This window comes from Psychrobacter sp. GW64-MNA-CIBAN-0177, assembly GCF_040309585.1.
Taxonomy (GTDB): Bacteria; Pseudomonadota; Gammaproteobacteria; order Pseudomonadales; family Moraxellaceae; genus Psychrobacter; species Psychrobacter okhotskensis.
This window is the reverse complement of sequence record NZ_JBEOOY010000020.1, coordinates 1-57,671: the sequence shown is the minus strand read 5'-3', so window position 1 is coordinate 57,671 and position 57,671 is coordinate 1. Positions and strand designations below refer to the sequence as shown.

Sequence of the window (57,671 nt, the reverse complement as noted above, 5' to 3'; positions counted from 1 at the left end):
TATTACAGAGTTAGTACTGCTGACCACCGTCGTCGATGATAGAGGGGTTAAATTGGCTGAAGACGATATTATGTCTGAAAATAATTTGGCCAGTCCTACGGCAGTGCCAGTTATTGACAGTAATGTAGCGCCTAACGTTGACCCTAATTTAAACAATGCCGTAGCGACCGATGCTGCTAGTACTGCGACGCCTATCGTTATAACAGAGGAAGGCGAGTCAGTTACTCAGCCGTCATCTAGTCCTTATATTGACCTTTATCAGAATCAGTAAGCCTTTATTGAGATCAACACGGCCTAATAGGCTTACTGCCGAACAATCACAATAAGCCTAAACAGCGGCAACAGTAAAAGCACGATAATGCATCGATCAGCCAGTAAGATATAACAGGTGAAGAATAGACAAGACAGACCCTAATGTTCATTCTATAAGACGGCTGTCGCAATGCTATTAGGTTTGACCAATATATAAATATAATAGGGATACTGACAATGAAAGATGCAAACAAGCGCGCGCAGCACAATACAATTAATCATAAAATAAACAATGAAAGCCTTGTTAGTAATACCGCTAGCAAACTAGGTATTTTAAAATTGACGGGCGCAGCCGCATTGGCAGTAGGTGGTATCGCACTTGCCGTTCAAAACGCACAAGCTTTGTCACCGCTCGCTGTGGTCAATGGCATTACGTCAAGTGGTGGTGTTGGTGTTAGTAAAAATATTCTATACGGTGATGAGCCATTACAAGATTTGGATATTTATTATCCCAAGCCTTTAGCCCAAGCTATGAAAGCCGAGAGTGCTACTAAAGATGCTGTTATTAATGACAGTTATCCGATGGTGGTTTTCGTCCATGGCGGCTCGTGGGAGAGTGGTAATAAGGAACAGTACGCCTTTGTCGGTCAAAGTTTGGCGCAGGCAGGTTATGTCACCGCCGTAATTAATTATCGTAAAGCACCTGAGCATGTATATCCCGATTACGTCGAAGATGCAGCGCAAGCGATTGCTTGGAGTTTCGACAATGCGACCAGCTTGCATGCTGATCCAAAACGCTTGGCAGTGGTTGGGCATTCTGCTGGTGCGTTCAATGTGGTTGCTGCCGTTGCTAATGAAGATTTTTTAGCGCCTTATGGTATTAAGCCAAAGGACATTAAGGCAGTCATTGGGATTGCAGGTCCTTATAGCTATGATTTCCGTAAATTTGACAGCGCAACGGCTTTTGCTGCTGATGCCACACCAGACGAGGTTATGCCCGACCGTCATATCAAAGGCGAGCAGCCGCCTTATCTATTGCTCACTGCCGAAAATGATAAAATCGTGTACGCTACCAATACTATCAAGATGACTAAAGCGCTAAAAGAGGCGGGTGTTATGGTAGAAAACGGTGAAATTGAAGGGGCCAGTCATGCGACCAGTATCGGAGCTATGGCGCCACCACTACGCTGGCTAAACGATGTGCGCGCGCAGGTTTTGACTTACTTGGATAAAGAGCTCAAGTAGTCGTGTTTGTTAATCTCAGTACTGCTTGAATGTCTAGCGTCTAGAGTGTTTATAACCGTATCCTCATTGCTGGTTTTATGGCTTAGGCGCAGTTGCGTAAGACAGTACTGTAAGATGCTTAAACTCTTGTTATAATGTCGTCACTTTACCTCTATACCCTATTTAACACTTAAGGCAGAATATTCTATGAGCATGAACGCTGACGACCTGATTGCATTTTTACAGACTCATTTCCCAGACGCTTTTATTCAAGCTGCCAATCAAGGTAATAAGTTTGATGTACGCGTGGTTGATGCTAGTTTCGAAGGCAAGCGCGCCGTGCAACGCCAGCAAGCGATCTATGCGCTAGTCAACGACAAGATTGCCAGTGGTGATATTCACGCGCTCAATATTCAAGCGCTGACACCTGCTGAATGGGATGTTCAGTCAAAAGGTTAAATTTTTTATATACGCTGGGCTTGCACAGAACTGATTGTTTTAACGATTATTACAATGATTGGTTCGATAAGTCTGATTTTCACTATTTTTAATACTCATCGCTAGGTTGTCACTTCTATGGATCAATTTTTAATCACTGGTAGTAGTCGTATCGCAGGGGAAGTCACTATCTCAGGCGCCAAAAATGCTGCTTTGCCATTATTGGCAGCTATGATATTGGCCGAGACCCCAACGACATTGCACAATGTGCCCTCATTACAAGATGTGCGGACGTTGATTGAATTGATCAGTGGCATGGGTATCAAAATCCAAAAGCAGGACGATACTGTCACTTGTGATACCAAGAGTATTGATAATTTCTATGCGCCGTATGATTTGGTGAAGACCATGCGTGCCTCGATTTTAGTCCTTGGGCCATTGCTGGCACGTTTTGGTGAGGCAGAAGTGTCATTGCCCGGTGGCTGTGCGATTGGTTCACGTCCTGTAGACCAACATCTAAAAGCCTTTGAGGCGATGGGTGCTGAGATTAGTGTCGAGAATGGCTATGTAAAAGCAAAAGCGCCAAAAGGCGGCAAGCTGATTGGCTGTAACTTTTCATTTGACATGATCACCGTTGGCGGTACTGAAAACGTCATCATGGCCGCCGCACTTGCCAAAGGCACGACTGTTTTGGGTAATTGCGCGCTTGAGCCAGAAGTGGTCGATTTGGCCAATATGTTGGTGGCGATGGGCGCTAAAATAAGCGGTATCGGTACTTCTATCATGACCATCGAAGGCGTTGAACGCTTGCATGGTTGTGAGTATTCAGTGGTGCCAGATCGTATCGAAACTGGCTCCTACCTTGCTGGCGCGTTGATGACGCGCGGTGATGTGTTGACCAAAAACACATCTGCGCTGCTATTAACACCCGTGTTAGAAAAATTCGAAGATATGGGTGCGGTGATTACTAGCGGTGATGATTGGATTCGTGCACAAATGAAAGGTCGTCCACTGCCGGTTGATATCCGTACGCAGCCACACCCCGGCTTTCCAACAGATATGCAAGCGCAAGTCATGGCGATTGCTTGCTTGGCGAATGGCACCAGTACTTTTATCGAAAATATCTTTGAAAACCGCTATATGCATGTACCTGAGCTTAATCGTTTAGGTGCATCTATTCAAGTAGATGGTCATACGGCTGTGGTTAAAGGCGTCGAAAACTTTACGGCTGCACCGGTAATGGCGACTGATTTACGTGCGTCTATGTCACTGGTGATGGCGGCAGCAACGGCGGAAGGTGAAAGCTTAATCGACCGTATTTATCATATCGATCGTGGCTATGAGCATGTTGAAGAAAAACTGCGTGCGCTTGGGGTCAATATCGAACGTATCAATACTAACGACTAAACTAACAACTAAACCAGCGATTAAGCTTGATTGGCTTTATAAAGTTGAACGTTTGGTGTTATAAATTAAAAAATCCTCTTTAGTGGGGATACTCACTGCACATGGACACGATGTCATTATGACTGAAGCAAGCAATAGCCTACCAAATGATGGTTTATTAAACGAAGTAAATGATGAGTTCTTTGGCTTAACACTGGCCTTATCAAAGGGTCGTATTTTAGAAGAGACCATGCCACTGCTACGTGCAGCGGGTGTTGATCTTTTAGAAGATCCTGAAGCCTCGCGCAAACTTATTTTTCCAACCTCAAACCCAAATGTACGTGTATTAATCTTGCGTGCAAGCGACGTACCGACCTACGTCGAACACGGCGCGGCTGATTTTGGTGTAGCGGGTAAAGATGTGCTGCTTGAGCATGGCGCGAACCACGTGTATGAATTGCTTGATTTAAAAATTGCTCAATGCAAATTGATGACCGCTGGCGTAAAAGACGCACCACTGCCCAATCGTCGTCTGCGTATCGCGACCAAATATGTCAATGTAGCGCGCGCGTATTTTGCGAGCCAAGGTCAGCAAGTTGATGTTATCAAGCTTTACGGTTCAATGGAGCTTGCGCCATTGGTGGGCTTGGGCGATTTGATTGTCGATGTGGTTGATACGGGTAATACCCTACGCGCGAATGGACTTGAAGCACGCGATCATATTTGTGATGTGTCATCACGTCTTATCGTCAATCAAGTCAGCTATAAGCGCAAATTTGCGTTACTAGAACCCATTTTAGATAGCTTTAAAAACAGTATTGCCGATGCCTAGTAAACCGGTGCCAATCATTGGTAATATAAAGCATGATGATGCGAATTTTTAAACCAGTTTAGCAGGCTATGAGTGATATAGCGTGCTAAACTGGTTTTATTGTCTTAGCTTGCGAAAAAATAAAATCACCGTAAAATTTAGACAAGAAGACAGCCAGTAAGTCGCCATATTTGTGAATAATAAGCATACTTTAGTTATATTCACGCCGTTTATTTTCAGCAGTATTTTATGCTCAGATATAGGATTAGGTCATGCGCCAGTTAAGTACCCAAGATGCCGATTTTGACAATCAATTGACACAACTGCTTGCCTTTGAAACCGTCAATGATGCTGAATTATTGCATACCGTCGACGATATCATCGCACAAGTACGTGCGGATGGTGATAGCGTCGTATTGGCATTAACTCAGCAATTCGATCAGCATCCAGCGACAACGATGCAAGAGTTAGAGCTGTCTAAAGAAGCACTTGCCGATGCATTTGCCAATCTGGATGAGAATGTAAAAACGGCATTGACCACAGCAGCTACTCGGGTACAGACCTTCCATGAGCGTCAAGTACAAGAAACGTGGCAATATGAAGATGAGCTAGGCAATCGCTTAGGTCAAAAAGTCACGCCACTTGATCGTGTTGGCATTTATGTGCCGGGTGGTTTGGCATCTTATCCATCATCAGTATTGATGAATGCTATTCCTGCCAAAGTAGCTGGGGTTACTGAAGTTATCATGGTCGTACCAGCGCCGAAAGGGGTGCTCAATCCTTTGGTATTGGCAGCAGCACATTTGGCACAAGTTGACCGTGTCTTTACCATTGGCGGCGCACAGGCGGTAGCAGCTTTAGCCTACGGTACCGAAACCATTCCAGCGGTGGATAAAATCACAGGGCCGGGGAATAAGTATGTCGCGGCAGCCAAACGCGCAGTATTTGGACAAGTCGGCATTGATATGATTGCAGGCCCCTCAGAAGTGTTGGTATATGCAGAGGGTGAAGCGCAAGATCGAGCTGATTGGCTCGCGATGGATTTGTTGTCGCAAGCAGAGCACGACCGTATCGCTCAAGCTATCTTTGTGACGACCAGTGAAGAGCAGTTAAAAGAAGTCGAGTTAGAGATAGAAAGAGCACTCGCTGAGCTGCCAAAAGCAGATATCGCGCGTGACTCGCTGCAAAATCGTGGTGCACTTATCTTAGTGAAAGATCGTAGCGAGGGTATGGCACTGATTAATCGTATTGCCCCTGAGCATTTGGAGTTATCCGTTGATAACCCTGATGCATTGCTAGATGATATTCGTCATGCGGGTGCTATCTTTATGGGTCGTCACACGCCTGAGGCGATTGGCGATTACTGTGCAGGACCGAACCATGTGCTACCAACATCTGGTACTGCGCGCTTTTCTTCACCTTTAGGTGTCTATGACTTTCAGAAGAAATCATCAATTATTTATTGCAGTGAATCCGGCAGCAAGCCATTGGCTGAGACGGCTGATATTCTAGCGCAACGTGAGGACCTAGAAGCCCATGCGCGCTCAGCCCGTTATCGTTATCAGTAAGATATTTTGAGCGTCTTCATTTTTACTTTTGATAGATATTTTTAATAGTCTGTATGGCTAATTAGTAGGATAATTTATGAGTGAGTCAAAGATAGATACCAGACTTTGGTCATCTAAAGCACGCAACTTGTCACCTTATGTGCCGGGTGAACAGCCACAGCACGACAATTTATGCAAACTGAACACCAATGAAAACCCCTTTCCGCCGTCACCGAAAGTAGGCCAGGCAATCGCTAAGGTGTTAGAGAAGCAAGCGGAAGATTTGCGCTTGTATCCTGCACCCGAATCTGATGATTTGCGGGCGGCCTTAGCGCAGCTTTATAGTCTTGAGGCAAACCAAGTCTTTGTCGGTAACGGTTCAGACGAAGTGTTGGCGCTCGTCTTTGCCAGTTTTTTCCTAAAAGAGCGTCCTGTCTTAGCACCTGATATCAGCTATAGTTTTTATCCGGTTTATGCACAGACGTTTGGTGTCGATCTGATACAAATTCCTTTAGAAGAAGACTTTAGTGTCGATCCTGATGCGTATCGTCAGCCTTGTAGCGGTATCATCATCGCCAATCCTAATGCGCCAACCGGTTTACTGTTATCGCTTGATGACATTCGTAAGCTGGCGGGTGAACACTCAAATGCAGTGGTTGTGATTGATGAGGCGTATATTGATTTTGCTCAAAGCACTGAAAATAATCAAGATACGACGGTTTCAGCCATTAGCTTGATTAATGAGTTTGATAATATTCTAGTGACGCAAACTTTTTCAAAATCACGCTCGCTCGCCGGTCTGCGCGTCGGTATGGCTTTTGGCAATGTCTCATTGATTGAAGCATTAACACGTATGAAAAACAGCTTTAACAGTTTTCCACTCGATAAGCTGGCGCAAGCTGGGGCGACTGCTAGTGTGATAGATGTCGAGTATTTTGAGCAAATGCGTCAGCAGGTTATGGACTTGCGCGAATCACTGACTGCAGATTTAACGGCACTTGGTTATGACGTGCTGCCATCGCATGCCAATTTTGTCTTTGCCCGTCCTAAAGATGGCAATGCTAGCACGGTGGCTTCTGCCCTACGTGAACAAGGTATCATTGTCCGTCATTTTGACAAACCGCGTATCAATGAGTACTTACGCATTACCATTGGTACGCCAGTACAACATGAGCGCCTGATTGAGGCCTTAAAAACGCTACATGACTCTAACGATATCGCTGCGGGTTAATGCGTAATCTTTTGGTTAGCTCATAACGACGATAGCTGAATTGCCGCAATAAATATCGACAATAAAGCCTGCTCAACGTCACGTTGGCAGGCTTTATTTTTTATCATAGGGTCATATAAATCTTAATATCATTTACTAGCACTATTGTCAGCAAGGACTGAGAGCAAATTACCTACCTTATCGAGGCATTCTTGATATTCTGCATCGCAGTCGGAGGCAACCGTGATGCCACCACCTGCCCAGAGACTGACTTGTCTATCACCATTCAATGAATTGGTGGCTTGCAGGGTACGAATGAGCACATTCCATTGGCCACTACCATCAAAGTTCATATAGCCCATGGTGCCACAATAAGCACCGCGCGGTGCAGTTTCCAGTTCGGATATAATCTCAACCGCCCGTTTTTTGGGCGTCCCCGTGATAGAGCCTGCGGGCAAACTGCCAAACAATACAGCTAATGGATGAGTATCTGCCTTTAACTCAGCGGTGATGGTACTCACCATATGATGCACATTGCTAAAGGTCTCAATCGCAAATAATTGCGGCACTTTGACGCTACCAATTTTGGCGTATTTACCCAAATCATTGCGCAGTAAGTCGACGATCATGACGTTTTCGGCACGGTCTTTTTCGCTATCGATAAGCTGCTGTTTATAAGCATTGTCTTGTACAGTATTCAATCCGCGTGGCATCGTTCCTTTGATTGGTTTGGTACGAATATGATGTTTGCCAGTGTTCGTCTCTTTTGTAAAGGTAAAAAATAACTCAGGCGAGCAGCTTAGTAGCTCAAAATCACTTTCACCCTTATTTGCATGGCCCTCACGATCAAGATGACTGATTTGTAAGTACCCTGCAAAGGGAGCTTTGGTATTTCGATGTAGGGCAGGTAAGTAATCAACCAGTTTCGTTGCGCTACCATGATTAGTAATATTATTAAAAGTGCCTTGCCATGCTTGCGTCAGATTGATTTGATAACAGTCGCCTTGCTGTAGATACTGTTGAGTTTTTGCAAAAGCCCTTTGATAATCATTTTTATGCCAGCGCTCGTTCAATATTAATGGCGCCAACGGTGGCTCATTATCATGAGAGGGTTTGTTTCTACTAGATAGTTGATGCTCTAGCGTGTCTAAATACGATATAAGCGCTGATAGTGTGGCGTCTGTTGCTTCACTAGCAGTATTTAAACCTAGCGTATTTAGCCTCCAGCCATTTTCTTTATCTGATGGGGTGAGGTAGATATCGTAATGTCCCAAAATGGCACAAGGCTGCGTTGCTAGCTCAATATGTGCAGCTGGGCTAAGCTCATGAGCAGCGATATCGTAACCGATAAAGCCTATCAGACCATGATGATAACTTGGTTTTTCATTTAAATCGCTTACTGGTTCTGGGTTTTCATTATTAGCATCATAAGTTTGACTATAACTGATTAATTCATCTTGCCAGTCGTTATAACTCCTATAAGTGACAGTGATATCATTGTGAACGGCGTCACGGCAGGTTTTTCTGACTTGATAAAGGGCTGCTTGTTCGTTTGAATCTGGCGTGTTTTCAGCGCAACCATAAACAGACCAGCTGACTTTGGGGAGCAAGCCAATCACTGATCGGCCGTCATTATTGAGCCAAACCAATTGCCAGTTTGCTTCGGCCTGTTGTGCGATTAAATATTGCTGTAGCAGTGGCAGCAGTTCGGCAGCCGTTAGCCCACCAAAACGCCAGCTAGGTTGAGTAGCTGGCGATAGGGTAGAAACTGTCTGCTCAGTATTCTTATGATTTTTTACGGGCATAATTTACGCGTCAAACTTTTTGATAATTAAGGTGGCATTGGTACCGCCAAAGCCAAAGCTATTACTCATCAAGGTTTCGAGATTGGCGTCGCGTTTTTCGGTGACGATATCAAAGCCTTCAGCCGCAGGGTCTAAATTCTCAACATTAATACTTGGCGCAATGAAGCCTTCTTGTAGCATCAGTAAGCAATAGATTAATTCTTGCGCACCGACGGCACCCAAGCTATGACCGGTCATTGACTTGGTCGAGCTGATAGGCGGGACTTTGCTGACATCATTACCGAATACTTTAGCAATCGCTTTAAGCTCAGTGATATCACCTAGTGGCGTACTCGTACCGTGGCTATTGATATAATCGACGCTTTGTAAGCCCGCTTCGGCTAGTGCTTGCTGCATACAGCGTACTGCACCTTCACCGCTTGGTGCGACCATTTCTGCACCATCAGAGCTGGCCCCGTAGCCGACAATTTCAGCCAATATATTGGCACCGCGTGCTTGGGCATGCTCTAAGCTCTCAACAACAACCATCGCGCCACCAGCGGCAATGACAAAACCATCACGGTCTTTGTCATACGCTCTTGAGGCAAGTTGTGGCGTGTCATTATACTGAGTACTGACCGCACCCATGGCATCAAACATACATGACTGCGTCCAGTGTTCCGCTTCACTACCACCAGCGAGTACAATATCAGCTTTACCGAGCTGAATAAGCTCAGCGGCATGGCCGATACAGTGGGTTGAGGTCGCGCAAGCAGAGGCAAGAGAGTAGGAAACACCCTGAATTTTTAGCCCAGTGGCCAAGGCGGCGGATACCGAGCTGCCCATCGTTTTTGGTACCGCCATCGCACCGACACCGCGTAGACCTTTTTCACGCATCGCATCTATGGCATTGACGATATTTTCTGTCGATGCGCCGCCCGAGCTGGCTACGACACCCACACGTGGATTGCTATTGATAGTCTCAAGCGACAAGCCAGCGTGCTCGATTGCATTCAAGGCGCTAACATAGGCATAGAGGCTGGCATCACTAAAGAAGCGCTTTAATTTACGATCTATAGCGGAGGTGTCAAGTTCTGCTTTATCGATACTGCCACTAACGTGCGACTTAAATTCATGCTCAGCATAAGAGTCGTTAAATGTAATACCAGACTGCCCTTGCTTAAGAGCGGCAGTGACGGTGGCTAAATCATGTCCGATACAAGAGACAATCCCTGCTCCAGTGATAACAACGCGGCGCATATTCTATTCCTTATTAATAACGATTTTTGATAATTACCTTTAATAATCGCTTTTGAGTCCAACATTCTATTATGTAGCGGTTGGCATGGCTGTTTTTTGTAGCAATAGCCTGATGAAGACAGCCTAGAGGCTTAAATAACGACTATTTCTAACAAGTCTTTTAACCTATATAGGCCGCTTTCACAGGATTATTGCTTTTATCATAGAACCAAATCCATGATAAATAGTGGCCAGCTAATGCCTCAGCCTATGCCATATGATAACGTATCAAGGGTTCAAAATCTTTGGATAAGTGCAAAATAACGACAAAACATTGATTACGGTTAAAAGTAACTATCCCTGTCTGTTTTGCGATATGATAATCGTTGTTTTGGTCATTGAGACATGGCTATTTTTGTCCAAATAAAAGCAGGGTAGAGGGGTAGGAGAAGGTCGACAATTATAAATAAACCATACTTTTAGATACAAAATTTGTGAGCGCGATAACATTGTTCGCACTGACAGCCGTTTGCCTCATTGGCTAAAATGACCCATTCATTACTACTATAAAAAAACGACCAATCATCATATTAAGGACATCACGATGGCAAAGCGTAGCACTCTCTCTAAAGGCATCAACACTATTGGCTCTTTTACGCGCAATAATCTGGAGCGCATGGGTGCAGTGATTGACAGCATGAATGCAAAAACGGGTAAGCCAAGTCACTATAAAGCGGTAAATCTAGGCGATGAAGATTTTCAACAAGACCTATTCCGAGAACAAACCCTAAAGGCGACCCAGCAGTTATTGGGCACACGATTTGCGACTTATGGCAAGTATGCCAAAAAAGTAGTGCCGAATAGTTTATTCCAATCGACGGTTGACGGGGCATTTGCACAAATTGCTAAGCTTGCAGCCACTTGGAGCCAGATTGATTTGCCCAATGAGCATCGTTTTGCCAGCGTGGCGAGTTTAGACGATGAAGAGCGCTACGCATTGGCGACCGACATTGCCAATCAAAACCGTGCGCTTGCTACGATTGGTGGTTTGACTGGTTTGGCCGGACTACCAGGTTTGTTGGCTGATACTTTATGGCTATTGCTGGTCTCTTTGCGTACCGTTTATCAATTGGCGGCGGTTTATAATAAGCCGTTGACAGGTAAGCAAGGCGTGAAGATGGCGTACGAGCTGCTTGCCAATGCTGACCTCAGCAAGATGCAAGAAAAACAAGCGCTACTGGCGGGCATTGGTATTGGTAAAGGCTTACTGGATAATGCGCAAAGCAGCGGTTTACACAATGAGCTTAAAAATCTAGGTCTTAAAAATAAAAATGTGAACTTCTATGCTGAACAAGTAGACAATATTGCCAGTCAAGTAGGCATCGATCTTGATCAGATCAATTTGTCATGGATACGTCGTTTTTTACCAGGCACTGCGGTAATAGTAGGTATGCGTTATAATAGTCAGCTCATTGACGAGGTTATCGGGGTAGCGCAAGCAACCTTTGCTCCAGAAGCAAAACTTGCCAATCGTGCGATTACTGATGATAGCGGTAGCGAGGAAGAGGTAAGTAAAACCACCAGTAACGATGAGCAGAAAGAGCCAAAAGACCAAGACAGTAAAAAAGACAGCTCAGATAAATCGTCAGATAGCCAGCCAAAAAATACAGAGACGGACAAAGCAGCTGACCAACCAAAGAAGTAAATTGAAATAACGGTCCATATTTAAATGTAGCGATATTTTCTTGGCTGTCTTGAAAAACAAGATAATATCGCCATTTAATGGTCACGAACTGCCAAGCATTTATCTCTAAATATCTTTTATCGATAATGCTTGTGTTCATACTGCCTAAGTCTGCCAGCTTTACCGTATTTAACGTCTTGTTTTTCAGCTATTTTTTAGTGCAGAACAGATAAAGTGTTATAGTGGTAGGCTTAATGCATATATATCGAATGTTGTAAAGTAAAACCACTCATAAGTGGTTGAATTAGCAGCAACAACTCTTTATAATATACTGTCCTAAAAATGGGTGTGCCGAAATCTGCGAATTGCGTCAGATCGATGGTGCATTGCCCCATTTTTTTGTTTTATACCAAACGGGAGAAGGATGCCTCATGGCAACAACTAACCAATTGATTCGCAAGGGTCGCAAAACCATCAAGGAAAAGTCAAAAGTTCCTGCGTTGCAAGCGTGCCCACAACGTCGCGGTGTATGTACTCGTGTATATACTACCACGCCTAAAAAACCTAACTCAGCCATGCGTAAAGTATGTCGTGTACGTTTGACTTCAGGCTATGAAGTATCAAGCTACATCGGCGGCGAAGGTCATAACCTACAAGAGCACAGTGTTGTTCTTATCCGTGGTGGTCGTGTAAAAGATCTACCAGGTGTACGTTATCATACCGTTCGCGGTGCACTAGATTGCGCAGGCGTTAAAGACCGTAGACAAGGTCGCTCTAAATATGGTGCCAAGAAGCCTAAAGCTTAATATTAGCTTAGCTTATTTGCATTACCCAATAACTGTGCATGGGTTCGGTGTCAGCGGTAGTATTGGTTAATATAAATTATTTTATATCGACTGGTTACTCGCAAACATACCACCATGCAGTAAGGCTAACTGACAACTCATCACCCTGTCCTATTATGACAAGTATGATGTTGTGAATGTTGGACACTCCTGAAGACAAGGAAATTTATTATGCCAAGACGTCGCGTCGTTGCTACCCGTGAGATCCTACCGGATCCTAAGTTTGGTAGCCAAACTGTTGCAAAATTCATCAACCATGTAATGAGTGATGGTAAAAAATCTACTGCTGAGCGTATCGTTTACGGTGCTCTTGAGACAGTAAGTGAAAAGCGTAAGATTGAAGATCCAGTCTCTTTCTTCGAAGAAGTTTTAGAGAATGTACGCCCAATGGTAGAAGTAAAAGCTCGCCGTGTTGGTGGTGCTACCTACCAAGTACCAATGGAAGTACGCCCCTCCCGTCGTACTGCCTTGGCTATGCGTTGGTTAGCTGAAGCTGCTGCAAAGCGTTCTGAAAAATCTATGGCTTTACGTTTGGCTGGCGAATTGAATGATGCCGCTGATGGTAAAGGTAACGCTATGAAGAAACGTGACGAAGTTCACCGTATGGCAGATGCTAACAAAGCGTTCTCTCATTACCGTTTCTAAGCTATTTTTTAGACTACCTATCAAGAGTAGTTTTAAAGAAATAGCTGATGCTAGTTAATTAATTATTTATTCTATTGATTGCCGTCATCCTCATCAGATTATTGATATTTTTTCATCGTAAGATAATAAAATACTCACATAATCTGGATGGCGGACATCTGTCAAGATGCTGTCCTGAAAAGGATACTGTTCTTTATAGACAGCATCCCAAATTTGATGCCGCACTATTCTAAGTATTTGCTCTTTTTTTGTCCGTATTAGGCCCAATAATCAGTAAGTAATATTACGAAGCTGACTGCTTTGTCATAGAGTATGAGGTAGAGATACAACACATTAATATATACACGAATTTCCCTAGGAAAACACTATGGCTCGTAAAACTCCCCTAAAACGCTATCGCAATATTGGCATTTCTGCGCACATTGATGCTGGTAAAACGACCACGACAGAGCGTGTCTTATTCTATACCGGCGTTAGCCACAAGCTTGGTGAAGTTCATGATGGCGCAGCCACCATGGATTGGATGGAGCAAGAACAAGAGCGCGGTATTACTATTACTTCTGCGGCGACGACTTGCTTTTGGTCAGGTATGGCAAAGCAGTTTGACGAACATCGTATCAACATTATTGACACCCCAGGTCACGTTGATTTCACGATCGAAGTTGAACGTTCTATGCGTGTACTTGATGGCGCTTGCATGGTTTACTGTGCAGTAGGCGGCGTTCAGCCACAGTCTGAGACCGTATGGCGTCAGGCAAACAAATATAAAGTTCCACGTCTTGCATTTGTAAACAAAATGGATCGCGTTGGCGCTGATTTTTATCGTGTTATTGAGCAAATCAAAACTCGTCTAGGTGGCAACCCTGTACCATTGGTTATTCCAATTGGTAAAGAAGACGACTTCGAAGGCGTTGTTGATCTTGTGACTATGAAAGCTCTATATTGGGATGAAGCGTCTCAAGGTATGGAATTTGAAGAGCGCGAAATCCCAGCTGAACTACAAGAAAAAGCGGAAGAGTATCGCGAACATCTTGTAGAAAATGCCGCTGAAGCATCAGAAGAACTCATGAATGAGTATCTTGAAAACGGTGAATTGTCTGTAGAGCAAATCAATGCTGCTATTCGTCAGTTGACTATTGATAATCAAATCATTCCACTACTTTGTGGTACTGCCTTTAAAAACAAAGGTGTACAAAAGATGTTGGATGCGGTTATTCAGTATCTGCCTGCGCCAATGGATGTACCAGCTATCCGCGGTATTCTTGATGACAAAGAAGAAAGTGAAGGCACTCGTGAAGCATCAGACGAAGCCCCATTCTCAGCTTTAGCATTCAAAATCATGAATGATAAGTTCGTTGGTAACTTAACCTTCGTTCGTGTTTATTCAGGTGTTTTGACGCAAGGTAGCAGTGTCTATAACCCAGTTAAAATGAAGCGTGAGCGCGTTGGTCGTATCGTACAGATGATGGCGAACTCTCAAGAAGAGCTTGCAGAAATTCGTACTGGTGATATCGCAGCATTGGTTGGCATGAAAGATGTGACGACTGGTGATACGCTATGTGATGAGCAAAATGTTATCACGCTTGAGCGTATGGAATTCCCAGATCCAGTTATCAGTCTTGCCGTTGAACCTAAGACCAAAGCTGACCAAGAAAGAATGTCTATCGCTTTAGGTCGTTTGGCCAAAGAAGATCCATCGTTCCGTGTACATACTGACGAAGAATCTGGTCAGACGATCATCAGTGGTATGGGTGAGCTGCATCTAGAGATTCTAGTTGACCGTATGAAGCGTGAGTTTAACGTTGAAGCCAATATCGGTGCGCCGCAGGTTGCTTATCGTGAGACGATTCGTGAGACGGTTGAGCAAGAAGGCAAATTCGTACGTCAAACAGGTGGTCGTGGTAAATTTGGTCACGTTTGGTTACGTCTTGAGCCTATGGATCCAGCGGGCGACGTTCTATATGAATTCGCTGAAGAAGTGGTTGGTGGTACGGTACCAAAAGAATTCCACGGTGCGGTTGATAAAGGTATTCAAGAGCGCATGAAAAACGGCGTACTTGCTGGCTATCCAATCGTTGGCGTAAAAGCGACATTGTATGACGGTTCTTACCATGACGTTGACTCGGATGAGCTATCATTTAAAATGGCTGGTTCTATCGCTTTCAAAAAAGGCTTCATGGCAGCAAACCCTGCACTACTTGAGCCAGTGATGAAAGTTGAAGTTGAGACCCCTGAAGATTACATGGGCGACATCATGGGCGATTTAAACCGTCGTCGTGGTATGGTTCAAGGTATGGAAGATTTACCTGGTGGTACTAAGCAGATTCGTGCAGAAGTCCCATTAGCGGAAATGTTTGGCTATGCCACACAGATGCGCTCAATGTCTCAAGGCCGTGCAACATACTCAATGGAATTCCAAAAGTACGCTGAGATTCCAAAATCAGTGGCCGCTGACATCATCTCTAAGTTCAACTCTAAAGATGGCGACGAGTAAATAATCGTTATTTAATAATGACAATATAGGGCATATCTTTATATTGTCATTGAAGAATACGCCAATAATTGGTTAAAAGACTTGTTATTGGCCGTGATTTTCTTATAATATCTGCACATTAGTATGTGCACCCTTTTAACAATTATCTTAATGTGGTCAGGATTGTCTCAACTACTGTATTTATCATAGTTGAACACTGCCCCCAAAAAAAGAGGAAATACCCATGGCAAAGGCCAAGTTTGAACGCAGCAAGCCACACGTCAACGTCGGTACCATCGGACACGTTGACCACGGTAAAACCACACTAACCGCCGCTATCGCAACCGTAGCAGCAATCACCTCAGGTGGCGAAGCCAAAGACTACGCGTCTATTGACTCAGCCCCAGAAGAAAAAGCACGTGGCATCACCATCAACACCTCACACGTAGAATATGACACCCCATCACGTCACTACGCCCACGTCGATTGCCCAGGTCACGCCGATTATGTTAAAAACATGATCACCGGTGCAGCCCAAATGGACGGTGCAATCCTAGTCGTATCAGCGACCGATGGCCCAATGCCACAAACCCGTGAGCACATCCTGCTATCACGTCAGGTTGGCGTACCATACATCGTCGTATTCATGAACAAGTGCGACGTTGTTGACGACGAAGAACTGCTTGAACTCGTAGAAATGGAAGTTCGTGAATTACTAAGCGACTATGACTTCCCAGGTGATGACACCCCAATCATCCATGGTTCTGCTACTGAAGCCCTAAAAGGCTCACAAGAAAAATACGGCCAACCAGCCGTCGTAGAACTATTAAACGTACTAGACACCTACATCCCAGAGCCAGAGCGTGACATCGACAAAGCATTCCTAATGCCAATCGAAGACGTCTTCTCAATCTCAGGTCGTGGTACTGTTGTGACTGGTCGTGTTGAATCTGGTATCGTTAAAGTTGGTGACGAGATTGAAATCGTCGGTATTCGTGACACTCAAAAAACCACCTGTACGGGTGTAGAGATGTTCCGTAAACTGCTTGACGAAGGTCGTGCAGGCGAAAACTGTGGCGTACTACTACGTGGTACTAAGCGTGAAGACGTACAACGTGGTCAAGTACTTGCTAAGCCAGGTTCAATCACTCCTCACACCAAGTTTGACGCTGAAGTTTATGTATTGTCAAAAGAAGAGGGTGGTCGTCACACACCATTCCTAAACGGCTATCGTCCACAGTTCTACTTCCGTACCACTGACGTAACTGGCGCAATCCAATTACAAGACGGTACTGAAATGGTTATGCCTGGTGATAACGTTGAGATGGGCGTAGAGCTTATCCACCCAATCGCTATGGACAAAGGTCTTCGCTTCGCTATTCGTGAAGGCGGCCGTACGGTAGGCGCTGGTGTTGTTGCTAACGTATTGAACTAAGATTTAACCTATCAGAGTCATCTGAGACAGTTGATCAGTTCGTGAAAAGCCATCCTTGAGAAAGGGTGGCTTTTTTTTGGATTTATACGACTATTCTTTATAATGGTGATAGCGTTTAAAATTAGATACGGCATCAGTTCTATCTTCTATTGTAATATGGCGCTTGCCTTGTTATATTAACGCAGCTTTGTACGAAGTCTCTTGGATGAAAGGCACACTTCTTCATCAAATAAAACTGACTAAAATGTACAATTTTACCGCTAAAGGCTTGCATTCTATGCTGAATATTGTATAATGCTGTCCTTTACACCCATAGGCGATTGGCTCAATTGGTAGAGCATCGGTCTCCAAAACCGAGGGTTGTAGGTTCGAGTCCTACATCGCCTGCCATCTTCTTATCACATCTTTGTTGTCTCCCACCATCTCCGAAGCGAGTTCTTTATGAGCAATAATCAAGATAACCTCGAGACTAAGTTATCTGATGCCAAGGCGGGTACTGGTGGAATGCTGTCTAAAGGTCAGCACATCTCAGCAGGTAATCAAACAACTGCTGTTGAAGTGGCCAAGACTGGCTCAGCAAAAGATGTGGTTTTGTGGCTACTTGCCGCAGTAGTATTAATTGGCGCGACGTTAGTTAACCAATATTTACCTGGCTATTGGCAGCCTGCCAATGATGTCTGGGTACGTATCGGTCTTATTGTCGCCCTTATCGTATTGGCATTAGTATGCTTGGCATTAACGCATCAAGGCCGCGCTTTTAAAATATTATTAAAAGACGCCGCCGTTGAGCTACGCCGAGTGACGTGGCCGGGCAAAGACGAAACCTTTCAATACACATGGCAAACCATTGTCATGATTGCGATTGTTGGGTTTTTTGTTTGGTTGCTAGATAACTTCTTTAATTGGTTCGTTGGGATATTTATTGGTTAAATAGTCTAGGATTTGGCGCATATCGTGCATTACGAATAGCGAGTATCTTGCTTGTTTAACTCAAATTTTATTTATAACGACTTACTTACAATGATCAGGAGCGTGATATGCGTTGGTATATTGTCCAAGCGTTTTCAGGATATGAAAAACAAGTACAACGTTCATTAACTGATCGTATCAATCGTAGTGACTTTGCTGAGTCATTCGGTGATGTATTGGTGCCTACGGAAGAAGTCGTCGAAATGAAAGACGGCAAAAAGCGTAAGAGCGAGCGTAAGTTTTTTCCAGGATATGTATTGATCCAAATGGAGATGAACGACAATACTTGGCACATCGTAAAAGACTGTCCACGTATTATGGGTTTCATTGGTGGTACACCTGAGACGCCAGCGCCTATTACGCAAGTAGAAGCCGATCGCATTCTAAACCGTTTGAATCAGACTGAAACTGACCCACGTCCTAAGACGCTATTTGAGCCGGGCGAAGAGTTGTTGGTTATCGATGGTCCATTTACTGACTTTAAAGGGTTGGTTGAAAAGGTGGATTATGAGAAGTCTAAATTGCATTTAACAGTAAACGTATTTAATCGACCGACTCAGGTTGAGCTTGAGTTTAGTAAAGTTGAAAAATTAGACTAAACCTGCAAAAAATTTATCAACCGGGGAGCTGTTAGTCAATAAGGGTTATACCGTATTGATTTGGCGCTATTACCCATAAAGGAGAGTATCTCATGGCTAAGAAGATTGATGGTTACATCAAACTGCAAGTGCCTGCAGGCAAAGCAAACCCTTCACCACCGATTGGTCCAGCATTGGGTCAAAAAGGCGTGAACATCATGGCGTTCTGTAAAGAATTTAACGCTGCGACCTCAAATCAAGAGCCGGGTCTACCGATTCCTACTGAGATCACTGTGTACAGCGATAAGTCTTTTACCTTCATCATGAAGTCACCACCAGCGGCATACTTACTACGTAAGGCTGCTGGTATCGCTAAAGGTTCTGGTACACCAAACACCGCTAAAGTCGGTAAAGTGGACCGTGCTCAGTTAGAAGACATCGTTAAGACTAAAGACGCAGATTTAACGGCTGCTGATCTTGATGCTGCTGTTCGTACCATCGCTGGTACTGCACGTTCAATGGGTATTACCGTGGAGGGTGTGTAAATGAGTAAACTTACTAAGCGTCAAAAATTAATTGCTGAGCGTGTAGAAAACGAAAAGTTATACACTCTTGAAGAAGCGGTTCAAATCCTAAACGATTTGCCAGCTCTTAAATTCAAAGAGTCTATCGACATCGCAGTAAACTTGGGCGTTGACCCACGTAAATCTGACCAAGTCGTTCGTGGCGCTACCAACCTACCTGCTGGTACTGGTAAAACCAAACGCGTTGCGGTATTTGCTCAAGGTGCTGCTGCTGAAGCCGCTAAAGAAGCGGGTGCTGACATCGTTGGTATGGATGATTTAGCGGATCAAATCAAAGCCGGTAACATGGACTTTGACGTGGTCATCGCGGCTCCTGATGCGATGCGTGTCGTCGGTCAGTTAGGTACTATCCTAGGCCCACGTGGTCTAATGCCTAACCCAAAAGTTGGTACGGTAACGCCTAACGTTGCTGAAGCTGTGGCTAATGCGAAAGCGGGTCAAGCACAGTATCGTGTTGATAAAGCGGGTATTATCCATACCACTATCGGTCAAGTTGGCTTTACTGCTGAGCAAGTTATAGAAAACGCTCAAGCATTGCTATCTGATCTAAAACGCGCTAAGCCTGCTACGTCTAAAGGTACTTTCATTAAGAAAATCACCTTGTCTAGCACCATGGGCCCAGGTATCACGATTGATCCTGTTCCATATCGTGTTGCTAAATAATTTTACTGCATAAAGAATTACTCATGATTCAACAGTTTTGAAGCATGAACACACTATTTTAAAGAATTAGGTCAGCGTAGCAAACGCTATGCTGTCTAAGACCGTAGGTAGAAAGCGGTTTCGCGTTATTAGTTTTAATCTTCGGATTATTAATAATAGCAACGAGCTGCTTTTGTTAATCGACGACAGATGAAAATCTCAGTTGTCCTACGCAGACGGTGACCCACCCAGTTGTTGATAAGAGCCGATAGGGCAACCTATCACTTGATGTCATTCTGATAACGGTGCCGTAATCAGTCGTTATGAGTGAATTCTTTATAGAATTTATAAATAACGTGTCGTATCAAGTCAATCTTAGTATGAATTAGATTGATAAGATTAAAGGAGTCAACTTATGGCATTAACGCTAGAGCAAAAACAACAAGTTGTGGCTGAAGTGTCTGAAGTTGCTGCTAATGCTTACTCAGCAGTAGCTGCCGAGTATCACGGAATTGGCGTTGCTAAGCTCACTCAGCTTCGCGAACAAGCTCGTGATAAAGGTGTTGTTTTGAAAGTGGTAAAAAATACCCTTGCAAAACGCGCTTTTGAAGGCACTAAGTTTGAGAGCATGTCAGACCGTATGACTGGTCCACTACTTTTGGCTTTCTCTATGGAAGATTTGGGATCTGCAGCACGAGTCGTTTTCGACTTTAGCAAAGATAACAAAGCTTTAGAGACCAAATTAGTATCAGTCGGTGGTGAAGTTTATGGTCCAGAAGAGCTAGAGCGCGTATCGAAGCTACCAACTCGCGACGAAGCAATCTCTATCTTGATGGCTACTATGAATGCACCAGTGACCAAGCTTGTCCAGACTATGAACGCTGTTCCTGGCAAGTTCGTTCGCACTGTAGCGGCAATCAAAGACGCAAAAGAAGCTGCTTAATTGCTTGTTTTAACGTAACTTTAACATCGCTAATTTTGGTTGAATTTTATTGCCACATTCGGCAATCAATCAAAGCGATATTAGAATCAATTAATTTTTATCAGATAACGGAGAGTTCTCATGGCACTATCTAAAGATGACGTGTTAAATGCAATCGCTGAAATGTCAGTAATGGATATCGTTGAATTAATCAGCGACATGGAAGAAAAATTCGGCGTAACAGCTGCTGTTGCTGCTGCACCTGCTGCTGCTGGTCCTGCTGCTGCTGCTGCTGAAGAAAAAGACGAATTTGACGTAGTTCTTGCTAGCTTTGGCGAGAAGAAAGTTGGCGTAATTAAAGCCGTACGTGAAGCAACTGGTCTTGGCCTAAAAGAAGCGAAAGATTTGGTTGAAAGCGCTCCAGCTCCAATCAAAGAAGGCGCATCTAAAGCTGAAGCTGAAGAGTTGAAAAAGAAACTTGAAGAAGCTGGTGCAACTGTTGAACTAAAATAAGCTGAGCTTATCTTAGTGTTGTACAAAAAAAGCTGGTAATGCCTTGCATTGCCAGCTTTTTTTTATTATAATTCGTAGCTTGACCTTTTGTGTCTGCCAACAGTCGTATGCAACATCACGGTGGATACCCATCAAAAGGACAGACGATAGCTATGCAAATAAACACAGTGCAAGCACACATACCAGTTTTTGAAATCAGTTAATATCAGCTAAACGTCCATAGATGTTTGGCATTTTTTTGTGTCTGCATGCTTTCCCATTAACACTATAGTTTATACTGATTCTAAAAGTTATAGCTACCCCAATTATTAATCCTGAAAAGCTGTTGATCTTAGGTTGTCCATTTAGCATGGTTTTACTGTCAGTAGGTAGGCTCATAGACGGTAGATATTAGCGACGATATTGATTTTGATAGCAAGTGGTTTAGCATGACTCGAATAGAAGTTATTTCTTCTCAAGAATATTGGTAAATTTGGCCTTTTAGGCAATTGAATATAGATTGGCTGATATTGAAATTGTCGTTCTAAGGCATCATATAGAGTGGCTTAGATACCGATTATAAGATTAGAGCAACTTGTGAGATTAAAGGCAGTTATAAGATTGAATACAGTGTCATAGATACCGATTATAAGATTAGAGCAACTTGTGAGATTAAAGGCAGTTATAAGATTGAATACAGTGTCATAGTGACGCACTGCTGAAGCACATACCACTGTATCACCTGTACTAATGGATAAACAGTCACTAGCTAAGTATTAACACCCGTTTTATATTATCGTTTACGTTGTCAAGTTTGCATAATATTAATATTAAATAGTATTGATGCAAGCTGGCCACGCTTTCAATTCGTTTCCACGTTTACTGTAAGGACTCTCGATGGCATATTCTTATACTGAAAAAAAGCGTATTCGCAAAAGTTTTGCTGAATTGCCCACTGTGATGGACATTCCCTATTTGCTGTCTATTCAAGTAGATTCCTACGAGCAATTTTTGCAAGAGCATAAAAAACCAAAAGCTCGTGAGAATAGTGGCTTGCAAGCTGCGTATTCCTCTATTTTCCCAATTGAGAGTCACTCTGGTAACGCAGAGCTACAATTCGTTGAATATTACTTAGGTACACCTGAATTTGACGAGCGTGAGTGTATCCTGCGTGGCTCAACGTTTGCAGCGCCTATGCGTGTCAAAATCCGTCTGATTATCAAAGATAAAGACAGCAAAGACAAAGACAGCAAAGCGGCAATCAAAGATATCCGTGAGCAAAGCGTCTATATGGGCGAGATGCCTTTGATGACCCAAAATGGTACCTTTATTATTAATGGTACTGAGCGAGTTATCGTGTCTCAGCTGCATCGCTCTCCTGGCGTTTTCTTTGATCATGATAAAGGTAAGTCACATTCAAGCGGTAAAGTGCTATATAACGCCCGTATTATCCCTTACCGTGGTTCATGGCTTGACTTTGAATTCGATGCCAAAGATCTAGTCTTTGCTCATATTGACCGTCGTCGTAAGCTATTAGCGTCTATTATTCTTCGTGCATTGGGTTTGAGTACCTCTGAAATCTTAGATTTGTTCTTTGATAAAGTAGCCGTTTATAAGGGCGAAGAGCAGTTTGAGATTGATCTGGTTGCTGACCGCTTACGTGGTGAGATGGCACAGTTCGACATCGTATCACCTGAAGGTGAGGTTATTGTAGAGCAAGGCAAGCGTATCAACGCCCGCCGTATCCGTCAGCTTGAAGAAGCGGGTATGACTAAAATCTCTATCCCTGATGAGTACTTATATGAGCGTATCTTGGCCGAAGACATCGTCGTTAACGATGAAGTTATTGCCAAAGCCAATACGTTAATTGACCATGAATTATTGGTTAAATTAAGCGCGTTTGAAGCCAGTGAGTCTATCAAAGAGTTCAGCATTCTGTTCACCAATGATATCGATCAAGGCAGTTATATTGCCGATACGCTACGTGCAGATAGCACCTCAAGCCGTGAAGAAGCATTGATTGAGATCTATAAAGTCATGCGTCCAGGTGAGCCACCAACGGTTGAGACCGCTGAGAAGCTATTTGATAGTATGTTCTTTAACGCTGATCGTTATGATTTATCTAATGTCGGTCGTATGAAGTTCAACCGCCGTCTTGGTCTTGATTTTGTAGATACCGATGATGCTGATATTCAGCGTGAACGTAGCGTATTAACCAATGCCGATATCGTTAACGTCCTAAAAGAATTGATTGAAATTCGTAATGGTCGCGGCGAAGTCGATGATATTGACCATCTAGGTAACCGCCGTATTCGTTCAGTAGGCGAAATGGCAGAAAACCAATTCCGTGTTGGTTTAGTACGTGTTGAGCGTGCGGTCAAAGAGCGTTTAAGCTCGGCGGAATCTGATAACTTGTCGCCACAAGATTTGATTAACTCAAAGCCAGTAGCGGCTGCGGTAAAAGAATTCTTTGGTTCAAGTCAGTTGTCACAGTTTATGGATCAGAATAACCCGTTGTCAGAAGTGACCCATAAACGTCGCGTATCTGCATTAGGGCCCGGTGGTCTGACCCGTGAACGTGCAGGCTTTGAAGTACGTGACGTACATGATACCCATTATGGCCGTGTATGTCCGATTGAGACTCCTGAAGGTCCAAACATTGGTTTGATTAACTCATTAGCGACCTTTGCAAAGACCAACAGCTTTGGCTTCTTAGAAACGCCTTATCGCCGTGTGGTTGATGGTAAAGTAACGGACGTTATTGAGTATCTATCAGCGATTGAAGAAGTAGGTACGGTCATTGCACAGGCTGATTCACCAGTAACCGCAGAAGGCGCATTATCTGATGAAATGGTCAGTGTGCGTAGCTACGGTGAATTCGTCCGCATGCCGCCAGAAAAAGTGACGCATATGGATGTGTCGCCAAGTCAGGTCGTATCGGTCGCAGCAGGTTTGATTCCGTTCCTAGAGCATGATGATGCTAACCGTGCCTTGATGGGTTCGAACATGCAGCGTCAGGCTGTTCCTACGCTACGTGCTGATAAGCCGTTAGTAGGTACGGGTATGGAGCGTCACGTTGCGCGTGATTCTGGTGTTTGTGTCATCGCTAAGCGTGGCGGTGTGATCGAAGACGTTGATGCCTCACGTGTCGTTGTTCGTGTGAATGAAGATGAGATGATCGCTGGCGAAGCCGGTATTGATATCTATAACCTCGTTAAATACACGCGCTCAAACCAAAACACGTGTATCAACCAACGCGTCATCGTCAACCAAGGTGATGCTATTGCTGTAGGTGATATCTTAGCTGATGGTCCTTCTACGGATCTTGGTGAGCTTGCATTGGGTCAGAACATTCGCATCGCATTTATGCCGTGGAATGGTTACAACTTCGAAGATTCGATCTTGTTATCTGAAAAAGTGGTAAAAGAAGATCGTTTCACCACGATTCATATTCAAGAATTGACGTGTGTGGCACGTGATACCAAGCTTGGCACAGAAGAGATCACTGCGGATATTCCAAACGTTGGTGAAGCGGCGCTATCAAGTCTTGATGAAGCTGGTATCGTTTATATCGGTGCTGAAGTGGACGCTGGTGATATTTTAGTTGGTAAAGTCACGCCAAAAGGTGAGACGCAACTGACGCCAGAAGAGAAATTACTACGGGCTATCTTTGGTGAAAAAGCGGCTGATGTGAAAGACACCTCATTGCGTGTTCCAACATCAAGCAAAGGTACGGTCATCGACGTACAGGTCTTTACCCGTGATGGCGTCGAAAAAGATGCGCGCGCAAGAGCGATTGAAAAATCGCAGCTTGATAGCTATCGTAAAGATTTAAAAGAAGAGCTACGTATCTTTGAAGAAGCAGCACGTGGTCGTATTGGTAATCTATTAGATGGCCAAAAAGTCAGTGGTGGTTCGGGTCTAAAAGCCGGTACGGTTATGGCATTGGCTGATATGAAAGACATGAGCCTTGAGACCTTGCTTGATATCCAGCCGGTTGAAGAAGAAATCTCTGAGCGTCTCACGCAGATTGCCGATTACTTAGTCGATAAGCAAAAAGATATCGATGTTAAATTTGCTGAGAAAAAACGCAAATTGACCGCTGGTGACGACTTGCAACATGGCGTACAAAAAATTGTTAAGGTATATCTAGCGGTTAAGCGTCGTATTCAGCCTGGTGATAAGATGGCTGGTCGTCATGGTAACAAAGGTGTTGTATCGCGCATTATGCCGGTTGAAGACATGCCTTATGACGAGCATGGCAACACAGTTGACATTGTACTGAACCCACTTGGTGTTCCATCGCGTATGAACATCGGTCAGGTGCTAGAGACGCATTTGGGTATGGCGGCGAAAGGTTTGGGTGAGAAGATTGATGGCATGCTGAAAGCACAAGCTGCGATGAAAGACTTACGTGAATTCTTAGACCAAATTTATAACAAAGTGGGCGGCGAGCAAGTCGATCTTGATAGCTTGTCTGACGACGATATCATGGCATTGGCAGACAACTTGCGTGGCGGTGTACCGATGGGCACAGCAGTATTTGATGGTGCGCATGAGCATCAAGTCAAAGACTTGCTAGAGCTTGCTGGTCTAGCTAGAAACGGTCAGCAGACATTGTATGATGGTCGTACCGGTCAGAAGTTTGATCGTCAAGTAACGGTCGGTTATATGTATATGCTGAAACTTAACCATTTGGTTGATGACAAAATGCATGCACGTTCTACCGGTTCTTACTCACTAGTAACGCAGCAGCCACTCGGTGGTAAAGCACAGTTTGGTGGTCAGCGCTTCGGTGAGATGGAAGTTTGGGCACTAGAAGCATATGGCGCGACTTATACCTTGCAAGAAATGCTAACGGTGAAGTCGGATGACGTTGAAGGCCGTACCCGTATGTACAAAAACATCGTCGATGGTGAGCAATATATGGATCCAGGTATGCCTGAATCGTTTAACGTCTTGACCAAAGAAATCAAATCACTGGGTATCAATATTGAGTTAAAGCAAACCCATTAAGCACGGCTGACAGAAGCTACCTTTAACATAGCTTTAGTTAATTATTATTCTTAGTGGTCAATCTAGAAGCAGTACGCGGATAGCTGCTGCTTTTAGTGATTTGTCTCAACCCTATTCATTGCCTTCATTCATCTTATTTGCGTCAATAGCACGCCATCAGATGATTATAAAGATAACGGAGAAGCAACTTGAAAGATTTACTCGATATCATGCAAAGCCCTACCGGCAACGGTAATCAAGAGTTTGATAGCATCCAAATTACGTTGGCCTCACCTGATGTGATCAAGTCATGGTCGCATGGTGAAGTGAAAAAGCCTGAAACCATTAACTATCGTACATTTAAACCTGAGCGTGATGGTCTCTTTTGTGCCAAAATATTTGGCCCAGTAAAAGACTTTGAATGTCTATGTGGTAAGTACAAACGCCGTAAATTCCAAGGCGTTATCTGTGAAAAATGTGGCGTTGAAGTCACGACCGCCAAAGTTCGTCGCGACCGCATGGGTCATATCGACCTAGCCAGTCCTGTGGCGCATATTTGGTTCTTAAAATCATTACCAAGCCGCATCGGTCTATTGTTAGACATGACGCTGCGTGATATTGAGCGTGTGCTTTATTTTGAAAGCTATATTGTCACAGAACCTGGTCTGACTTCTCTAGAGAAGTATCAATTGCTTGATGATGAAGATTATTACAGAGCACTTGAAGAGTTTGGTGATGAGTTCACAGCCAAAATGGGTGCAGAAGCCGTTCAAGACCTATTAAAAGACATCGATTTAGATTTAGAAATCGATGAGCTGCGTGAAGCGATTCCACAAACAGGTTCTGAAACTAAGCTTAAAAAGATGTCTAAGCGTCTTAAGCTATTAGAAGCATTCCGTGATTCTAATAACAAGCCTGAGTGGATGGTAATGAATATCTTACCAGTCTTACCACCAGACTTGCGCCCGCTAGTACCACTAGAAGGCGGCCGTTTTGCGACATCAGATCTAAACGATTTATATCGCCGCGTCATCAACCGTAATAACCGTCTTAAGCGTCTATTAGAGCTAAGCGCCCCTGATATCATCGTGCGTAACGAAAAACGTATGTTGCAAGAATCAGTCGATGCGCTACTCGATAATGGTCGTCGCGGTCGTGCGATTACCGGTAGTAATAAGCGTCCATTGAAATCTTTGGCAGATATGATCAAAGGTAAGCAAGGTCGTTTCCGTCAAAACTTATTGGGTAAGCGTGTCGATTATTCTGGCCGTTCGGTCATCGTTGTCGGCCCTACGCTACGTCTACATCAGTGTGGTCTACCGAAGAAGATGGCACTTGAGCTATTCAAGCCATTTACTTATAACAAACTATTGTCTCATGGTTTGGCAACGACGATTAAAGCTGCTAAAAAGATGGTTGAGCGTGAAGAACCGCAAGTGTGGGATATGTTGGCCATGGTTATCCGTGAGCATCCAGTGCTCTTGAACCGTGCACCAACGCTTCACCGTTTGGGTCTACAAGCGTTCGAGCCAGTACTAATCGAAGGTAAAGCCATCCAGCTGCATCCACTCGTTTGTACCGCATTCAACGCCGATTTCGATGGTGACCAAATGGCAGTTCACGTGCCATTGACGCTAGAAGCTCAGCTTGAGTCACGTGCTTTGATGATGTCGACCAACAATATCTTGTCGCCTGCGAACGGTGATCCAATCATCGTACCGTCACAGGATGTGGTACTTGGTTTGTATTATATTAGCCGTTCATCAGTAAATGCCAAAGGCGAAGGCATGATTTTTGCCACGGTCAATGAAGCATTGCGTGCGATTGGCTCAAACGATTTACATGTGAACGCCAAAATTAAAGTTCGTGTGACTGAAACGCATTTTGATGAAGAAGGCAACGAGACCAAAGAGATCAGTATCAAAGACACGGTTGCTGGCCGTTTGCTTATCTGGAACATCATGCCTAAAGGTATGACGTTTGATGAGTGTAACCAAGAGATGACGAAGAAAAACATCTCTAAATTGATCAACTCTTGCTATCGTAAAGTAGGTGTTAAAGACAGTGTTATGTTTGCTGACCAATTGATGTATCTAGGTTTTGCGCAAGCAACGCTATCTGGTGTGTCTATCGGTTTGGATGACATGGTTATTCCGCCAAGCAAAAAGCAAATTATCGAAGTTGCTGAAGGCGAAGTGCGCGAGATTGAAGATCAGTTCGAGCAAGGTTTTGTGACCGCTGGTGAGCGTTATAACAAAGTGGTCGACATCTGGTCACGTACCAATGACAAAGTCGCGAAAGCGATGATGGATAACTTGGCAACGGATAAAGTGATCAACGCCCAAGGTGAAGAAGAAGAGCAGAAGTCATTTAACTCTATCTTTATCATGTCAGATTCGGGTGCTCGTGGTAGTGCGGCGCAGATTCGTCAGTTGGCTGGTATGCGTGGTCTGATGGCGAAACCAGATGGCTCAATTATTGAGACCCCGATTAAAGCCAACTTCCGTGAAGGTTTGACCGTACTTCAGTACTTTATCTCTACGCATGGTGCGCGTAAAGGTCTAGCAGATACCGCATTGAAAACCGCTAACTCGGGTTACCTGACTCGTCGTTTGGTTGATGTGGCACAAGATTTGGTCATTACCAGTGATGACTGTGGTACTGAGCAAGGCTTGCTCATGAAGCCGCATATTCAAGGTGGTGAGATCATCGAGAAACTCGGTGAGCTAGTACTTGGTCGTGTGACGGCTCGTGATGTGACGTATAACGATGATGCCGATAAGGTATTAATTCCAGCGGGTACGTTGATCGATGAGCATTGGGTCAATGTGCTTGACGAAAACGCAATCGATGATATCTGGGTACGCTCAGTTATTACCTGTGATATCGAACATGGCGTTTGTTCACAGTGTTATGGTCGTGACCTTGCCCGTGGTCATAAAGTCAATATCGGCGAGTCTGTCGGTGTTATGGCGGCGCAGTCTATCGGTGAGCCAGGTACTCAGTTAACCATGCGTACGTTCCACGTGGGCGGGGCAGCAAGCTCAGCATCAGTGGACAACAGCATCTCTGTACGTAATGCTGGTCAAGCGCATTTCGAAAACATGAAAACGGTTCAGCATACAGACGGTCACCTAGTTATCGTATCGCGTTCTGCTGAAATTGCGTTGACCGATGAACTTGGTCGTGAGCGTGAGCGTTATAAAGTTCCTTATGGTTCAAGCGTTCTTGTCAAACACGAAGATCAGGTCGAAGGTGGTCAAACCATCGCTAAATGGGATCCGCACACGCATCCAATTATCACTGAATTCGCAGGTACTGCACGCTTCAGTGATATCACTGATGGTATGACGGCGACTGTGAAGGTTGATGATGCGACGGGTATGAGCTCATTTGAGATTCTAGCCACTCGTGACCGTTCAAGCTCAGCCAAAGACTTACGTCCAGCGATTATCTTGAACACTGACGAAGGTAAAGAAGTGGTTTACTTCTTACCTGCTGAAACCATCATTCGCGTGAGCGACGGTGAAAAAGTAGCAGCGGGATCGATTCTAGGCCGTGTACCGCAAGCGTCTTCAGGTACTAAAGACATTACCGGTGGTCTACCACGTGTTGCTGACTTGTTCGAAGCACGGCGTCCAAAAGACCATGCGATTATGGCTGAAATGAGTGGTGTGGTTAGCTTCGGTAAAGAAACCAAAGGTAAAAACCGCTTCATTATCACCAATGAAGATGGTGAGGTTCATGAAGAGCTGATCCCGAAATGGCGTCAAATTAACGTCTTCGAAAATGAAACAGTTGCTCGTGGTGAAGTTATCGCTGATGGTCCACAAAACCCGCACGATATCTTACGTCTGAAAGGTCAAACGGCGCTTGCTGATTATATCGTAAACGAAGTACAGGACGTTTATCGCTTGCAGGGTGTAAAAATTAACGATAAGCACATCGAAGTTATTATTCGTCAGATGCTACGTAAAGTTGAAATTACTGATGGCGGCGATTCAAGTCACTTCAAAGGTGATCAGGTCGAGTACGCTGATATCAAAGCATTGAATGCCAAACTAGAAGCGGAAGATAAATTCCCAGTACAGTTTGAGCGTCAATTACTGGGTATCACTAAAGCCAGCTTGGCAACGGAAAGCTTTATCTCAGCAGCATCATTCCAGGAGACTACTCGTGTCCTAACAGCTGCTGCCGTCACTGGTAAAGTCGATGAGTTACGTGGTCTGAAAGAAAACGTTGTTGTTGGTCGTTTGATACCTGCTGGTACTGGTCTTGCTTATCATAAAGCACGCAAAGAGAAAGCAGATCAGAAGCTACAAGACAAAGACTTAAATGCAGCGTTTGACATGACAGCAAGCACTGATAGTAAAGACTTTGCTAGCTTTGACGAAGCCTTTGCTCAAGAGCTAAATCAAGACAACTAAGCGTCTGCTGTTAACTTTTGAATAAAAATAAAAAAGCCAGCCCAGTCGCTGGCTTTTTTATGCGTTGAAATATAGAAGCATCAGAGAAAAGCAAATACTTGAAAGTCATATAATGAAAATAAATTTTTTCAGAAATATCTCTTAGAAAATAGTAAACTGGAAAAATAGCGTATTCTTTGTGAATACTGACCCTCTAACACAAGGATAATTAAAGCATGGCAGGTAAAACGCGCGTTGCCAAATATCAAGCAGATCGAACCAACCAAAAGCTGTATTTTTGTCGTCTATCTTGCCAAGCGGCAGGAAGTACCAACGATAAGCAGTTATACCAAGCACACTGTGAGACTGCTATTTTTCATTTATACGGCAGTTTTTTAGCCTTTATCCAAGAGCTTGGTCATTTTTATAGCCTAAATATGACTGCCCCAACCTTGGCAGATATCGAGCAAGCGCTGAGCGAACGTACCCAAGTGTCGCCTGAAATTCAACGCTTGCAGCAGTTACAACAACATGGCTTTTTGGCCAATGTAGAGCGGGCTTACCAACGTTGCCTGTATGCCGTATTACCCGATAATTCGACAGCTGAAAATGTTAATACGGTTGAGATAGAACCAAAAGATCTTATCGTCAATGTCGTTACTTTATCGAACCAATGGTTACCAGATGAGGCAACCATACGTGAATGGCGCCAACAGTTTCTTGAGCTGATTGAGCAGTTGCGTGCTGGTATGGTTGAGTTTTAGCAAGGTAGGACTTAACTGATTTTATAAGCAAAGTTTTAAAAGAACAGCTTTGAGAGCATGGTTTTAAAATAAAAAAAGACTGGCTCAGTGATTGCTGAACCAGCCTTTTAACGTTAAATAGCCATTATCATGACAAAGGTTTTACTCTGGCATGGGCGGCATACGCTCCACAGGAGTGACCGACAGCGGGTTTTGTGGCACGCTATCATTGTTACTATTATTTGGTTTTGCCACGGGCGCACGCTCTGCTTCTTCAACCGGCTCAGGTTCTGGTGCCTTACGTTGCTGCGCTTTGGTCTTGACAGGTTTGTTGGCTGAAGTACTGACATCAGTATCCTCGTCTTCGCTAGCAATAGTGCCATCATCCGTCATTTCTATAATTTGTTGTTTTTGCTTTTTAGATTTGGCACGGTTATTAACGGAGACCCATTGATTGGGTACACCTTTAAGCTGGGCTCTCATAAAGTCCATCCACACAGGTAATGCTGCCACACCACCATACTCACGGCGACCAAGGGTCGATGGTTGATCAAAACCCATCCATACGACGGTCGCGTTGGTCGGATGGAATCCGGCAAACCAAGCATCTTTCGCATCGTTAGTCGTACCGGTCTTACCACCGATATCGTTGCGTCCTAAGGCTTTTGCCCGAACGGCTGTACCGCGTTGTACCACATCACGTAAGATATCAGCCATATCATAAGCCACTCTTGGCTTTAAAATACGTGGTGCTTGCGTTGCCATAACGTACTGCACAACAGGCGCTTTTAAGCGATCTGAAGCTGGACTTGCATCATAAACATTTAAATCAAGCGCCTTTTCATCTTTTACCGTATTGTCACTATTTTCTGCATTTAGCTCAGCAGCTGATCCATTCTCTGATGCTTTGTCTTTAGTGTTAGCCTTTTCCTGTTTTTTAGCAGCAAGCGCTTCATTCTCTTTTTCTATTTTTGCCTGATAATCTTCAAGCAGCTTTTTATTAGCATCTTCCAGTTGTTCGTTAAAGCATAAAGCACAAGCTTGCTGCGGATTGGCTTGGAATAATAGCTTGTTGTCATAATTATAGATTTGTTCGATAAAGTAAGGCTGAATGCGATGACCGCCATTAGCGAAGGTAGAGTAGGCGGTTGCCATTTGTAATGGTGTTGCTTGTCCTGCACCCAATGCCAGCGATAAGGTCGTCGGTAGCTTTTCTTTATCAAGACCAAATTCATCTAATAGGTTACGGGCGTCAGAGATACCAATCGCCTGTAATAAGCGAATGGATACCAAGTTGCGTGATAGATATAAGCCACGGCGTAAGGTGATGTCACCTAAGAAACGTTGATCGGAGTTTTTAGGTTTCCAATCGCCTACTTGAATGGGTCGATCCGAGACAATGCTGTCTGGACGGTAGCCTTTTTCTAAAGCAGTGGTATAGACCAGCGGCTTAATCGTTGAGCCCGGTTGACGCCACCCTTGCAGAGCGCGGTTGAATTTGCTGTGGTTAAAGTCAAAACCACCGACCAAGGCATTAACTGCACCCGTTTCAGGATTTAACGAAACCAAACTGCCTTGCACCTTAGGTACTTGCGCCAGTTGCCAATTACCATTAGTTGTCGGTATCAGACGAACGATGTCATTTTTATTAACAATTTGTCCGGCGTTACTCGGATAATAACCAATACGATTGGCTGAAAAATATTTGCGTGCCCAGCTCATGCCTGACCAGTTAACGGTCACGCTTTCACCTGATGGCATGGTTGCCTCGAAACTACGCGAATTAACCTTGGTAACTTTGGCAGGGGACATGTTGCTGTAACGACGGAAATTCTCAAGTGGCTCATCATTGGCTTCCGCACCGCGCCAGCCATGACGATGATCATAAGCTACTAGACCTGTCAGCACGGCAGCTTCTGCATCGGTCTGGGCTTTGCTATCAACGGTAACACGTACACGCCAACCACCGTTCATGACTTGCTCGCCATAACGATCAACCAAAGTGGAACGAGTCATTTCTGCCAAATAGGGCATATTAACGTCTAGTTTTTCTTGGTATAAATTGATACCTACTGGTGAGCTTACCGCTTCATCGTGTTGCGCTTTACTAATATATCCCAGTTCAAGCATACGGCCAACGATCCAGTTACGGCGAGTAAGGGCGCGTTTAGGGTTGGCAACAGGATTGTATTTAGAAGGGGCTTTTGGCAGACCTGCTAACATTGCCATCTCAGCAATAGAAAGATTGTCTAGTGATTTACTATAATATTTTTTGGCAGCGGCACGAATTCCATAAGCACCTTCACCGAGGTAAATTTTATTGACATAAAGGGTCAAAATATCGTTTTTACTTAGCTCGTCTTCAATCTTACGAGCCAAAAATAATTCCGTCAATTTACGATTTAAGGTACGCTCTGGGCTTAAAAAATAATTTTTGGCAACCTGCATGGTAATGGTGGAACCACCAGTTTGGCTATCATCGTCAGTCACCACTTCAGTGACTGCACGACCAAGACCTTTAATACTGATACCGCTGTGCTGGAAAAAGGCGGCGTCTTCTGCTGCTAAAAAAGCATGAGTGAGATCTTCAGGAATTTCATCAAAAGTAACCGGTAAGGAAAGACGATTACCATACTGGCCAATTAATTTATCATCACGGCTATATATCTGTAAGGGCATCTCTAAGTTGGCAATTTTGATTTCTTGAGTACTAGGTAGGGTAGGTGACAAATACATCGCCATACCATAGAAGCCAATGGGCACAGCAAGCGCTAAGATAACAGCTAGCGCCAAGCAAGCAATAAAAAGCCCCACCAAAAAGTGAATGAGACGAACGGTAGCATTTTTTTTGGTCATAATAAGACTTATCAATTAAAATTTGCAACAGATAAGCCATTATACCTTGAACAAAATAGGCAGGTCATAATAAATGTGTAAGTTGACCTTAATAACTTATTTAAATGCTTGAATCTATCTGGTAAGTAAAGTATTGTACTAAATTATTACAAATAACTATCAGATTGTACACTTAATATAAGGTATAGAGTTTGTGAGGCTATTTACTTCCAAAAGTCAACATTTGATTGGCATAGATATCTGTGCTACTTCAGTCAAATTGGTTGACATACAGCGCCAACAAGGGATGTATCATCTGAAATCCTATGGTATTGAAAGACTACCGGAGGGCGTAGTCGTTGACAAACTTATTGTAGATACTGAGGCAGTAGGTAATATTATAGCTGGCTTGGCACGACGCTGTCAGGTAGCTGGCAGCAATGCTGCTGCTGCAGTCTCAGGCTCAGCCGTGATCACCAAAATCATTGATATGGATATGGTACTAAGCGATGTCGAGCGCGAAGCTCAAATCCGTTTGGATGCTGATCAATATGTCCCTTATCCTTTAGAGGATGTCAATTTAGATTTTGAAGTGTTGGGTCCATCTTTGATAAATGATGAGATGGTGCAAGTGCTACTTGCTGCCTCGCGCTCAGAAAATGTTGATCAAAGGGTAGACGCTTTAACTTTTGGTGGTTTGCAAGCCAAGGTGATGGATATTGAAACGCATGCCATTGAACGCGCTTTTGGTCTGATGGCAGATAACCTACCAAACATGCCAGAATTGGTCGCTTTAGTAGATATTGGCCATAATCAAACTACTTTATATATTGCCAAAAATGGCGAATTTATCTATAGCCGTGAGCAGTTGTTTGGTGGTACGCAGCTCACAGAGGCGATACAAAATCGCTATGGACTATCAGCTGAAGAAGCAAATATCAGCAAACGTGAACGTACCTTGCCAGATGACTACTATGCTGATGTGTTGACTCCTTTTATAGAAAATACCATCCAACAAATCACCCGCTCCCTACAGTTTTACTTTTCCTCGAGCCAATACAGCAGTATTGATCATATCGTGCTCGCCGGTGGTAGTAGCTCTATTGCCGGTCTTGCTGGTATGGCGCAACAAAAACTGGGTGTGACGGTCAGTATCGCCAATCCATTTACCAATATGACCATTGCGCCGCACATTGATAATGAGCAGTTGGTCATTGATGCACCGAGTTTAATGGCCGCGTGCGGTCTTGCGTTGAGGAGCTTCGACTAATGGCTCGTATTAATCTATTGCCCTGGCGGCAAGAAGAGCGCGAACGTCGTAACAAAGAATTTCTTACCCTAGTAGTGGCGGTAACTTTACTCGCCTTGTTAGCAGCGTTCGCTTCGTGGAGCTATTTTAATAATGAGCTTGATGAACAACGCAATGCCAATGCCCTGATTGAGCAAGAGAACGCCCGCTTAGACAAAGCGTTGACTGAAATTGATAGCCTAGAGCAACGCCGCGAAGATATCATATCGCGTATGCAGGTGATTCAAGATTTGCAAGGTAGACGTCCCGTCCCTGTACGCCTGTGGGATGATTTGGCCAAAGCCATTCCTCCTGCGCTTTATCTAAATAATCTAAAACGTGAAGGTGACACCCTTACCTTGACAGGTCTTGCGGACAATCCAAATGTCGTATCAAGTTTGATTCGTAATCTTGATAGCAGCAAATGGATGGGCAATTCAGCGGTCAGTAATATTCAGCAAAATATCAGCGCTTATGCACCAGCACCTGCGCTCAATGAAACGGTTACGACTGGTGAACAGCCACGCCCTGTTTATCCTGAAGACAGTTATGTGCAGTTTGTCGTAACGACCAAGGTACAATCAGAGACGGCGGTACCTGCAGATGCTAATGCAACTACTGGGCTTGGAGGTGAGTTATGAAACTTAGCCGTAAAAAAAGCCTAATTAAAACCAAAAAGACGGCTGTCAATCCTAAAAAACAGTTTGACTTGAATGAGTTTCGCCGCAGTTTTGAGTCTTTAGATTCTGAAAACTACGGCAGCTGGCCTCTTCCAGTAAAGATAACGGTGATTGGATTTATTGTTGCTCTGATAGCCGCGCTATCGTGGGCGCTACCGATTAGCAGCAAAATTGATGAGATTACTGCAGCTGAAAGTCAGCAGCAAACCTTACTTGACAGCTACCGTGAAAAAGAATCACGGGCGCGTCATTTAAAGGCTTATCAAGCACAGGTTGTCCAGATGGAAACGGAGTTTAACACCTTACTTGACCAACTGCCAAAAGACACGCGTGTGTCAGAGCTGGTAGAGGGTATCAATATGACGGGCGTTGGCAGTAATATACGTTTCCAAGATATTTCTGTAGAGCCTGAAATTGAAAATGAGTTCTTTATTGAGCAGCCTATTCGCATTGCAGCGTTAGGGGAATATCATCAGTTTGGTAGCTTTCTCAGTGGACTTGCTGCTTTACCACGTATTATTACCATGCACGATTTTGAAGTCAGTAATCCACAACCTACTTTGGATGTGTTGCCGGAGCTGAATTTGGTATTACAAACCAAAACCTATCGCTCAAAAGAGGCGGCACCTGAAGGTGAAGAAGCCGTCGCGACTGATGCTGCTACAACTGATGCTGCAGGAGGCAACTAATGACTATTCAAAAATTGCCCATGCTACTGATTTTAAGCACCGCTGTTTTATCAATGACAGGTTGTAGTGACCGTATTGGTATGGCAGAGCAAGCGATGACAGATATTCGCAATCAGCCCGCGCAGCCTATCGAGCCACCGCCAAAAGCTGAACTGGTAGAAGATTTTGTCTATAGTGCCAGTACGCAGCGCAGCCCGTTTTTGCCACCAAGCTTAGTCAATGTACAAGGTCCTAGTACCTCTATCGATGGCGTACGCCCTGATATCACTAGAGTCAAAGAACCACTTGAGCAATATGAGCTGTCACAGCTGACTTTTCGCGGCGTCGTAATTTCGCCTGAAGGTCAGCAATATGCACTCGTACAACGTCCTGATGGTTCAGTGGCTAGTGTGAGAGTAGGTGATTATCTTGGATTAAATGACGGCCGTATTGTTGAAATCACGCCGACCCAAATTAATTTGATTGAAATTGTGCCAGACAGTCGCGCCGGGTTTATTGAAAAGCCCCAGTCGTTGGTCTCCCCTATAAGTTAAGTCGGCAGATTTTTTGAGGAATAAATAATGACAGTACGCAACAACAAGGTAATGATGATGAGCAACCGCGTCTCTTCTGCTTTTGCCATCTCTGCATTGGCAATCAGCATGGTAGCAGTTAATAGCAGCGCCCATGCCGCCCAGCGCATCAATAATGTGTCTGTGGTACAGACTGCACCCGCAGTGACACAAATGCGTTTAGGCTTTGCAGGCTTGCCAGTATTACCTGCCGCTTACCAGCTGGATGATCCTAGCCGTTTGGTATTGGATTTTGAGCAAGTACAAAACGGACTTGCCAGTCGTTTTAACGAATACAATATCGGTATGGTCAATGATGTTACGACGTTAAGTAGTGACAGTACCACGCGTCTGATTGTTGGGCTTAAACAAGCGGGCAACTATACGACGGCGATTGACGGCAATGATCTGCTGTTGACCCTGACCGATCCCAGTCGCCCAGTCATTACCAATGACCCGATCCAAGACGTACTCAATGACAACAATGCCATTACCACGACGGCAGTAGTCACACCGATTGTAGAAACCAGTAGTGTACCCGTTGCCCCAGTTAGAACAACGGCAACTAGCCCGACCGTGATCAATAACCAAGCGCCAACGGATACGATGGTCGTACGCGTAAATCCACTATTAAATCCACAGCTTGCTGCCTCTCAAGTTAGCAAGCAGTATAGCTATGACGGCTTGACGGCTGTAAATTTTTCGGCAGGAAATAACGGCGGCGGCAACGTCAGTATTGCACTTGCCAATGAAGCGATTCCGGTGGATGTGCAGCGCCAAGGTAACAAGCTGGTCGTACGCCTAACGGGTAGCACGGTGCCTAGAAACCTATTACGTCGCTTGAATATTAATAGTGGTCTCGTGAGTAGTATCGATACCAAAAACCAAGGTCAAAATGGCGTTATCACCATTAGCATGACTGAGGATTATGAGTATCAAGCTTACCAATCGGGTAACCAGTTAAACGTGAGTATCAGTAAGCCTGAGCTACTAAGAGAGCCAACCCTAGAAGAAAGAGTCTATAGTGGTGAAGCGCTATCTATGGAGTTCCAAGACGTGGAAATTCGTAGCGTCTTAGATATTTTAGCGCAGTTCACTGATATGAATATCGTCGCTAGTGATTCGGTGGCGGGTAACATCACTTTGCGCCTGATCAATGTGCCTTGGGATCAAGCGCTTGATATTATTCTAAAAAGTAAAAATCTGGGCAAACGTGAGAATGGTAGGGTGATCTTAGTCGCGCCTGCTACGGAACTTGCTGAACAAGAAGCGCGTGAGCTTGAAGCGCAGCAAGCGGTTGAATCTTATGCACCACTCCGCACCGAATATATTCGCTTAAGCTACGCAAAAGCGCAAGATGTGTTAACCCTTATCTCGAAAGGTCGTGGCTCATCTGGTGGCAGCAATACTGGCAACGCCAATTCCAGTGCCAATAATACCTTATTATCTAATCGTGGAACGGTCACGGTTGACGAACGTACTAATACTCTGATTATCAAAGATGTGGCGGATAGTATCGAAAATATCCATAAGCTTATCAGCAAAATTGATATACCGGTTCGTCAAGTGATGATTGAAGCGCGTATCGTTAGTGCGACTGATAGCTTTAGTAAAGAGATTGGTGTTCGTTGGGGCATCCTATCGAATGGCGCGGCGAATAACCGTAGCCTACTGGTCGGTGGTAGTAATCAGACTTTGGCAGATTTGAAGGATTTTGATATTGAAACGACGACAGTTAACGGTCAAACGGTTTCCTATCCTTCTTACGATATCAGCCGTCCTGATAACTTAAACGTTGACTTAGGCGTTGCCAATCCAGCGGGTAGTATCGCTTTTGGTTTGCTGAGTATGTCCGATGTGATGCTAGATCTTGAGTTGTCAGCCTTGCAAGCCGACAACCGTGGTGAGGTCATTTCAACACCGAAGATTTTGACAGCGGACAAGCAAACGGCCAAGGTATCATCGGGTACGCAGATTCCTTATCAAGAAGCATCGGCCAGTGGCGCAACCACGACCAGCTTTAAAGAAGCGGCACTAAGCTTAGAAGCGACACCGAACATTACGCCCGATGGTAAAATTGGTTTGCAACTGGTTATTACCAATGGCACGCCAACGATTATTAATAATCAGGTAGCGATCGCTGAAGATTCAATCTCGACTAACGTTATCGTTGAAGACGGTCAAACCATCGTACTAGGCGGTGTCTTTAAAAACCGTACTACCAATGGTGTGGACAAAGTACCTTTCTTAGGTGACTTGCCCTACGTCGGTCGCGCATTCCGTCGTGACGTCCGTAGCAACTCTAAAGAAGAGCTACTAATATTTGTCACGCCAAAGCTGATTAACGATGGTGTTAGCCGTTTAAATTAATAATCTTACTGTTGATTATCAATCGAAAAAAGCAAGCCTTAGTGCTTGCTTTTTTTATGGGTGGATTTAGACATCTATCGATTGAATCGAGAGTACTCCTTAATATCATTCCCAAAAATCAAAGTAGTAAGGAAAACAGATACAAGTACTATATTTAATAGACTAAGCAAATTTGACAACGCCAATCGCATTTTTTGATTTGGTATAACAATATTAACGGCTCATTACTAGCCAGAATATCAATGACGTTGTATCATACCTAATTTAGCTGAGTGAGTACTATGATGGAGGAATTACCGTCGGTGTTTTTAGTGGGACCGATGGGAGCGGGGAAGACCACCATTGGTCGATTGCTTGCCAAACAATTGGGGCGGACGTTTGTAGATAGTGATTGGTATATCGAGTCGCAAACCGGCGCTGATATTGCTTGGATATTCGCTAAAGAAGGCGAAGCGGGCTTTCGTGAGCGTGAGACACGTGCCATCGATGAGCTGAGCCAACAACAGCAGATAGTATTGGCAACGGGTGGTGGTGCCGTTATGTCTGCTGAAAACCGCGAGTTTTTAAAGCAGCGCGGTATCGTGGTTTATCTTAATGCGCCAGTCGATGTACAAATGGCACGCACGGCGAAAGATAAGTCGCGACCTTTACTACAACAGCCCAACCCTAGAAAAATCTTGCAAGATTTATACAGCACCCGCGACCCATTATATCGGCAAGTGGCTCATATCATCATGCCTACCGGTCATACTTATCCTCGTCATATGGTCAGTCAATTATTACAGCAACTCGAATCGTTCTATTGCACGCCTTCTATAACGCCAGAATCTAAAGAAGATTGATGGCAAAAAATAATAGAACATAAATATAATGATACTCAGTCAACTAACGTTCCCTCATTAAAAATGCTCAAGGAGACTTTCATGGCAACGCCACTGTTTCATGATGGCTTAACCGTACACACGCACAGTCATGATTATCCTATTGTCATTACTGAACAAAGTAGCACTGAGCAAAACAGCACTGAGCAAAGCGCTATGGCTCAGCAAATCATGCCCTATATTACTGGTCGGCAAGTATTAATTGTCACCAACGAGACGATTGCACCGCTTTACTTGGCAGCGCTAGAGGCACCATTGGCAAAGCAGTTCATCGTGAAGGTATGTATACTCCCAGATGGCGAACAATATAAGAATCAGACGAGCATTAACCAGATTTATGATGCGCTCATGGCCGAGCATTTCAATCGGGATGTGACATTGATTGCTCTCGGCGGCGGTGTCATTGGTGATATGACTGGGTTTGCAGCAGCCAGTTTTATGCGCGGTGTCAACTTTATCCAAATTCCAACCACACTATTATCACAAGTGGATTCAAGCGTTGGCGGCAAAACAGGCATCAATCACGCACAAGGCAAAAACATGATCGGGGCTTTTTGGCAGCCGCAAATGGTGCTTGCTGAGATGAGTACATTAAAAACCTTGCCAGCGCGTGAGCTATCAGCAGGTCTTGCAGAGGTCATTAAATACGCACTTATTATGGATGCGGAATTTTTAACGTGGCTTGAGCACAATTTACCAGCGATGATGGCGTTAGATTTGGCAGTACTTGGCGAGGCGGTCAAACGCTGCTGTCAATACAAAGCCGATGTCGTGGCGCAAGATGAAAGAGAGTCGGGTGTACGGGCGCTATTAAATTTCGGTCATACTTTTGGTCATGTGATCGAAACCCACGAAGGCTATGGTAATTGGCTGCATGGTGAGGCGGTTGCCGTTGGTATGGTACAAGCAGCCGAGCTGTCTCAAAAAATTGGCTGGTTAACGAGCGAAGACGTGGCTCGTATTAAACGCGTTTTGACATTGGCCAATTTACCTATCACTCCACCTGCTATTGATGTTCAGACGGCTTTAGACTTGATGGGGCATGATAAAAAAGTGAAACACGGACAAATCCGCCTTATTTTGTTAAAATCACTGGGTGACGCGGTATTAACCAATGATTTCGATGCTGAGCTTCTTACTGACGTATTGTCACAGCACAGCTCATCAGAACGTCAAATTTAGTGATATCACTAAACCCTTGCAAGCGAACCATTGCAATGGAGCTGTTAGTCACTACTGTATTGGCATGAGCACAGGTTTAAAGCGTTTAACTCTATTTCACCAAGGACATCCTCATGGCAGCATCTAGCTCGTCGACTCGTAACGCTGGCCAATCATATCGCCGTCAAGCACTGATTTGGTTGTTGGTGACCCTGTTGCTAGGCGTCGTCACCGCTTTGGTTTGGATGTTTAGTCAAACGCCAGCGATGGGTGCCAAGATTGAAAATGCGCCGATATCTGCGCCGCAAACAACGAGCACCGAACTTGAGCAGCCATTGGCCATTGAATCATTGCATGAGCTGGATACGGACGTGCAGCCGATCAATTTTGATGCGACCGTTCGTGATTTGCGCAGTTATCCTGATGAGTTTAAAGACAAGCGTTATCTGCTGGCTAACAAAGGCAAATGGACTGTACAGGTCATGAATGTTGCGGAAAACGAGGTGATCGTCAGTTATTTAGAAGGTCGGGAAGACCGTGCGAAATTTTCCTACTTTCGCTACCTTGATGACAACAATCAAGTCCGTTATATGCTGACTTATGGTTTGATGAGCAGCCCGCAAGAGGCCGTTGGTGCTGCCAAATTGATTGACTTTAGGCTGCCGGCCAATGTGCGTGTCTTACCTGAAGAGATCAATCGCTACGTCAGTATCATCGACAATTATGAGCGCCCTGATCCGGTGAAAGACTTGAGTGCGAGACGCACGCGCTCTGTAAATTTGCGCCCGACCAAACGTGAAGTGCCAGTCCGTCAGAAAGTGCAAGCTAATGATAGTGATGGTGCTAATGAGCAAGCAGCAAGCAATAATACCAGTCGTAGTGGTCAAGAAGCGGCTAACAATAGTAATGATGAAAGCATTCGTCAATCGGTCGATACCTCTGCGACCCTATCGGTCAATGAAGAGCGTACCGTCGGCAATGAAGAGCAAACACTGACCGCTCCGAGCGCTAAAAACGATGATACTCGTAAGCCTGAGCAAGCTGCCAAAAAACCTACAATTGATAATAGCACGCTAAAAAAACCGCCGGTTGTACCAACGCCTAAGCCGCCAAGTTCGACTAATAGTACAAATAATGGCTCGAATGCCGCTAATAAAAACAGCAATAGTAGTGCGCCTAAAGCCAATAATGACAGTATAAAAGAGCTGATCGAAGAAAAAAGCAATTAATTTTTGGTTAGTGCTATGCCCTAAAAAAACCTCACTAAAACGTTTGTTTAGTGAGGTTTTTTTATGTTTGTCTATCTGCTCATTTACATACTTGCCTATTTTGTTAGACAACTAACCAAGATAGAGGTTAAAAGAACTTCGTCAAAGCAGCTTTAAAAACCCTCGTATCCTATAGCTGTAAAAGCCATTGCAGTGAGTTATTGACTGTTTATTAGCAACTCATAATATAAGCTCTTACAAAATCTGGCTGATGAATCGACAGAAAAGACTAGATTTTTTGTCCGTCATTAACTAAGATGACTATGGGCAACGCTCTGTATAGTTATCGTAAATAACGATTTAACGCACAGTCATTTAGTTACGTACTATTAGTGATAACATAGTTGCGTACTAAGCGATTGTTGTCTCAAGCGCAGCGATTTGCCATCGACAGTAAGCTTATTGCAAATCGCAAAATCCCTCTTATTGTCACTGCTATTAGGGTCATTAAGGCGCTTGAATATAGAGCGTCTGATATTCAAAATTAGTCAAATGTCATATTTTCGCATGCTCAACTAGCCGTCGACTAAGCCGCGCTAGTAGGATATAACGCCAAACGTTAAGGTACGTGCTGACGAGTGAGTAACTGGTATACGGGATATTATTTTATCCAGTTACCATGGGCGGTTACTGACTATTTATTGGTGCATTTTGTTATAACACCGTTTGTCTGTTATCAGACTATCAAGCGACTGTGAGAGTCAGGGGGTTATCTCACGCTCACAACATAACTATCTACTGAGCTGCACGTCATTTATTAATTCGGATATACGAATATTTACCTACCAGCCCGTTCTGCCTGCGGTCACCAGTTTATGTTCCGCATTGGATATATAAGCTGCCCGTTTACTTAAAAGGACAAGCTATGTCAATGATTTCTTCCCATACGCATTTGGCCACGCCGGATGACTTTTCTGATAACTGTGGCTTTGGTTTGATTGCTCATATTGAGGGACAAGCCAGTCATGATTTGGTAAAAACGGCTATTCATAGTCTCAGCTGTATGACCCATCGCGGTGGTGTTGCTGCTGACGGCAAGACGGGTGATGGTTGTGGCTTGCTACTGGCAACGCCGACCGCTTTTTTTAAAGACATTGCTAGCGAGCAACAGTTAACAGTGACGGATAACTTTGCTGTGGGTATGGTGTTCGTCAATTTAGATGAGACCAAAGCACAGCACAGCCAGCAGGTACTCGCCGAAGAGATTATCGCTGAAGGCTTAGAGGTTGCTGGCTGGCGTGATGTGCCACTTGATTTGAGTATCGTTGGTGAGATTGGTCGTGAGACCTTGCCAGACTTTAAGCAAGTGTTTGTCAATGCGCCTGATAATTTAGATGCGGATGATTTTAACCGTAAGCTGTTTGTCGCGCGTAAAAAAGCAGAGCAACGTCTGGTCGATGACGAGCTGTTTTATGTTTGTTCGCTGAACTGTCAGACTATTATTTATAAAGGTCTGGTGATGCCATCAGATCTACCAGCGTTTTTTCTAGATCTCCAAGATCAACGTTTGGCATCACATATTGTGGTATTTCATCAACGTTTTTCAACCAATACGCTACCACGCTGGCCATTGGCACAGCCGTTTCGCTATCTTGCGCACAATGGCGAATTAAACACCATTACCGGTAACCGTAACTGGTCTGAGGCACGCACACCAAAATTAAAATCTGCTAAATTACCCAATCTGAATGAGCTAACACCGCTGGTTAATAGCACGGGCTCTGATTCGTCAAGCTTAGACAACATGCTTGAAGTGCTTATGTCTGGTGGCATGAATCTGTTCCATGCGATGTCTATTCTAGTGCCACCAGCATGGCAAAATGTCGATAGCATGGATATGGACTTGCGGGCGTTTTACGAGTTTTACTCGCAGCATATGGAAGCATGGGATGGGCCAGCAGGTCTTGTGATTCAAGATGGACGCTATGCTGTCTGTATGCTTGACCGTAATGGTCTACGCCCCTCACGTTGGGTGACGACTAAAAATGGCTATATCACTGTGGCGTCAGAAGTAGGCGTTTGGGACTATGCGCCAAAGGATGTACTGGCAAAAGGTCGGGTAGGACCAGGTCAGATGCTAGTCATTGATACTTTAACTGGTCAAATCTTAGATACCAAAGCGATTGCGACCTTATTGAAAAAAGCCCATCCCTATCGTAAATGGTTACGCGAAGAAGCCACTCGTATCCGCGATGATGAGCGCTTAGAAGAAGAGTTGGCAGCACAAGCTTGCCGCGGTGATAAGCTAAAAGCGCTGCAAAAAATGTATCACATTACCAATGAAGAGCGCACAGAAATCATTCGGCCTAATGCCGAAAATGCGCAAGAGCCAGTCGGTTCGATGGGTGATGATACGCCCATGGCAGTACTGTCACAGCAGATTCGCCATGTCGGGGACTTTTTCCGTCAGCAGTTTGCTCAGGTGACCAATCCACCGATTGATCCACTGCGTGAGTCGATCGTCATGTCGCTACAGACTTGCTTGGGCGCTGAAACCAATGTGTTTGCGCCATCTGCGCGAGATGCACACCGTATTATCTTATCGTCGCCTGTATTGTCCGCTAGCAAAATGCAGCAGCTTGAAACTTTGGATGATCCAGCGTTTAAGGTTGCCCGTATTGACCTAAACTATGATCGCACCCTAGAGCTATCAGCGGCCATCACTGCTATCTGTGAGCAAGTGGCCAGCAGCATTCGGGCAGGGCAGACGTTGATTGTGTTGTCTGATAAAGACATCGATGCGGAAAAAGTACCGGCCAATGCCATTATGGTAACGGGTGCGGTGCATCATTACCTCATTGGTCAAGGTATTCGTACTGATGCCAATTTAATCATTGAGACGGGTCTCGCGCGCGATTCGCATCAAATAGCAGTATTGATTGGCTTTGGCGCGACCTGTGTTTATCCATATTTGGCTTATGATGTCATTGATGATTTGGTTGCAACCGGTGAGCTATTGGGCGATCCGATTCAAGCGCGGGTTAATTTCCGTAAGGGCTTAGATAAAGGTTTGCTAAAAATCTTATCAAAAATGGGTATTTCTACCATTGTCTCTTATCGCGGTGCACAGTTATTTGAAGCCGTTGGTCTCTCTGAAGAAGTCGTGAGCTTGTGTTTTAAAGGCGTACAAAGCCGTATTAAAGGCGCTACCTTTGCAGACTTGGCTGCTGATCAAGCACAGCTAGCCGCCAATGCCTTTAAACGTCGTGCGCCACTGGATCAAGGTGGTTTATTGAAGTTTGTCTTTAATAAAGAATATCATGCCTTTAATCCAGATGTGATTAATAGCCTGCATACCGCTGTACGTACGGGTGATTATGACAATTATCGTCATTATGCCGATTTGGTCAATAGTCGTCCGGTTGCCACCTTGCGTGACTTATTGCAGTTGAAGACGGACAACCCGATCGATGTTAATGAAGTCGAAGATATCTCCAAAATTTTAACCCGTTTTGATTCGGCTGGTATGTCGTTAGGGGCGTTGTCTCCTGAAGCTCATGAAGCCATCGCGATGGCAATGAACACCATTGGTGGGCGCTCAAATTCTGGTGAGGGCGGCGAAGATCCTGTACGTTATGGTACCTTACGTAACTCAAAAATTAAGCAAGTCGCCTCGGGTCGTTTTGGTGTGACCCCAGCGTATTTACGCTCAGCAGAAGTCATGCAGATTAAAGTCGCGCAGGGCGCCAAGCCGGGTGAAGGTGGTCAGTTGCCGGGCGGTAAGGTCAATGCTTTGATTGCTCGTCTGCGCTATTCTGTGCCGGGGGTAACGCTCATATCACCGCCGCCGCATCATGATATTTATTCTATCGAAGATTTGGCACAGCTCATTTTTGACTTAAAACAAGTCAATCCAGACGCCTTGGTTTCGGTCAAGTTGGTCTCACGTCCGGGCGTTGGTACTATTGCTACTGGTGTGGCAAAAGCTTATGCCGACTTGATCACGATCTCAGGGTATGATGGCGGTACGGCAGCGTCACCGTTGTCCTCTATTCACCATGCTGGCTCGCCGTGGGAATTGGGTCTTGCCGAGACCCATCAGTCATTACGCGTCAATGGCTTGCGCGACAAAGTACGTATCCAGACCGATGGTGGTCTAAAAACTGGTCTTGATGTGGTTAAAGCCGCTATCCTTGGTGCCGAAAGCTTTGGCTTTGGTACGACGCCGATGATTGCTGTTGGTTGTAAGTATTTACGTATTTGCCATCTCAATAACTGTCCGACGGGCGTTGCCACCCAAAAAGCCCAACTGCGTGACGAGCATTTCATTGGCGAAGCAGAAATGCTGATTAACTTCTTTAAGTTTGTCGCCACCGAAACGCGTGAGTGGCTTGCTGCATTGGGTGTGCGTAGCATGGAGGAGTTGGTCGGACGTACAGACTTGCTTGATGTGCTAGAGGGTAATACCGATAAGCAGCGTCATTTAGATTTGTCGCCGCTGTTATTTAGCCATCCAGCCAGTAGCGGCAAAGCGCAGACTTGTCAGGTAGAACGTAATGAGCCGTTTGATAAAGGCTTGCTTGCGGAGCAAATGATTAGCGATATGCTGCTCAATATTCGTCAAGGTAATGGCGGCGATTATAGCTATTACGTCGGTAACTGTGATCGTTCCATTGGCGCACGTATCTCAGGTGAGATTGCGCAAGTATGGGGCAATCTGGGCATGAATGAGAAGCCAATCAAACTGCATCTGACTGGTACTGCTGGGCAGAGTTTGGGCGTCTGGAATGCTGGTGGCTTACATATTGAGCTAGAAGGCGATGCCAATGACTATGTGGGCAAAGGCATGGCAGGTGGCGAGATTGTCATTTATCCACCCAAAGACTCTAGCTTTACCGCGCAAGATACCGCTATTATCGGCAATACCTGTCTATATGGCGCAACCGGTGGTAAGTTGTACGCAGCGGGCACAGCAGGCGAGCGCTTCGGGGTGCGCAACTCTGGCGCGCATGCGGTCATCGAAGGCACGGGTGATCATTGCTGTGAGTATATGACGGGCGGCATCATGACTATTCTTGGTCGTACTGGTCTTAACTTCGGCGCGGGTATGACGGGCGGCTTCGCTTATGTGCTCGATATGGAAGGGGACTTCTTTGATCGTTGTAATCATGAATTGATTGACTTAAACCGTATCTCAAGCGAGCAGACGGAAGGTCATCGTATTCACTTACAACAAGTGCTTGAGACTCATGTGGATAAAACTGGTAGCGCGTGGGGTCAGACTATTTTGGCTGACTTTGAGCATTACGTGCGCAAGTTTTACTTGGTGAAGCCAAAAGCGGCAAACATTGCAAGCTTGCTTAAGACCACGATGGCTGACCCACAGTAGCTCAGTCAGTAATAGGTTTACGAGCATCTTAACTCATAGGTTTTGAGCAGGTAAATGACAGCCCTTATCCGTAAATTTGCCTCATTGAGGCTGCAGGTATTGGCTGTTATCACCCACTATAAAAGAGATAACACCATGGCAAAACGCTTAGAAAATAGTTTTCAGTTTTTAGATGTGCCTCGGCTTGAGCCGACTAAAAAAGACATCGCCACCCGTTCAACGGAGTTTGTCGAGATTTATAAACCATTCGAGAGTGAGCCAGTGGCGCAGCAGTCACATCGCTGTCTTGAGTGTGGTAACCCGTACTGCGAGTGGAAGTGTCCTGTACACAATTACATTCCTAACTGGCTCAAATTGGCCGCCGAAGGGCAGATATTCCAAGCTGCTGAGTTGTGCCACCGTACCAATACTTTGCCTGAGGTTTGCGGCCGTGTCTGTCCCCAAGATCGCCTATGTGAAGGCGCTTGTACCCTGAACGATGGCTTTGGCGCGGTCACTATTGGTAATGTTGAGAAGTATATTAACGATACCGCCTTTGCGCTTGGCTGGCGACCTGATATGTCTGACGTGGTTTGGACGGACAAAAAAGTCGCTATCATTGGAGCAGGACCTGCAGGTTTGGGCTGTGCAGATATCTTGGTGAGAAATGGCGTTAAACCAGTTGTCTTTGACAAACGTCCTGAAATCGGCGGCTTATTAACCTTTGGTATTCCAGAGTTTAAGATGGAAAAAGACGTCATGCGCAATCGCCGGGTCATCTTTGAAGACATGGGTATCGAGTTTCGTCTAGAGACAGAAATCGGTACCGACGTTAGTATCGATGAGCTATTAGGCGAGTACGATGCGGTGTTTATGGGTATGGGCACTTACACTTATATGCGTGGCGGCTTCGCTGGCGAGGAGTTAGACGGTGTCTATGATGCGCTAGATTACCTGATTGCCAACGTGAACCGTTGTAACGATTGGGAAAAAAATCCCGAAGAGTATATCGATTTTAAAGGCAAAAGAGTGGTGGTGCTCGGTGGCGGTGATACAGCAATGGATTGCAATCGCACCAGTATCCGCCAAGGCGCTGAGCAAGTCGTCTGCGCTTATCGCCGTGATGAAGAAAATATGCCAGGCTCGCGCCGCGAAGTAGTCAATGCCCGCGAGGAAGGTGTTGAGTTCTTATTTAATCGTCAGCCAACCGAAATCATTGGCTTAAATGGTAAGGTCAAAGGCGTAAAAGTCGTGACCACCCATTTAGGCGCACCTGACAACCGTGGTCGTCAGCGTCCAGAGCCAATTGTAAATTCTGAAGAGATTATCCCTTGTGATGCAGTGATTATGGCCTTTGGCTTCCGCCCTAGTCCTGCCGATTGGTTCGAGTCACAGCAAGTGGCGATGGACAGCTCTGGCCGTGTTTTGGCTCTCGAAAAGCAAACCTTTAAATTCCAAACCAAAAACCCCAAAATCTTCGCTGGTGGCGATATGGTACGTGGTTCTGATTTGGTCGTAACCGCCATTTGGGAAGGGCGTGAAGCCGCTGAAGGTATTTTGGACTTCTTAGAGGTTTAATGGGTTTGATTTACATCCAGTGACTGATTGCTTTGCTTTGTTCTCAAACGTCTTTTACCTTTTAACAGGCAAAAGACGTTTTTTTTGATAGCTGGTTATGCTGCTAATGTCTAAGTAACGCTTAGTCTTTTACGTCTAATGCCATTCACGAAAATTAGAGTAGCAAGAAAAATCGATATCAGCACTGCGTGATGGTTCGATATTACTTTTTACTGATTATATATTCTTCAATTAATAAGAGTACCTGTGCGTGAAACCAAAAATTTGGCAACGCTTTATCGCACCATTTATTGAGCCTTATGCGCGCTATCAGCACGCTGATATCTTGCATGCCATACGTATAGGTGCAGCTATTGTACTTGCGCTGTTAGCCAATCAAATAAGCCGTTTTCCGCACGGAGAATGGACGACGATCACCGTCTTTATTATTTTAGGATTGCTACAGTATCAAGGCGCTATTTATACTAAGGCCAAAGAGCGAGTACTGGGTACAGTTTTGGGTATTGTCGTGGCATTTGCGATCTTATGGTTTAATAAAGGGACGGGTGCTTGGTTAGGGGTAGAATACTTGCTGATTGGAATCAGCAGTGGGGTTATTGGTTATTTTTCGGTTAGGCGGCTAGGCTATACCGGATTACTGACTGGCATTACTATGCTAATGATCGTCTCTAACTTAAATCAAATTAACATAGCGCAAGATGGCGTCTATCGCGCACTCAATATCTTAATCGGTACGGGTATCGCAGTCATGGTGACAGTGATCTTGCCTCTCAAATCTACCTTGATGTGGCGCTTTTTATTGGCAAATAATTTGGAGGCCTGTAGCACTCTTTATGCTGGTGTCGGACATCATATCGATGCTGAAATAGTGGCTCCTAAGTCGATTGTTTATACTAAGGCGACAAGCTCAGCTAGCCCAACTTATCCTCAAAGTAGCGCTACTCCAGACATGCCTGTCAATAAAGCGTTGATAAAATCGCTGCAGCAAATAAACAAGCGACTACTCGCAGTACGGCCCCATATCGCTGCGACTGCAAGCGAGTCTGGCATTGATAAAGAAACCATAGAAACGATTCAGCGTACCCACCGCAATATCATCGGTACCATCGATTTATTGCTCAGTGCGGCGCCGCGCTTGGCGAATATCGATATCGATGATGAAAACCATACGCTACTGATTCACTATCAGCACGAGTTGACACAAGCCATGCAGCATATCGCAGCAGTACTACGCAGTCCAAGCGATCAAACCTTTCGACCGATTACGCGTATTGCGCTATCAGAATATCCTAGCGTACAGACTGCAACGTTTGAGTGGCAGGGCTATTTTTGGCTGACGCAAACGTTGCAAACCCAACTGCGACAGCTAAGTGATCTGCTACAAGTGACCAAACCGCAGTGGTATGCTGCTTCTGGTCTGCGCTATCAAAGGCGCGAGCAGCGTAGAATGAAAGAGCAGGGTGGCGAGTCAGACTTACACTTGTAAGTAACAGAGATACTGACACCCACTTGCAACTACTTGTCAGCGTCTCTTAGTGTTATCAATAGCCAAATGCTATCTTCTTCGGATGTTTTTTTGTCGTTATGTGCTAGCATGTTTTGACCTTTGACGTCTTTTATCTTTTAATAGGTAAAAGGCGTTATTTTTTGACCATCGCTTTATTCGTGGTTAAGCCAGTAGCTAGGATTTAACCACCTTTTTATTCCTTTATTATAAGAGATACCCTGCGTGAAACCGACTTTTTGGCAACGATTTACGGCACCGTTTGTAGAGCCTTATGCCCGCTACCAGCATGCGGATATTTTGCATGCCATACGTTTGGGTGTGGCCGTACTTATTGCACTGTTGTTAAATGAGTTTACGCACTTGCCACATGGCGAGTGGACGACCATTACCGTGTTTGTAATTTTGGGTTTGTTGCAATATCAGGGCGCGATTTATACCAAGGCTAAAGAGCGGATATTGGGTACTTTGCTTGGAGTGTTGGTCGGGCTTAGCTTCTTATGGTTGATTAAAGATATCGGTGGTTGGCTGTGGTTGTATTATGGGCTGATTGGCATTATCAGTGGCATAATCGGTTATGTGGCAGTCAAGCAATTGGGTTATATTGGGCTGCTAACAGGCATTACCATGCTGATGATTGTATCGAGTCCTGACCACAGCAGTATTGCCCAAGATGGCTTATATCGCGCGTTTAATATTTTGCTTGGCGCAGGGGTGGCGGTCGCAGCAACATTAATTTTACCGCTGAAGTCGACGTTGATGTGGCGGTTTTTGTTGGCCAGCAATCTTGAGACGTGCAGCAATTTGTATGCAGGAGTGGGCAATCATATTGATGCCGATGTACTAGTACCCAAGCCGTTTAAATATAGTAAGGCGACCAGTTCAGCCAGTATTATTTATCCATCGAGCAGTTCTATACCGGATACACCCGTCAATAAAGCCTTGGTGAAGGCGTTACAAAAGATTAATAAGCGCTTGCTTGCCGTGCGTCCGCATATCGCAGCGACTGCCAGTGAATCGGGCATTGATAAAGAAACGCTAGAAACCATTCAGCGTACCCATCGTAATATTATCGGTACCATTGATTTGCTGTTAAGTGCCGCACCGCGCTTGGCAAATATCGAGATTGACGATGAAAATCATATTTTGCTTATCCATTATCAGCACGAATTAACGCAGGCAATGCAGCATATGGCTGCGGTATTACGTAGCCCAAACGATGAGGTATTTCGCCCCATTACTCGCATCGCGGTATCAGAGTATCCGAGCGTGCAGAATTTAGGTTTTGAGTGGCAGGGCTATTTTTGGTTGACCCAAACTCTGCAAGTACAGTTGCAGCGATTAAGTGATTTATTACAAAAGACCAAGCCGCAATGGTTTGCTGCTTCTGGCCTGCGTTATCAGCGCCGTGAACAGCGCCGTATTGAGCATAAAGGCAGCGAGACAGATTTACATTTATGAAGAAAACAAATAAAAACGCTGACTCTCACAAGTCAGCGTTTTTACTTAAACAATATTTTTAGGGCGTGTTTTTCTAGCCTTCTGTATTAACGACCCGTTTTTAGCTTATCCCAATACTGCTGGTACACTTGCAGGGCTTCATCACCGACGTCTTCTTGGAATTCAGCTTTGGCCAACACCTCTTTGCTAGGATAAATGGTTGGGTTATTACGCACGCTTTCCTCCATCAGCTCACGCGCTGCCAAGTTCGGCGAGGCATAGCCAATCTCTTCACTGACAATCTTGGCGTTCTCAGGACGCAGTAGGTAGTCGATAAATTTGTGCGCGGCATCCACCTGCTTGGCGTTCTTCGGAATGATAAAGTTGTCCATCCAGAGTATCGCGCCCTCGCTTGGGTACTTATAGATCAAGCTGGTCAAGCCTTCGTCATTGGCCATGACGGCTTCGCCATTCCACGTCATACCGAGTGACGTTTCGCCTTCGATATAAGGCATGCGTGTCGCATCTGAGTTAAAGGTTTTGACGTTTGGCATCAAGGTAGTGAGCTTGTCATAAGCGGCTTTGATCTCGTCAGGATTGCTGCTGTTACCCGAATAGCCAAGGGTGAGGAGCGCCATACCAAACACTTCGCGTACATCATTGGTCAGCATCACTTGACCTTTATACTCAGGTTTCCACAGATCGTTCCAGCTATTGACCGTCGCAGGATCGACCGAATCGCCATTGATGGCCAAACCAGTGCTGCCCCACATATAAGGAATTGAGTATTTGTTCTCAGGGTCAACCTTGGTATTGGTAAATGAGGTATCGAGGTTTTTAAAGTTACTCAGTTTAGATTTATCAAGCTCTTGCAATAGCCCTTCTTTGGCCATTTTTTCGACATAATACGTCGATGGAATCGCTAAGTCATACTGACTAGAATCATCGAGTAGTTTGAGCTTGGCGTACATGGCTTCGTTAGAGTCAAAGGTGGTGTAATTGACCGAAATGCCCGTCTCTTCTTCAAAGCCATCCAAAATCTCTTGCGGCATGTACTCTGACCAGTTATACAGATTTAGCGTCTCATTGCTAGCAGTAGCGTTGCCATCAGCGGCATTGTCAGCGTTGCTACAGCTGGCCAGTGCTAGGCCGACTGCCATGGCTAATAAGGCTTTTGGTACTAAACGACCGTTACGCGCCGCTGTGTTGGCAGTGGCATGGGGCGATGATAAATGAGTCAAAATATCTCTCCTAGATAAAGGTAAGGCAAATCGATAAAAATAAATAAAGGCGGCTAATGATTACAGGCTCAGCACCGATAGTTGCCCTGTTATGGTTATTATACCCAGTAATTTAAAGGGCAATCGCGAATAGATATTACGATAGGCAATGCCTTACAAGTCGAAGGCAGTGTCAGAATAGCCCAGCCTAGGTAAAGCAATCAAAGGAAGCAATCATGCTATGATGAGCTGGTTTATTTTTATACCGTATTTTCAATAACGTGAATAGACCAACCATACCATAATAATAAAGGATGCAACATCATGACCCAGAATAACACTGTTATACCGGCGTTATTGCCTGAGAAAGTCGGCATCGTCACTGGTGCCAGTCGTGGACTAGGCGCACAAATTGCCCAGCAAATGGCAGCGGCAGGGGCAAGCATTTGTGTCAATTATCTCAATAGTAAAGAGGCTGCTGAGGCAGTCGTTGCCGACATCGTCGCTGCTGGCGGGCAAGCATTTGCTTATCAAGCTGATGTTACTGAACTTGAGCAAGTACAAGCGCTGGCAAAGGCGGTCGTTGCGCGCTACGGGCGCATTGACATAGTGGTCAATAACGCCTTGCCAAGCTACCAATTTAATCCTAGTGCCGACTATACCAGTATTGAAACCGTTAAATGGGCGCACTTCTCCCAGCAAATGGATGGCATCGTCAAAGGCGCAGTTAATACCGTACAAGCAGTACTACCACAAATGAAAACGCAAAAAATGGGCAAGATTATCAATATCTCAACCAACCTTGTTTATAATCCTGTGGTCACTTATTACGACTATACGACTGCCAAATCGGCGTTGATTGGACTGACGCGTAATTTAGCCGCTGAGCTTGGTCAACATGGTATCCGCGTGAATTTGTTAGCAGGTGGCTTGCTTAAAACCACGGATGCCAGCCGCTCAACAACTGAAGAGGTATTTGATTATATCGCCAGCACCACACCGTTACGTCAAGCAACCTCAGTGGATGACTTTGCCAATGCTGTATTGCTCATGGCATCGGATTTGAGTGCGGCTATTACTGGTCAATCCATTGCTGTGGATGGTGGTTTGACGATGCCTTAACGAGGCCTCAACGATGAATCAACAATGCTTTAAGCGGTTAGTGGCATAGATTAAGACACTAAAAAATGTATAGGTTTTCAAAATTAAAAGATGAATCACTTGATAAGCAACTTGATTGAATTAAGAAGAGGAATGAGATGAATAATCGTAAACGTGCTGCAATAATCACGGCTGTGCTTGGTATCGTCGCCTTTATGACGCTGTTTAACGCTGGCTCACCGACCGCTATTATTAATTGGCCAGTTGAGACCTATATGGGTTTGGCATTTACGATTGGCTGGTTGAGTAGTGTGCCCAACTGGCTGGCTTATATATTGGCGGCAGTGGTACTTGTTTTGATTATGGTCGGGTTTTATAAAATTGGTGGTTGGGTTTATGGATTGATTGCAGCGAAGGGTTGAGTCTTTCTTTTCGGGTTAAAATTTCAACCTATACAGCCCCTAGTCATGTTTGAAAAAAAGTGGCTAAATAAGCAAGTTAACAATATAACAGATTAAAAATGGTTGCTTGCGTTGTTCATTATTTAGTACGTAATTAGGACTAAAAACTTTCAATCTAGAAATGAATAAAAAGTGGCCTGATAAAAATGTTAGTGAAGAGAAGTCATTTATGATCGCCTCAAAAAATATCTATAAAGTTGTCGTTATACTATTTATAGCTATATATACAACTGCCTGCCAAGAAGAAGGGCAAAACAATAAAGTCTATGAGACGGTATGTGTTGATGCAGATACCTCGATTAAAGGCGATGTAACAGACAATGGTATTTTATGGTCGCTAACCCACAAAGATTTAAAGTATATCTTATCATTGGTCACACAAGAGTCTGATAGAGATATTTATATCATGAACTCTATAACCACTTGTGATATGACATTCAAAGATATCAAAATACATAATAATATTTGTGAGATTACTTTAAATGCTGGTGCTTATGGCTATGTAGAATGCAGCGATGGTTCTAAGTATAGCTTTGGTTGTTATAAAGATGAGTGCAGCCAGTACTTTCCATTTCCGTACGAAGAGCAAAATTAAAGGTAAGTATTTTTTAATAAAGCTTTCAATAAAAATAGTCAGAGACTTTAATAATTTTGAAATACAGTATTATGCAACATCTTACTATTGTTAGTTTAGATAACTATGAAATTGAAACTGTATAAGGCTTAGCTTAGATCCAAACGCTCAAGCACCGACTGAATACCACGCTCTTCAATCGTGCCTGTGACAAAATCTGCACGCGCAATCAAATCCGGTTGCGCGTCACCCATCGCTACGGCAAAGCCTACCAAATCAAACATCTCCAAATCATTCATGCCATCGCCAAACGCCATGCAGTCGCTAGCGTCGATGCCATAATATTCACAAACATCGAGAATGCCACGCGCTTTTGAGGCGTCACTCGGTAAAATATCCGCGCCGATATGATGCCAATGCACTAATTTCAATCCATCCGAGGCAAAATCGATATCTTGCATTTTATCGACCTGATTATTAAAAAATACCGAGCACTGATAGACTTCATTACTTTGGTAATAACAGGGATCAACGATTGAGTTCGGCGTCCGCGCATTAAACTCTCGCAGACGATCGTTTTCATCTGACCACGCGATATGCGTCGCAGAATCGAATTTATGAATAAGTTGACTGGCTTGGCACAGCGTTACGATTTTAGCCGTTTGCATATCTGATAATGGATAGTGACTGATTCTGCTATGGTTATCAAAGCTATATTGACCATTCATACAGATGATAGCGTCGAGGACATCGGCTTCAAGTAACGCTAAAATGTCAGGCGGTAATATGGCTTTTGAGCGACCTGTGGAGATGACTAATTTAACATCGCTGTCGGCTAAGGTTTCTAAAGTGGCTTGATTGTGTTCTGCGATAATTCCTGCACGACTTAGCGTATCATCAATATCAAAAAAGATGATCTTTGGCGTTGGAATTTTATTGGTACTTGAGGCGCCGCTGGCTTTGAATTCGGTAAACATAAATATCCTTTATAGTTTTATACTTTATTTTTTATTGCAAGTGTTATTTTATAGATACTAGCTTAAGCTTCTTTATCAAGTTTTTTTAAGAAATCATTAGCATTTTTTAGATGCTCTTTTTGTTGAGCTTTATCCATCTTATCCCACATCGATAGTAGCATACCAATACGCGGATTCTTTTCAAAAAAGTCACGATGGACATGCATAAAGCGCCAAAACAAGCCATCCCATATCGCCGCCCATTCTAATGTCTCGCCTTTGGATTTGACGGGATAATCACTCATTTTATTAATATAATTACTACCACTGATATACGGCTTAGTCGCCATAAGACCACCATCGGCAAACTGACTCATGCCATAGATATTGGGCACCATGACCCAGTCATAGGAATCAATAAATAGCGGAGTTTTTCAAGGTAGTTGTCACCATCAAGCCCAATTAAGCAGCTTGTAATCTCATCTTTTCTGGCTCTTTTACA

Annotated in this window: 42 protein-coding genes and 1 tRNA gene (1 of these 43 running past the window's edge); 37 read left to right on the top strand and 6 right to left on the bottom strand. The window is 44.5% G+C overall.

Annotated elements, in window-relative coordinates; translation table 11 throughout:
• The 7 genes from AAEY79_RS11580 to hisC form a co-directional block, all read left to right on the top strand.
• A protein-coding gene (locus AAEY79_RS11580) for a BON domain-containing protein (protein ID WP_201565588.1) crosses the window boundary here: on the top strand, nucleotides 1-271 show its 3' portion. It extends 578 nt beyond the left edge of the window; only the last 271 of its 849 coding nucleotides appear in the window; the start codon falls outside the window, past its left edge; the stop codon is at nucleotides 269-271.
• Nucleotides 272-489: 218 nt separating this feature from the next.
• A complete protein-coding gene (locus tag AAEY79_RS11575) occupies nucleotides 490-1,497 on the top strand; it encodes an alpha/beta hydrolase (protein ID WP_227692010.1) in 1,008 nt (335 codons plus the stop codon).
• A gap of 186 nt (nucleotides 1,498-1,683) precedes the next feature.
• A complete protein-coding gene (locus tag AAEY79_RS11570) occupies nucleotides 1,684-1,935 on the top strand; it encodes a BolA family protein (protein WP_010200621.1) in 252 nt (83 codons plus the stop codon).
• Nucleotides 1,936-2,052: 117 nt separating this feature from the next.
• Nucleotides 2,053-3,321 (top strand): UDP-N-acetylglucosamine 1-carboxyvinyltransferase, encoded by a 1,269-nt coding sequence (gene murA / locus AAEY79_RS11565; protein WP_025652490.1) that lies wholly within the window; start codon nucleotides 2,053-2,055, stop codon nucleotides 3,319-3,321.
• 118 nt (nucleotides 3,322-3,439) lie between these two features.
• Entirely contained in the window at nucleotides 3,440-4,132 is a 693-nt protein-coding gene (hisG, locus tag AAEY79_RS11560; RefSeq protein WP_025652489.1) for an ATP phosphoribosyltransferase, read from the top strand.
• 251 nt (nucleotides 4,133-4,383) lie between these two features.
• A complete protein-coding gene (hisD, locus tag AAEY79_RS11555) occupies nucleotides 4,384-5,679 on the top strand; it encodes a histidinol dehydrogenase (RefSeq protein ID WP_025652488.1) in 1,296 nt (431 codons plus the stop codon).
• Between the two features lie 76 nt (nucleotides 5,680-5,755).
• Nucleotides 5,756-6,889, top strand: coding sequence for a histidinol-phosphate transaminase (gene hisC, locus AAEY79_RS11550; RefSeq protein ID WP_025652487.1), 1,134 nt, complete (start codon nucleotides 5,756-5,758; stop codon nucleotides 6,887-6,889).
• Between the two features lie 128 nt (nucleotides 6,890-7,017).
• On the opposite strand, the gene AAEY79_RS11545 is transcribed toward hisC, so the two are convergent.
• Both AAEY79_RS11545 and AAEY79_RS11540 read right to left on the bottom strand, forming a co-directional pair.
• Nucleotides 7,018-8,673: an anthranilate synthase component I family protein gene (locus AAEY79_RS11545; protein WP_025652486.1), complete on the bottom strand. Its 1,656-nt coding sequence runs from the start codon at nucleotides 8,671-8,673 to the stop codon at nucleotides 7,018-7,020.
• A gap of 3 nt (nucleotides 8,674-8,676) precedes the next feature.
• The gene (locus AAEY79_RS11540; RefSeq protein WP_025652485.1) at nucleotides 8,677-9,912 is read right to left on the bottom strand and encodes a beta-ketoacyl-ACP synthase II; all 1,236 of its coding nucleotides are present in this window, start codon (nucleotides 9,910-9,912) and stop codon (nucleotides 8,677-8,679) included.
• A 583-nt stretch (nucleotides 9,913-10,495) separates the two neighbouring features.
• Between AAEY79_RS11540 and AAEY79_RS11535 the strand changes: the two genes are divergently transcribed.
• The 15 genes from AAEY79_RS11535 to AAEY79_RS11465 all read left to right on the top strand — a co-directional run bounded on the left by AAEY79_RS11535 (nucleotide 10,496) and on the right by AAEY79_RS11465 (nucleotide 31,325).
• Nucleotides 10,496-11,596 carry an EcsC family protein gene (locus tag AAEY79_RS11535; RefSeq protein WP_101211153.1) on the top strand — a complete coding sequence of 367 codons (1,101 nt, stop codon included), beginning with the start codon at nucleotides 10,496-10,498 and terminating at the stop codon, nucleotides 11,594-11,596.
• A gap of 410 nt (nucleotides 11,597-12,006) precedes the next feature.
• Nucleotides 12,007-12,381, top strand: coding sequence for a 30S ribosomal protein S12 (gene rpsL / locus AAEY79_RS11530; protein WP_010200611.1), 375 nt, complete (start codon nucleotides 12,007-12,009; stop codon nucleotides 12,379-12,381).
• Between the two features lie 210 nt (nucleotides 12,382-12,591).
• Nucleotides 12,592-13,065, top strand: a complete 474-nt coding sequence (gene rpsG / locus AAEY79_RS11525; protein ID WP_025652483.1) for a 30S ribosomal protein S7 — start codon at nucleotides 12,592-12,594, stop codon at nucleotides 13,063-13,065.
• A 367-nt stretch (nucleotides 13,066-13,432) separates the two neighbouring features.
• The gene (gene fusA / locus AAEY79_RS11520) at nucleotides 13,433-15,559 is read left to right on the top strand and encodes an elongation factor G (RefSeq protein WP_025652482.1); all 2,127 of its coding nucleotides are present in this window, start codon (nucleotides 13,433-13,435) and stop codon (nucleotides 15,557-15,559) included.
• Nucleotides 15,560-15,782: 223 nt separating this feature from the next.
• Entirely contained in the window at nucleotides 15,783-16,973 is a 1,191-nt protein-coding gene (gene tuf, locus AAEY79_RS11515) for an elongation factor Tu (RefSeq protein ID WP_025652105.1), read from the top strand.
• Between the two features lie 314 nt (nucleotides 16,974-17,287).
• Nucleotides 17,288-17,363: transfer RNA gene (locus tag AAEY79_RS11510), tRNA-Trp, on the top strand.
• Nucleotides 17,364-17,414: 51 nt separating this feature from the next.
• On the top strand, nucleotides 17,415-17,903 hold the full coding sequence (gene secE, locus AAEY79_RS11505) for a preprotein translocase subunit SecE (protein WP_025652242.1): 489 nt from the start codon (nucleotides 17,415-17,417) through the stop codon (nucleotides 17,901-17,903).
• Between the two features lie 107 nt (nucleotides 17,904-18,010).
• Nucleotides 18,011-18,541 (top strand): transcription termination/antitermination protein NusG, encoded by a 531-nt coding sequence (nusG, locus tag AAEY79_RS11500; protein ID WP_010201718.1) that lies wholly within the window; start codon nucleotides 18,011-18,013, stop codon nucleotides 18,539-18,541.
• A 92-nt stretch (nucleotides 18,542-18,633) separates the two neighbouring features.
• A complete protein-coding gene (gene rplK / locus AAEY79_RS11495) occupies nucleotides 18,634-19,065 on the top strand; it encodes a 50S ribosomal protein L11 (RefSeq protein WP_010201717.1) in 432 nt (143 codons plus the stop codon).
• Entirely contained in the window at nucleotides 19,066-19,767 is a 702-nt protein-coding gene (rplA, locus tag AAEY79_RS11490; protein ID WP_025652243.1) for a 50S ribosomal protein L1, read from the top strand.
• A 394-nt stretch (nucleotides 19,768-20,161) separates the two neighbouring features.
• Complete coding sequence (gene rplJ, locus AAEY79_RS11485; protein ID WP_025652244.1) at nucleotides 20,162-20,689, top strand: 50S ribosomal protein L10; 528 nt, start codon at nucleotides 20,162-20,164, stop codon at nucleotides 20,687-20,689.
• A gap of 120 nt (nucleotides 20,690-20,809) precedes the next feature.
• Nucleotides 20,810-21,181: a 50S ribosomal protein L7/L12 gene (gene rplL / locus AAEY79_RS11480; RefSeq protein WP_057761722.1), complete on the top strand. Its 372-nt coding sequence runs from the start codon at nucleotides 20,810-20,812 to the stop codon at nucleotides 21,179-21,181.
• Between the two features lie 876 nt (nucleotides 21,182-22,057).
• Entirely contained in the window at nucleotides 22,058-26,176 is a 4,119-nt protein-coding gene (rpoB, locus tag AAEY79_RS11475) for a DNA-directed RNA polymerase subunit beta (RefSeq protein ID WP_352288427.1), read from the top strand.
• A gap of 188 nt (nucleotides 26,177-26,364) precedes the next feature.
• On the top strand, nucleotides 26,365-30,582 hold the full coding sequence (rpoC, locus tag AAEY79_RS11470; RefSeq protein WP_025652247.1) for a DNA-directed RNA polymerase subunit beta': 4,218 nt from the start codon (nucleotides 26,365-26,367) through the stop codon (nucleotides 30,580-30,582).
• Between the two features lie 215 nt (nucleotides 30,583-30,797).
• Nucleotides 30,798-31,325: a DUF6586 family protein gene (locus AAEY79_RS11465; RefSeq protein ID WP_025652248.1), complete on the top strand. Its 528-nt coding sequence runs from the start codon at nucleotides 30,798-30,800 to the stop codon at nucleotides 31,323-31,325.
• A gap of 141 nt (nucleotides 31,326-31,466) precedes the next feature.
• Here AAEY79_RS11465 and AAEY79_RS11460 read toward each other — a convergent pair whose 3' ends face one another.
• Entirely contained in the window at nucleotides 31,467-34,160 is a 2,694-nt protein-coding gene (locus AAEY79_RS11460; protein ID WP_352288424.1) for a transglycosylase domain-containing protein, read from the bottom strand.
• 193 nt (nucleotides 34,161-34,353) lie between these two features.
• On the opposite strand from AAEY79_RS11460, the gene pilM reads away from it, so the two are divergent.
• The 12 genes from pilM to AAEY79_RS11400 all read left to right on the top strand — a co-directional run bounded on the left by pilM (nucleotide 34,354) and on the right by AAEY79_RS11400 (nucleotide 52,878).
• Nucleotides 34,354-35,409, top strand: coding sequence for a type IV pilus assembly protein PilM (gene pilM / locus AAEY79_RS11455; RefSeq protein WP_352288422.1), 1,056 nt, complete (start codon nucleotides 34,354-34,356; stop codon nucleotides 35,407-35,409).
• The gene (locus AAEY79_RS11450) at nucleotides 35,409-36,068 is read left to right on the top strand and encodes a PilN domain-containing protein (protein ID WP_025652251.1); all 660 of its coding nucleotides are present in this window, start codon (nucleotides 35,409-35,411) and stop codon (nucleotides 36,066-36,068) included. Before pilM ends, AAEY79_RS11450 begins: the two co-directional genes overlap by 1 nt.
• Entirely contained in the window at nucleotides 36,065-36,796 is a 732-nt protein-coding gene (locus tag AAEY79_RS11445; protein WP_173238724.1) for a type 4a pilus biogenesis protein PilO, read from the top strand. Before AAEY79_RS11450 ends, AAEY79_RS11445 begins: the two co-directional genes overlap by 4 nt.
• Nucleotides 36,796-37,329: a pilus assembly protein PilP gene (locus AAEY79_RS11440; protein WP_173238725.1), complete on the top strand. Its 534-nt coding sequence runs from the start codon at nucleotides 36,796-36,798 to the stop codon at nucleotides 37,327-37,329. The genes AAEY79_RS11445 and AAEY79_RS11440 overlap by 1 nt, the downstream gene beginning before the upstream one ends.
• A gap of 27 nt (nucleotides 37,330-37,356) precedes the next feature.
• A complete protein-coding gene (locus AAEY79_RS11435) occupies nucleotides 37,357-39,717 on the top strand; it encodes a type IV pilus secretin PilQ family protein (protein ID WP_352288419.1) in 2,361 nt (786 codons plus the stop codon).
• Between the two features lie 281 nt (nucleotides 39,718-39,998).
• Entirely contained in the window at nucleotides 39,999-40,559 is a 561-nt protein-coding gene (aroK, locus tag AAEY79_RS11430) for a shikimate kinase AroK (RefSeq protein ID WP_101212195.1), read from the top strand.
• Between the two features lie 81 nt (nucleotides 40,560-40,640).
• Nucleotides 40,641-41,780, top strand: a complete 1,140-nt coding sequence (gene aroB, locus AAEY79_RS11425; protein ID WP_101212196.1) for a 3-dehydroquinate synthase — start codon at nucleotides 40,641-40,643, stop codon at nucleotides 41,778-41,780.
• Nucleotides 41,781-41,893: 113 nt separating this feature from the next.
• Nucleotides 41,894-42,988, top strand: a complete 1,095-nt coding sequence (locus AAEY79_RS11420) for a hypothetical protein (protein WP_025652257.1) — start codon at nucleotides 41,894-41,896, stop codon at nucleotides 42,986-42,988.
• Between the two features lie 904 nt (nucleotides 42,989-43,892).
• On the top strand, nucleotides 43,893-48,356 hold the full coding sequence (gene gltB, locus AAEY79_RS11415; RefSeq protein WP_101212197.1) for a glutamate synthase large subunit: 4,464 nt from the start codon (nucleotides 43,893-43,895) through the stop codon (nucleotides 48,354-48,356).
• A 135-nt stretch (nucleotides 48,357-48,491) separates the two neighbouring features.
• On the top strand, nucleotides 48,492-49,913 hold the full coding sequence (locus tag AAEY79_RS11410) for a glutamate synthase subunit beta (protein WP_025652259.1): 1,422 nt from the start codon (nucleotides 48,492-48,494) through the stop codon (nucleotides 49,911-49,913).
• A gap of 250 nt (nucleotides 49,914-50,163) precedes the next feature.
• On the top strand, nucleotides 50,164-51,399 hold the full coding sequence (locus AAEY79_RS11405; RefSeq protein ID WP_352288415.1) for an FUSC family protein: 1,236 nt from the start codon (nucleotides 50,164-50,166) through the stop codon (nucleotides 51,397-51,399).
• Nucleotides 51,400-51,642: 243 nt separating this feature from the next.
• Entirely contained in the window at nucleotides 51,643-52,878 is a 1,236-nt protein-coding gene (locus AAEY79_RS11400; RefSeq protein ID WP_025652261.1) for an FUSC family protein, read from the top strand.
• An 86-nt stretch (nucleotides 52,879-52,964) separates the two neighbouring features.
• Here the strand turns inward: AAEY79_RS11400 and AAEY79_RS11395 are convergent, their stop codons facing one another.
• Nucleotides 52,965-54,098, bottom strand: coding sequence for an extracellular solute-binding protein (locus tag AAEY79_RS11395; RefSeq protein WP_352288412.1), 1,134 nt, complete (start codon nucleotides 54,096-54,098; stop codon nucleotides 52,965-52,967).
• 303 nt (nucleotides 54,099-54,401) lie between these two features.
• On the opposite strand from AAEY79_RS11395, the gene AAEY79_RS11390 reads away from it, so the two are divergent.
• The 3 genes from AAEY79_RS11390 (at nucleotide 54,402) to AAEY79_RS11380 (ending at nucleotide 56,234) form a co-directional block, all read left to right on the top strand.
• Nucleotides 54,402-55,199: a 3-oxoacyl-ACP reductase gene (locus tag AAEY79_RS11390; RefSeq protein ID WP_101212200.1), complete on the top strand. Its 798-nt coding sequence runs from the start codon at nucleotides 54,402-54,404 to the stop codon at nucleotides 55,197-55,199.
• Between the two features lie 137 nt (nucleotides 55,200-55,336).
• Entirely contained in the window at nucleotides 55,337-55,600 is a 264-nt protein-coding gene (locus AAEY79_RS11385) for a hypothetical protein (protein ID WP_201565561.1), read from the top strand.
• Between the two features lie 208 nt (nucleotides 55,601-55,808).
• A complete protein-coding gene (locus AAEY79_RS11380) occupies nucleotides 55,809-56,234 on the top strand; it encodes a hypothetical protein (protein ID WP_156915617.1) in 426 nt (141 codons plus the stop codon).
• Nucleotides 56,235-56,362: 128 nt separating this feature from the next.
• On the opposite strand, the gene AAEY79_RS11375 is transcribed toward AAEY79_RS11380, so the two are convergent.
• Together AAEY79_RS11375 and AAEY79_RS11370 are read right to left on the bottom strand one after the other, a co-directional pair.
• Nucleotides 56,363-57,190, bottom strand: coding sequence for a Cof-type HAD-IIB family hydrolase (locus AAEY79_RS11375; protein WP_350642957.1), 828 nt, complete (start codon nucleotides 57,188-57,190; stop codon nucleotides 56,363-56,365).
• Between the two features lie 62 nt (nucleotides 57,191-57,252).
• On the bottom strand, nucleotides 57,253-57,567 hold the full coding sequence (locus tag AAEY79_RS11370; RefSeq protein WP_350588493.1) for a hypothetical protein: 315 nt from the start codon (nucleotides 57,565-57,567) through the stop codon (nucleotides 57,253-57,255).
• Nucleotides 57,568-57,671 lie beyond the last annotated feature (104 nt).

Bases quoted from the DNA above. Each gene is read 5' to 3' on its own strand.
- AAEY79_RS11575 (WP_227692010.1), top strand. From the start codon at position 490: ATGAAAGATGCAAACAAGCGCGCGCAGCACAATACAATTAATCATAAA.
- AAEY79_RS11570 (WP_010200621.1), top strand. From the start codon at position 1,684: ATGAGCATGAACGCTGACGACCTGATTGCATTTTTACAGACTCATTTC.
- murA (WP_025652490.1), top strand. From the start codon at position 2,053: ATGGATCAATTTTTAATCACTGGTAGTAGTCGTATCGCAGGGGAAGTC.
- hisG (WP_025652489.1), top strand. From the start codon at position 3,440: ATGACTGAAGCAAGCAATAGCCTACCAAATGATGGTTTATTAAACGAA.
- hisD (WP_025652488.1), top strand. From the start codon at position 4,384: ATGCGCCAGTTAAGTACCCAAGATGCCGATTTTGACAATCAATTGACA.
- hisC (WP_025652487.1), top strand. From the start codon at position 5,756: ATGAGTGAGTCAAAGATAGATACCAGACTTTGGTCATCTAAAGCACGC.
- AAEY79_RS11545 (WP_025652486.1), bottom strand. From the start codon at position 8,673: ATGCCCGTAAAAAATCATAAGAATACTGAGCAGACAGTTTCTACCCTA.
- AAEY79_RS11540 (WP_025652485.1), bottom strand. From the start codon at position 9,912: ATGCGCCGCGTTGTTATCACTGGAGCAGGGATTGTCTCTTGTATCGGA.
- AAEY79_RS11535 (WP_101211153.1), top strand. From the start codon at position 10,496: ATGGCAAAGCGTAGCACTCTCTCTAAAGGCATCAACACTATTGGCTCT.
- rpsL (WP_010200611.1), top strand. From the start codon at position 12,007: ATGGCAACAACTAACCAATTGATTCGCAAGGGTCGCAAAACCATCAAG.
- rpsG (WP_025652483.1), top strand. From the start codon at position 12,592: ATGCCAAGACGTCGCGTCGTTGCTACCCGTGAGATCCTACCGGATCCT.
- fusA (WP_025652482.1), top strand. From the start codon at position 13,433: ATGGCTCGTAAAACTCCCCTAAAACGCTATCGCAATATTGGCATTTCT.
- tuf (WP_025652105.1), top strand. From the start codon at position 15,783: ATGGCAAAGGCCAAGTTTGAACGCAGCAAGCCACACGTCAACGTCGGT.
- secE (WP_025652242.1), top strand. From the start codon at position 17,415: ATGAGCAATAATCAAGATAACCTCGAGACTAAGTTATCTGATGCCAAG.
- nusG (WP_010201718.1), top strand. From the start codon at position 18,011: ATGCGTTGGTATATTGTCCAAGCGTTTTCAGGATATGAAAAACAAGTA.
- rplK (WP_010201717.1), top strand. From the start codon at position 18,634: ATGGCTAAGAAGATTGATGGTTACATCAAACTGCAAGTGCCTGCAGGC.
- rplA (WP_025652243.1), top strand. From the start codon at position 19,066: ATGAGTAAACTTACTAAGCGTCAAAAATTAATTGCTGAGCGTGTAGAA.
- rplJ (WP_025652244.1), top strand. From the start codon at position 20,162: ATGGCATTAACGCTAGAGCAAAAACAACAAGTTGTGGCTGAAGTGTCT.
- rplL (WP_057761722.1), top strand. From the start codon at position 20,810: ATGGCACTATCTAAAGATGACGTGTTAAATGCAATCGCTGAAATGTCA.
- rpoB (WP_352288427.1), top strand. From the start codon at position 22,058: ATGGCATATTCTTATACTGAAAAAAAGCGTATTCGCAAAAGTTTTGCT.
- AAEY79_RS11465 (WP_025652248.1), top strand. From the start codon at position 30,798: ATGGCAGGTAAAACGCGCGTTGCCAAATATCAAGCAGATCGAACCAAC.
- AAEY79_RS11460 (WP_352288424.1), bottom strand. From the start codon at position 34,160: ATGACCAAAAAAAATGCTACCGTTCGTCTCATTCACTTTTTGGTGGGG.
- AAEY79_RS11450 (WP_025652251.1), top strand. From the start codon at position 35,409: ATGGCTCGTATTAATCTATTGCCCTGGCGGCAAGAAGAGCGCGAACGT.
- AAEY79_RS11445 (WP_173238724.1), top strand. From the start codon at position 36,065: ATGAAACTTAGCCGTAAAAAAAGCCTAATTAAAACCAAAAAGACGGCT.
- AAEY79_RS11440 (WP_173238725.1), top strand. From the start codon at position 36,796: ATGACTATTCAAAAATTGCCCATGCTACTGATTTTAAGCACCGCTGTT.
- AAEY79_RS11435 (WP_352288419.1), top strand. From the start codon at position 37,357: ATGACAGTACGCAACAACAAGGTAATGATGATGAGCAACCGCGTCTCT.
- aroK (WP_101212195.1), top strand. From the start codon at position 39,999: ATGATGGAGGAATTACCGTCGGTGTTTTTAGTGGGACCGATGGGAGCG.
- aroB (WP_101212196.1), top strand. From the start codon at position 40,641: ATGGCAACGCCACTGTTTCATGATGGCTTAACCGTACACACGCACAGT.
- AAEY79_RS11420 (WP_025652257.1), top strand. From the start codon at position 41,894: ATGGCAGCATCTAGCTCGTCGACTCGTAACGCTGGCCAATCATATCGC.
- gltB (WP_101212197.1), top strand. From the start codon at position 43,893: ATGTCAATGATTTCTTCCCATACGCATTTGGCCACGCCGGATGACTTT.
- AAEY79_RS11410 (WP_025652259.1), top strand. From the start codon at position 48,492: ATGGCAAAACGCTTAGAAAATAGTTTTCAGTTTTTAGATGTGCCTCGG.
- AAEY79_RS11390 (WP_101212200.1), top strand. From the start codon at position 54,402: ATGACCCAGAATAACACTGTTATACCGGCGTTATTGCCTGAGAAAGTC.
- AAEY79_RS11385 (WP_201565561.1), top strand. From the start codon at position 55,337: ATGAATAATCGTAAACGTGCTGCAATAATCACGGCTGTGCTTGGTATC.
- AAEY79_RS11380 (WP_156915617.1), top strand. From the start codon at position 55,809: ATGATCGCCTCAAAAAATATCTATAAAGTTGTCGTTATACTATTTATA.
- AAEY79_RS11375 (WP_350642957.1), bottom strand. From the start codon at position 57,190: ATGTTTACCGAATTCAAAGCCAGCGGCGCCTCAAGTACCAATAAAATT.
- AAEY79_RS11370 (WP_350588493.1), bottom strand. From the start codon at position 57,567: ATGGTGCCCAATATCTATGGCATGAGTCAGTTTGCCGATGGTGGTCTT.